47 protein-coding genes and 4 tRNA genes (2 of these 51 cut by a window edge) are annotated in these 57671 nt (G+C 64.4%); 35 read left to right on the forward strand and 16 right to left on the reverse strand.

The window, feature by feature from the left end; translation table 11 throughout:
* The 20 genes from leuD to ACIQYU_RS04895 all read left to right on the forward strand — a co-directional run.
* Positions 1 to 583, forward strand: partial view of a 3-isopropylmalate dehydratase small subunit gene (leuD, locus tag ACIQYU_RS04800; protein ID WP_054901139.1) — the 3' portion only. Its footprint begins 62 nt before the window's first position; only the last 583 of its 645 coding nucleotides appear in the window; the start codon falls outside the window, past its left edge; it ends in the stop codon at positions 581 to 583.
* A 147-nt stretch (positions 584 to 730) separates the two neighbouring features.
* Positions 731 to 1495, forward strand: coding sequence for a class I SAM-dependent methyltransferase (locus ACIQYU_RS04805; protein ID WP_063913794.1), 765 nt, complete (start codon positions 731 to 733; stop codon positions 1493 to 1495).
* A 54-nt stretch (positions 1496 to 1549) separates the two neighbouring features.
* On the forward strand, positions 1550 to 2632 hold the full coding sequence (leuB, locus tag ACIQYU_RS04810) for a 3-isopropylmalate dehydrogenase (RefSeq protein WP_015269433.1): 1083 nt from the start codon (positions 1550 to 1552) through the stop codon (positions 2630 to 2632).
* Between the two features lie 63 nt (positions 2633 to 2695).
* Positions 2696 to 3808, forward strand: a complete 1113-nt coding sequence (gene asd / locus ACIQYU_RS04815; protein WP_087502434.1) for an aspartate-semialdehyde dehydrogenase — start codon at positions 2696 to 2698, stop codon at positions 3806 to 3808.
* 480 nt (positions 3809 to 4288) lie between these two features.
* A complete protein-coding gene (locus ACIQYU_RS04820) occupies positions 4289 to 5293 on the forward strand; it encodes an aspartate-semialdehyde dehydrogenase (RefSeq protein WP_241106421.1) in 1005 nt (334 codons plus the stop codon).
* A 71-nt stretch (positions 5294 to 5364) separates the two neighbouring features.
* Positions 5365 to 8061, forward strand: coding sequence for a FimV/HubP family polar landmark protein (locus ACIQYU_RS04825; RefSeq protein WP_402798403.1), 2697 nt, complete (start codon positions 5365 to 5367; stop codon positions 8059 to 8061).
* A gap of 212 nt (positions 8062 to 8273) precedes the next feature.
* Positions 8274 to 9131 (forward strand): tRNA pseudouridine(38-40) synthase TruA, encoded by an 858-nt coding sequence (gene truA / locus ACIQYU_RS04830; protein ID WP_063913798.1) that lies wholly within the window; start codon positions 8274 to 8276, stop codon positions 9129 to 9131.
* A gap of 61 nt (positions 9132 to 9192) precedes the next feature.
* Positions 9193 to 9813 carry a phosphoribosylanthranilate isomerase gene (locus tag ACIQYU_RS04835; RefSeq protein WP_207832170.1) on the forward strand — a complete coding sequence of 207 codons (621 nt, stop codon included), beginning with the start codon at positions 9193 to 9195 and terminating at the stop codon, positions 9811 to 9813.
* 222 nt (positions 9814 to 10035) lie between these two features.
* Entirely contained in the window at positions 10036 to 10929 is an 894-nt protein-coding gene (gene accD / locus ACIQYU_RS04840) for an acetyl-CoA carboxylase, carboxyltransferase subunit beta (protein ID WP_063913799.1), read from the forward strand.
* Entirely contained in the window at positions 10929 to 12236 is a 1308-nt protein-coding gene (gene folC, locus ACIQYU_RS04845) for a bifunctional tetrahydrofolate synthase/dihydrofolate synthase (RefSeq protein WP_402798405.1), read from the forward strand. The genes accD and folC overlap by 1 nt, the downstream gene beginning before the upstream one ends.
* Positions 12220 to 12879: an SPOR domain-containing protein gene (locus tag ACIQYU_RS04850; RefSeq protein WP_233687149.1), complete on the forward strand. Its 660-nt coding sequence runs from the start codon at positions 12220 to 12222 to the stop codon at positions 12877 to 12879. Before folC ends, ACIQYU_RS04850 begins: the two co-directional genes overlap by 17 nt.
* Before the next feature lie 304 nt (positions 12880 to 13183).
* A complete protein-coding gene (locus ACIQYU_RS04855) occupies positions 13184 to 13741 on the forward strand; it encodes a CvpA family protein (RefSeq protein ID WP_013971612.1) in 558 nt (185 codons plus the stop codon).
* 42 nt (positions 13742 to 13783) lie between these two features.
* A complete protein-coding gene (gene purF, locus ACIQYU_RS04860; protein WP_085625289.1) occupies positions 13784 to 15289 on the forward strand; it encodes an amidophosphoribosyltransferase in 1506 nt (501 codons plus the stop codon).
* A 16-nt stretch (positions 15290 to 15305) separates the two neighbouring features.
* Positions 15306 to 16517, forward strand: a complete 1212-nt coding sequence (locus ACIQYU_RS04865) for an O-succinylhomoserine sulfhydrylase (protein WP_025338247.1) — start codon at positions 15306 to 15308, stop codon at positions 16515 to 16517.
* Complete coding sequence (locus ACIQYU_RS04870; RefSeq protein ID WP_063913802.1) at positions 16514 to 17287, forward strand: SDR family oxidoreductase; 774 nt, start codon at positions 16514 to 16516, stop codon at positions 17285 to 17287. The genes ACIQYU_RS04865 and ACIQYU_RS04870 overlap by 4 nt, the downstream gene beginning before the upstream one ends.
* A gap of 239 nt (positions 17288 to 17526) precedes the next feature.
* Positions 17527 to 17602 (forward strand) — tRNA-Val (locus tag ACIQYU_RS04875).
* A gap of 66 nt (positions 17603 to 17668) precedes the next feature.
* Positions 17669 to 17745: transfer RNA gene (locus tag ACIQYU_RS04880), tRNA-Asp, on the forward strand.
* 99 nt (positions 17746 to 17844) lie between these two features.
* A tRNA-Asp gene (locus ACIQYU_RS04885) sits at positions 17845 to 17921 on the forward strand.
* A gap of 141 nt (positions 17922 to 18062) precedes the next feature.
* A tRNA-Asp gene (locus ACIQYU_RS04890) sits at positions 18063 to 18139 on the forward strand.
* Between the two features lie 200 nt (positions 18140 to 18339).
* Positions 18340 to 19161 (forward strand): DUF2242 domain-containing protein, encoded by an 822-nt coding sequence (locus ACIQYU_RS04895; RefSeq protein ID WP_343583117.1) that lies wholly within the window; start codon positions 18340 to 18342, stop codon positions 19159 to 19161.
* Positions 19162 to 19573: 412 nt separating this feature from the next.
* On the opposite strand, the gene ACIQYU_RS04900 is transcribed toward ACIQYU_RS04895, so the two are convergent.
* The 11 genes from ACIQYU_RS04900 to ACIQYU_RS04950 all read right to left on the reverse strand — a co-directional run bounded on the left by ACIQYU_RS04900 (position 19574) and on the right by ACIQYU_RS04950 (position 35888).
* Positions 19574 to 20614 (reverse strand): AraC family transcriptional regulator, encoded by a 1041-nt coding sequence (locus ACIQYU_RS04900; RefSeq protein WP_207832162.1) that lies wholly within the window; start codon positions 20612 to 20614, stop codon positions 19574 to 19576.
* 4 nt (positions 20615 to 20618) lie between these two features.
* On the reverse strand, positions 20619 to 21737 hold the full coding sequence (locus tag ACIQYU_RS04905; RefSeq protein WP_207832161.1) for a nitrilase-related carbon-nitrogen hydrolase: 1119 nt from the start codon (positions 21735 to 21737) through the stop codon (positions 20619 to 20621).
* A gap of 171 nt (positions 21738 to 21908) precedes the next feature.
* The gene (locus tag ACIQYU_RS04910) at positions 21909 to 24464 is read right to left on the reverse strand and encodes a fimbria/pilus outer membrane usher protein (protein WP_402798409.1); all 2556 of its coding nucleotides are present in this window, start codon (positions 24462 to 24464) and stop codon (positions 21909 to 21911) included.
* A gap of 85 nt (positions 24465 to 24549) precedes the next feature.
* The gene (locus tag ACIQYU_RS04915; protein ID WP_207832156.1) at positions 24550 to 25296 is read right to left on the reverse strand and encodes a molecular chaperone; all 747 of its coding nucleotides are present in this window, start codon (positions 25294 to 25296) and stop codon (positions 24550 to 24552) included.
* Positions 25297 to 25367: 71 nt separating this feature from the next.
* A complete protein-coding gene (locus tag ACIQYU_RS04920) occupies positions 25368 to 25967 on the reverse strand; it encodes a fimbrial protein (RefSeq protein ID WP_063913808.1) in 600 nt (199 codons plus the stop codon).
* Positions 25968 to 26084: 117 nt separating this feature from the next.
* Positions 26085 to 26732, reverse strand: a complete 648-nt coding sequence (locus tag ACIQYU_RS04925) for a response regulator (RefSeq protein WP_063913809.1) — start codon at positions 26730 to 26732, stop codon at positions 26085 to 26087.
* 69 nt (positions 26733 to 26801) lie between these two features.
* Positions 26802 to 30014 carry a response regulator gene (locus tag ACIQYU_RS04930; RefSeq protein WP_402798412.1) on the reverse strand — a complete coding sequence of 1071 codons (3213 nt, stop codon included), beginning with the start codon at positions 30012 to 30014 and terminating at the stop codon, positions 26802 to 26804.
* An 84-nt stretch (positions 30015 to 30098) separates the two neighbouring features.
* Positions 30099 to 31292 carry an EAL domain-containing protein gene (locus tag ACIQYU_RS04935; protein ID WP_207832152.1) on the reverse strand — a complete coding sequence of 398 codons (1194 nt, stop codon included), beginning with the start codon at positions 31290 to 31292 and terminating at the stop codon, positions 30099 to 30101.
* Complete coding sequence (locus ACIQYU_RS04940; protein WP_333957665.1) at positions 31279 to 34098, reverse strand: ATP-binding protein; 2820 nt, start codon at positions 34096 to 34098, stop codon at positions 31279 to 31281. Before ACIQYU_RS04940 ends, ACIQYU_RS04935 begins: the two co-directional genes overlap by 14 nt.
* A 69-nt stretch (positions 34099 to 34167) precedes the next feature.
* Positions 34168 to 35157, reverse strand: coding sequence for a fimbrial protein (locus tag ACIQYU_RS04945; RefSeq protein WP_207832147.1), 990 nt, complete (start codon positions 35155 to 35157; stop codon positions 34168 to 34170).
* 26 nt (positions 35158 to 35183) lie between these two features.
* On the reverse strand, positions 35184 to 35888 hold the full coding sequence (locus ACIQYU_RS04950; RefSeq protein ID WP_207832145.1) for a molecular chaperone: 705 nt from the start codon (positions 35886 to 35888) through the stop codon (positions 35184 to 35186).
* Between the two features lie 217 nt (positions 35889 to 36105).
* Here ACIQYU_RS04950 and ACIQYU_RS04955 point away from each other — a divergent pair, with 217 nt between their 5' ends.
* On the forward strand, positions 36106 to 36429 hold the full coding sequence (locus ACIQYU_RS04955; RefSeq protein WP_402798414.1) for a hypothetical protein: 324 nt from the start codon (positions 36106 to 36108) through the stop codon (positions 36427 to 36429).
* 25 nt (positions 36430 to 36454) lie between these two features.
* Here the strand turns inward: ACIQYU_RS04955 and ACIQYU_RS04960 are convergent, their stop codons facing one another.
* Complete coding sequence (locus ACIQYU_RS04960) at positions 36455 to 37420, reverse strand: GlxA family transcriptional regulator (RefSeq protein ID WP_402798415.1); 966 nt, start codon at positions 37418 to 37420, stop codon at positions 36455 to 36457.
* 96 nt (positions 37421 to 37516) lie between these two features.
* Between ACIQYU_RS04960 and ACIQYU_RS04965 the strand changes: the two genes are divergently transcribed.
* From ACIQYU_RS04965 to ACIQYU_RS04975, 3 genes are all read left to right on the forward strand, one after another.
* Positions 37517 to 37966: a tautomerase gene (locus ACIQYU_RS04965; RefSeq protein WP_233687141.1), complete on the forward strand. Its 450-nt coding sequence runs from the start codon at positions 37517 to 37519 to the stop codon at positions 37964 to 37966.
* 185 nt (positions 37967 to 38151) lie between these two features.
* Positions 38152 to 40188 carry an NADPH-dependent 2,4-dienoyl-CoA reductase gene (locus tag ACIQYU_RS04970; protein ID WP_207832137.1) on the forward strand — a complete coding sequence of 679 codons (2037 nt, stop codon included), beginning with the start codon at positions 38152 to 38154 and terminating at the stop codon, positions 40186 to 40188.
* A 154-nt stretch (positions 40189 to 40342) separates the two neighbouring features.
* On the forward strand, positions 40343 to 41233 hold the full coding sequence (locus ACIQYU_RS04975; RefSeq protein ID WP_233687140.1) for a 1-aminocyclopropane-1-carboxylate deaminase/D-cysteine desulfhydrase: 891 nt from the start codon (positions 40343 to 40345) through the stop codon (positions 41231 to 41233).
* Here the strand turns inward: ACIQYU_RS04975 and ACIQYU_RS04980 are convergent.
* Together ACIQYU_RS04980 and ACIQYU_RS04985 are read right to left on the reverse strand one after the other, a co-directional pair.
* The gene (locus tag ACIQYU_RS04980; protein WP_207832133.1) at positions 41224 to 41769 is read right to left on the reverse strand and encodes a cytochrome b; all 546 of its coding nucleotides are present in this window, start codon (positions 41767 to 41769) and stop codon (positions 41224 to 41226) included. The two genes, ACIQYU_RS04975 and ACIQYU_RS04980, sit on opposite strands and share 10 nt — an antisense overlap.
* A gap of 223 nt (positions 41770 to 41992) precedes the next feature.
* Complete coding sequence (locus tag ACIQYU_RS04985; RefSeq protein ID WP_402798418.1) at positions 41993 to 42925, reverse strand: DUF1853 family protein; 933 nt, start codon at positions 42923 to 42925, stop codon at positions 41993 to 41995.
* Between the two features lie 88 nt (positions 42926 to 43013).
* On the opposite strand from ACIQYU_RS04985, the gene ACIQYU_RS04990 reads away from it, so the two are divergent.
* From ACIQYU_RS04990 to ACIQYU_RS05040, 11 genes are all read left to right on the forward strand, one after another.
* Positions 43014 to 43904 carry an NAD(+) kinase gene (locus tag ACIQYU_RS04990; protein ID WP_025338255.1) on the forward strand — a complete coding sequence of 297 codons (891 nt, stop codon included), beginning with the start codon at positions 43014 to 43016 and terminating at the stop codon, positions 43902 to 43904.
* The gene (locus ACIQYU_RS04995) at positions 43904 to 44875 is read left to right on the forward strand and encodes a metallophosphoesterase (protein ID WP_207831807.1); all 972 of its coding nucleotides are present in this window, start codon (positions 43904 to 43906) and stop codon (positions 44873 to 44875) included. The genes ACIQYU_RS04990 and ACIQYU_RS04995 overlap by 1 nt, the downstream gene beginning before the upstream one ends.
* Positions 44872 to 45750 carry a rhomboid family intramembrane serine protease gene (locus tag ACIQYU_RS05000; RefSeq protein WP_402798419.1) on the forward strand — a complete coding sequence of 293 codons (879 nt, stop codon included), beginning with the start codon at positions 44872 to 44874 and terminating at the stop codon, positions 45748 to 45750. The genes ACIQYU_RS04995 and ACIQYU_RS05000 overlap by 4 nt, the downstream gene beginning before the upstream one ends.
* Before the next feature lie 13 nt (positions 45751 to 45763).
* Positions 45764 to 46024: a YeaC family protein gene (locus ACIQYU_RS05005; protein ID WP_003260154.1), complete on the forward strand. Its 261-nt coding sequence runs from the start codon at positions 45764 to 45766 to the stop codon at positions 46022 to 46024.
* On the forward strand, positions 46021 to 46851 hold the full coding sequence (locus ACIQYU_RS05010; protein ID WP_063913823.1) for a DUF2797 domain-containing protein: 831 nt from the start codon (positions 46021 to 46023) through the stop codon (positions 46849 to 46851). The genes ACIQYU_RS05005 and ACIQYU_RS05010 overlap by 4 nt, the downstream gene beginning before the upstream one ends.
* Positions 46852 to 46863: 12 nt before the next feature.
* On the forward strand, positions 46864 to 49521 hold the full coding sequence (gene pepN, locus ACIQYU_RS05015) for an aminopeptidase N (RefSeq protein WP_402798420.1): 2658 nt from the start codon (positions 46864 to 46866) through the stop codon (positions 49519 to 49521).
* 267 nt (positions 49522 to 49788) lie between these two features.
* On the forward strand, positions 49789 to 50808 hold the full coding sequence (locus ACIQYU_RS05020; RefSeq protein WP_063913825.1) for a YCF48-related protein: 1020 nt from the start codon (positions 49789 to 49791) through the stop codon (positions 50806 to 50808).
* Positions 50809 to 50828: 20 nt separating this feature from the next.
* Positions 50829 to 53204: an RND family transporter gene (locus ACIQYU_RS05025; protein WP_207831823.1), complete on the forward strand. Its 2376-nt coding sequence runs from the start codon at positions 50829 to 50831 to the stop codon at positions 53202 to 53204.
* 72 nt (positions 53205 to 53276) lie between these two features.
* Positions 53277 to 53567 (forward strand): DUF5629 family protein, encoded by a 291-nt coding sequence (locus ACIQYU_RS05030; RefSeq protein WP_402798422.1) that lies wholly within the window; start codon positions 53277 to 53279, stop codon positions 53565 to 53567.
* On the forward strand, positions 53533 to 54663 hold the full coding sequence (locus tag ACIQYU_RS05035; RefSeq protein ID WP_402798423.1) for a lactonase family protein: 1131 nt from the start codon (positions 53533 to 53535) through the stop codon (positions 54661 to 54663). The genes ACIQYU_RS05030 and ACIQYU_RS05035 overlap by 35 nt, the downstream gene beginning before the upstream one ends.
* 122 nt (positions 54664 to 54785) lie before the next feature.
* Entirely contained in the window at positions 54786 to 54965 is a 180-nt protein-coding gene (locus tag ACIQYU_RS05040; RefSeq protein WP_402798425.1) for a hypothetical protein, read from the forward strand.
* A 49-nt stretch (positions 54966 to 55014) separates the two neighbouring features.
* On the opposite strand, the gene ACIQYU_RS05045 is transcribed toward ACIQYU_RS05040, so the two are convergent.
* Both ACIQYU_RS05045 and ACIQYU_RS05050 read right to left on the reverse strand, forming a co-directional pair.
* Entirely contained in the window at positions 55015 to 55608 is a 594-nt protein-coding gene (locus tag ACIQYU_RS05045) for a glutathione S-transferase (protein ID WP_207831798.1), read from the reverse strand.
* A protein-coding gene (locus ACIQYU_RS05050) for an SbcC/MukB-like Walker B domain-containing protein (protein WP_402798427.1) crosses the window boundary here: on the reverse strand, positions 55605 to 57671 show its 3' portion. It continues 1578 nt past the right edge of the window; the window shows 2067 of its 3645 coding nt (coding positions 1579-3645); its start codon lies off the right edge, out of view; the stop codon is at positions 55605 to 55607. Before ACIQYU_RS05050 ends, ACIQYU_RS05045 begins: the two co-directional genes overlap by 4 nt.

A 57671-nucleotide genomic window follows, 5' to 3' on the forward strand; every position in this document is an offset into this window, starting at 1 on the left:
CGACCAGATCATCCCCAAGCAGTTTCTCAAGTCGATCAAGCGCACCGGCTTCGGCCCCAATCTGTTCGACGAGTGGCGTTACCTGGACGTGGGCCAGCCTTACCAGGACAACAGCAAGCGCCCGCTGAACAAGGAGTTCGTGCTCAACCACGAACGCTACCAGGGTGCCAGCGTGTTGCTGGCACGGGAGAACTTCGGTTGCGGCTCCAGCCGTGAGCACGCCCCATGGGCGCTGGACGAGTACGGCTTCCGCAGCGTCATCGCGCCAAGCTTTGCCGACATCTTCTTCAACAACAGCTTCAAGAACGGCTTGCTGCCGATCATCCTCAGTGACGAGGAAGTCGACGAGCTGTTCAAGCAGGTCGAAGCCAACCCGGGCTACCAGCTGACCATCGACCTGCAGGCGCAGGCGGTGACCCGCCCGGATGGCAAGGTACTGCACTTCGAGATCGATGCGTTCCGCAAGCACTGCCTGCTCAACGGCCTGGACGACATCGGTCTGACCCTGCAGGACAGCGATGCGATCAAGGCCTTCGAAGGCAAGCACCGCGCCGGGCAGCCTTGGCTGTTCCGTGATGCCTGAAGTGTGCAGGTAACAGTACCGGCCTCTTCGCGGGCACGCCCGCTCCCACAGGGATATCACCAGCCCTGAGAGCAGCGCTGTACCTGTGGGAGCGGGCACGCCCGCGAAAGGGCCGGTACAGGCAGCAAAAAAACAAAGGATCGAGACATGACCAGCACCCAGCACACCGATGTGGTCCAACGCCAGTTCGGCGAACAGGCCAACGCCTACCTCAGCAGCGCCGTGCACGCCCAGGGCAGTGAATTCGCCCTGCTGCAGGCCGCGCTGGCGGGGCAGGGCGATGCCCGCGTGCTCGACCTGGGCTGCGGTGCCGGTCATGTCAGCTTCCATGTCGCCCCGCTGGTCGCCGAAGTGGTCGCCTACGACCTCTCGCAAGCCATGCTCGACGTGGTCGCCAGTGCCGCCGCCGAGCGCGGCCTGGCCAATATCAGCACCGAACGCGGTGCCGCCGAACGCCTGCCGTTCGCCGACGCTTCGTTCGATTTTGTCTTCAGCCGCTACTCTGCCCACCACTGGAGCGACCTGGGCCTGGCCCTGCGCGAGGTGCGTCGGGTGCTCAAGCCGGGTGGCGTGGCAGCGTTCATCGACGTCATGTCGCCGGGCAGCCCGCTGCTCGACACCTACCTGCAAACGGTCGAAGTGCTGCGCGACACCAGCCACGTGCGCGACTACTCCGCCGCCGAATGGCAACGCCAGGTCAGCGAAGCCGGCCTGCACGTACGTAGCCACACCCGCCAGCCGCTGCGCCTGGAGTTCGGCAGCTGGGTCGAGCGCATGCGTACCCCCGAGCCTATGCGCGTGGCCATCCGCCAATTGCAGCAAGCCATGGGCGAAGAAGTACGGCAGTATTACCAGATCGAGGCCGATGGCTCGTTCAGCACCGATGTGCTGGTGTTGTGGGCCGAGCGTTAAGAACTTTTCGGTGGGGCCCGTTTGGCCGCACCGCGTGAATGGATAGAGGAAAGCATGAGCAAGCAGATTCTGATTCTCCCAGGTGACGGTATCGGTCCGGAAATCATGGCCGAGGCGGTCAAGGTGCTGGAGCTGGCCAACGACAAGTTCCAGCTCGGCTTCAACCTGGAGCACGACGTGATCGGTGGCGCCGCCATCGACAAGCACGGCGTGCCGCTGGCCGACGAGACCCTGGAGCGTGCGCGCAAGGCCGATGCCGTGCTGCTGGGCGCCGTGGGCGGGCCGAAGTGGGACAAGATCGAGCGTGACATCCGCCCGGAGCGCGGCCTGCTGAAAATCCGTTCGCAACTGGGCCTGTTCGCCAACCTGCGCCCGGCCATCCTCTATCCGCAACTGGCCGATGCCTCGTCGCTCAAGCCAGAGATCGTTTCGGGCCTGGACATCCTCATCGTCCGTGAGCTGACCGGCGGTATCTACTTCGGTGCCCCGCGTGGCCAGCGCGAGCTGGAAGGCGGCGAGCGCCAGGCCTACGACACCCTGCCGTACAGCGAAAGCGAAGTGCGCCGCATTGCCCGTGTCGGCTTCGACATGGCCCGCGTGCGTGGCAAGAAGCTGTGCTCGGTGGACAAGGCCAACGTCCTGGCTTCCAGCCAGCTGTGGCGTGAAGTGGTCGAGGACGTGGCCAAGGACTACCCGGATGTGGAACTGAGCCACATGTACGTCGACAACGCTGCCATGCAGCTGGTGCGTGCGCCCAAGCAGTTCGATGTGATGGTGACCGACAACATGTTCGGTGACATTCTGTCGGATGAGGCTTCCATGCTGACCGGTTCCATCGGCATGCTGCCTTCGGCGTCGCTGGATGCCGACAACAAGGGCATGTACGAGCCGTGCCACGGCTCGGCGCCGGACATCGCCGGCCTTGGCATTGCCAACCCGCTGGCGACCATCCTGTCGGTGTCGATGATGCTGCGTTACAGCTTCAATCAGTCGGCTGCCGCCGAGGCAATCGAGAAGGCCGTGAGCCTGGTCCTGGACCAGGGCTTGCGCACCGGCGACATCTTCTCCGAAGGCTGTCGCAAAGTTGGTACGCAGGAAATGGGCGACGCAGTAGTCGCAGCGCTGCGGAATCTGTAATCTCTCTGGCCCGCCACCCAAAATTCCCGGTGGCGGCCCACTTTTAGCAAAGGTGTAGTTGCGATGAAACGTGTAGGTCTGATCGGTTGGCGCGGTATGGTCGGTTCCGTGCTCATGCAGCGGATGCTGGAGGAGCAGGATTTCGACCTTATCGAGCCGGTGTTCTTCACCACCTCCAATGTTGGCGGCCAGGGCCCGAACGTGGGCAAGGATACAGCTCCGCTCAAGGACGCTTATTCGATTGAAGAACTCAAGACCCTCGACGTGATCCTGACCTGCCAGGGCGGCGACTACACCAACGAGGTCTTCCCCAAGCTGCGTGAAGCCGGCTGGCAGGGCTACTGGATCGACGCCGCTTCGTCCCTGCGCATGCAGGATGACGCGGTGATCATCCTCGACCCGGTCAACCGCAAGGTCATCGACCAGCAGCTGGACGCGGGTACCAAGAACTACATCGGCGGCAACTGCACCGTCAGCCTGATGCTGATGGGCCTGGGCGGCCTGTTCGAAGCCGGCCTGGTCGAGTGGATGAGCGCCATGACCTACCAGGCGGCCTCGGGTGCCGGCGCGCAGAACATGCGCGAGCTGATCAAGCAGATGGGGGCTACCCATGCTGCCGTTGCCGATGACCTGGCCAACCCGGCCAGCGCCATCCTCGACATCGACCGCAAGGTTGCCGAGGCCATGCGCAGCGAAGCGTTCCCGACCGAGAACTTCGGCGTACCGCTGGCTGGCAGCCTGATCCCGTGGATCGACAAGGAACTGCCGAACGGCCAGAGCCGTGAAGAGTGGAAGGCCCAGGCCGAGACCAACAAGATCCTCGGCCGCTTCAAGAGCCCGATCCCGGTCGACGGTATCTGCGTGCGCATCGGCGCCATGCGTTGCCACAGCCAGGCGCTGACCATCAAGCTGAACAAGGACGTGCCACTGGCCGACATCGAAGGCATGATCAGCCAGCACAACCCTTGGGTGAAGCTGGTGCCGAACCAGCGTGAAATCAGCATGCAGGAGCTGAGCCCGACCAAGGTTACCGGTACCCTGAACATTCCGGTTGGCCGCCTGCGCAAGCTGAACATGGGTTCGCAGTATCTGGGCGCGTTCACCGTCGGTGACCAGCTGCTGTGGGGCGCGGCCGAACCGCTGCGCCGCATGCTGCGGATTCTGCTGGAGCGTTGATCGTTCCGGTTTGACCGAAAACCCGCGCTGGTGACAGCGCGGGTTTTTTTTGGTCTGGGGAAGTGTTTTGGCTGCAAGGTGCTCGCCACGGCATTTTCAGCGCCTGTTAGATCGAGCGCCGCCCGCGCGGCGCATCGCGAGCGAAGCTCGCTCCTACATTTGTTTCGGGCCAGTCAAGCTTGTGGCAGGTGCGCGCGACCGCCTTGTTTGTACGACACAATTTCGCGTCATGCCCAAAGCATTCGCGCGCAAATCCCACAGGATAAATTGGCCCGAAACAAATGTAGGAGCGAGCTTCGCTCGCGATGCGCCGCGCGGGCGGCGCTCGATCTAACAGGCGCCAAATATCTCACGCCCCCCAGCGGCCATCACCCATTCAAATGCGGGGCCTGTCATACCCGCCATAGGGTCAACAAAGACAAACGCCTACAATCCAAGTAAAGTGCCGCCCCCGCCGTTTTCAGCAAAAGGATCCCTTCCATGACACACCCTTTGGACATCGCCGTCGTCGGCGCCACCGGCAGCGTCGGTGAAGCCCTGGTGCAGATCCTCGAAGAGCTGGATTTCCCGGTCGCCACCCTGCACCTGCTGGCCAGCATGGAATCGGCGGGCAGCAGCGTGATGTTTGCCGGCAAGAAGCTGAAGGTGCGCGAAGTGGACAGCTTCGACTTCGCCCAGGTCAAACTGGCCTTCTTCGCCGCAGGCGCCGCCGTCAGCCGCAGCTTTGCCAGCAAGGCGCTGCAGGCAGGCTGCACGGTCATCGACCTGTCCGCTGGCCTGGACGACGCCCTGGCCCTGGTGCCTGAAGCCAACGCCGAACGCCTGGCTGGCCTGGCATTGCCCGCCCGCATCGTCAGCCCGTGCTCGGCTGCGGTTGCCCTGGCCGTGGCGCTGGCACCGCTCAAGGGGCTGCTGGATATCGAACGGGTGCAGGTAATGGCCGCGCTGGCGGTGTCCGCGCAAGGCCGTGATGCGGTCAACGAACTGGCCCGGCAAACCGCCGAGCTGCTCAATGCCCGACCGCTGGAGCCGCGCTTCTTCGACCGCCAGGTGGCGTTCAACCTGTTGGCCCAGGTCGGCACCGCCGATGAGCACGGCCACACGGCGCTGGAGCACCGCCTGGTCAGCGAACTGCGTGTGCTGCTGGGCCTGCCTGAGCTGAAGATTTCCGTGAGCTGCGTTCAAGTCCCGGTGTTTTTTGGCGATAGCTTCAGTGTGGCGGTGCAGAGCCGTCGCCCGGTAGACCTGGATGCGGTCAACCAGGCCCTCGAGGCGGCCGACAGCGTCGAGCTGGTGGCGCGCGATGATTATCCGACCCCGGTTGGCGACGCAGTGGGCCAAGACGTGGTCTATGTTGGTCGTGTACGGCACGGTGTTGATGAAGACCAGCAGCTCAACCTCTGGCTGACCACCGACAACGTACGAAAAGGCGCCGCGCTCAATGCCGTGCAAGTGGCGCAATTGTTGATTAAACACATGCCGTAAAAGATACTGGCGAGCACTTTTGTCCTGCTCCGCATGCAGGTTTCAGGACGCTTCATACAAGGGAAGAGGTCATGCTTCGAATTCGCAAACTGGTTCTGGCCATGGCTGCAGCATCGGCGCTGTCGTCGGGCATGGCGAATGCCCTGGGCCTGGGGGAGCTGACTCTCAAGTCGGCACAGAATCAGCCGCTGGACGCCGAGATCGAGCTGCTCGACGTGCGCGACCTCACCGCCGCCGAAGTGGCGCCGAGCCTGGCGCCGCCGGAAGAGTTCAGCAAGGCCGGGGTGGCGCTGCCGACTTACCTCGAAGACCTCACCTTCACACCGGTGATCAACCCCAACGGCAAGAGCGTGCTGCGGGTTACCTCCAGCCAGCCGCTGCCGGGGCCGGTGGTAAAGTTCCTGGTCCAGGTGATGTGGCCGCAGGGGCGCCTGCTGCGTGACTACAGTGTGCTGCTCGACCAGGCCAAGGCCCAGGGCGACAAGCCGGCGGCTGGCAACGTCGCGCCGGCGGTGACCGGTGCCGGCAGCTATACCACCCAGCGCCGTGACACCTTGTGGCAGATTGCCGCGCGCAACACCCAGGGTGGCTCGATCCAGCAGACCATGATCGCGATCCAGGCGCTGAACCCGGACGCCTTCATCGGCAACAACATCAACCAGCTGAAGGTTGGCCAGGTGCTGCGCCTGCCCGACCAGCAGCAGATCCAGAATATCCCGCAGGGCGAGGCGACCGCTGAGGTGGCCGAGCAGTATGCCGCCTGGCGTGAAGGCCGCCGCCTGGGGCCGCGGGCCCGCCAGTTGGACGCCACCCGTCGCGGGGCGGCCGAGGCAGCGCCTGCGCGTATCGCCCAGGGCGACAACCTGCGCCTGGTCAGCCCGGGCAACCAGGCCGGTGCCGACCAGGCCAAGGCCCTCAGCGACAAACTGGCGGTGGCCCAGGAAAGCCTGGACACCAGCCGTCGCGACAACGAAGAACTCAAGAGCCGCATGGCCGATCTGCAGAGCCAGCTGGACAAGCTGCAGCGTCTGATCGAGCTGAAGAACAACCAGCTGGCCCGCCTTGAAGCCCAGGGTGCGGCTGCCCCGGCCCAGCCGGTGGTCAAGCCTGCGCCCGCTGCCGTCGATAGCGCACCCAAGCCGGTGCCAGCTGCCGAGGTTGCACCTGCCGGCAGCGTGGTCGACGAAATCATGGGCAACCCGCTGTTGCTTGGGCTGATCGCCGGTAGTGCCTTCCTCGTGCTGCTGCTTCTGCTGTTGTTGCTGGCGCGCAAGCGCAAGGCTCAGCAGGAGGCTGAAAAGCACCTGCGCATGGCGCGGGCGCTCGAAGAAGAGCAAGGCGCAGGCTTCGACAGCGATAGCGCAAGCCTCGATGGGGTCGAGGTCTCGGCCCCGAGTGTGACCCTGTCGCCGGCCGTGGTCGCTGCTTCGGTTGCCGCTGCAGCCGCCGCGGAAAAACCGGCGGCACCCGCCGTCGAAGCGCAGCCTGAAGCGCAAGCCGACCCCCACGCCGCGCTGTTGGCGGAGGTCGAGCAATGCGTGGCCGAAGGCCGCCTGAACCGCGCTACCGACCTGCTGGAGCCTGCCGTTGCCGCCGCGCCACAGCGTGACGATCTGCGCCTGAAACTGATGGACGTGTACGCCCGCCAGGGTGACCAGAGCGCGTTCGTCGAGCAGGAGCGCAAGCTGCCTGCCAGCGAGCAGAACAGCGCAGCGGTTGCCGGGCTGAAAGAGCGCTACCCGGCCATGCTTGGCCTCGCCGCAGCCGGCTTGGGTGCGGCGGCCCTGGCTGCCGAGATGGATGAGCAGTACGTGCAGGAACTGCTGCTGGATCAGCCTGAAACGCCCGTGGTTGCCGAGGCGGCGCCCGAGGAACTGCCGGCGTTCGAGCCAGAGGCCGTCGCGCAGGCCGAACCTGAGGCCGTGCTCGAGCCTGAAGTTGAATTGGATGCTGAGCTGGATGCCTTCGACGAAGCGCCGACCCTCGATGCGCCGGGCCTGGACGAGCAGGGCCTGGACAGTGCCTTCGACCTGAGCCTGGGTGAAGACCTGCCTGACGAAGACCCGCTGGCAGCGCCGCTGCTGGACGAACCGGTGACGCAGCAACCTGTACTCGACGAGCCGGTACTGGATGAGCCCATGCTGGAGGCGGCTCAGCCGGAAGAAGAGCCGTTTGCCGTGGATGCCGAGCTACAGGCCGATGCCGACGCCGATTTCGAGGCCATGCTGGCCCAGGCCGAGCCACAGCCTGCTGTGGATCTGTCCGATTTCGACCTCGATATCAGCGAACCGGTTGCCCCGGCCGCCCCGGCTGCGGTCAACGAAACCCCGGTGGATGTCGCTGCCGAGCTGGCTGCCTTCGACAGCGAACCAGCGTTCGATCCGCTTTCCGAGTTCGACCTGCCATCCGACTTCGACCTGTCGTTGTCGCTGGAAGACGATTCGCCGGCGGCCAAGAGCTTTGCCTCGGAACTGGACGACGTCAACGCCGAACTGGACAAGCTGTCGCAGAGCCTCGAGTCGCCGTCGCTGGAGCCACACTTCACCAGCGAAGACGCGGCTGCCCAGCCCGAGCCTGAGCCACTGGACGACCTGGACTTCGACTTCTTCTCCGGCAGCGACGAAGTGGCCACCAAGCTTGACCTGGCTCGCGCCTATATCGACATGGGCGACAACCAGGGTGCGCGCGACATCCTCGATGAAGTGGTCAAGGATGGCGACGACAGCCAGCGTCAGGAAGCCGAGGACATGCTCTCCCGGTTGGTCTGAAAGTTGGAGCCAATATTGGCTCCAGCGCGGTCATTGTGGGAGCGGCCTTGTGTCGCGAAAGGGCCGCAAAGCGGCCCCAGGATTTCAGTCGTACCGCCAATATCGCCGGGGCCGCTATGCGGCCCTATCGCGACACAAGGCCGCTCCCACAGCCCTACACGGCTGCTGTTGTCGTTATAATCCCCGCCATTCCGTACACCCCCACAGGTTTCATGCTCTTGGACATCATCGACACCGCCGCCGAGTCCGCGGCCGAAGGCTACTCCCGCATCGCCCTGGGCGTGGAATACAAAGGCGCGCGCTACCGTGGCTGGCAGCGCCAGGCCAGTGGCGTGCCCAGTGTCCAGCAGGCCCTGGAGCAGGCGCTGTCCAAGGTGGCCAACGAGCCGATCTCGGTCATCTGCGCCGGGCGCACCGACGCCGGTGTGCATGGCTGCGGGCAGATCGTGCACTTCGACACCCGCGCCGTGCGCGACGAACGCGCCTGGACCATGGGCACCAACTTCAACCTGCCCCATGACATCAGCGTGGTCTGGTCGCGGCCGATGCCGGCCGACTTCCATGCCCGTTTCAAGGCCTGCGCCCGGCGTTACCGCTACGTCATCTACAACGACCCGATCCGCCCGGCGCACCTGGCCGAGGAAGTCACCTGGAACCACCGACCGCTGGATGTCGAGCGCATGGCCGAAGCCGCGCAGTTTCTGCTCGGTACCCATGACTTCAGTGCCTTCCGCGCCAGCCAGTGCCAGGCCAAATCGCCGATCAAGCACATCTATCACCTGCGCGTCACCCGCCATGGCCAGATGATCGTGCTGGACGTGCGCGCCACGGCCTTCCTGCACCACATGGTGCGTAACATTGCCGGTGTACTGATGACCATTGGTGCCGGCGAGCGCCCGGTCACCTGGGCGCGTGAGGTGCTGGAGGGGCGCAACCGCCGCGAAGGCGGGGTCACGGCGCACCCGTACGGCCTCTACCTGGTGCAGGTGGAGTACCCCGAGGAGTACGCGCTGCCCAAGCGTTACATCGGCCCACACTTTTTGACCGGCTACGAGGCATTGGCAGACTGACGGGCGAAAAGTCATTTGCTAACATCCGGCCTTTCACCGTAACAAGCAGGGTTCGTTGTCCATGAGCAATGTTCGCAGCAAGATCTGCGGGATTACCCGCATCGAAGACGCACTTGCCGCTGCTGAAGCGGGTGCCGATGCCATCGGCCTGGTCTTCTATGCCAAGAGCCCGCGCGCCGTGGACGTGCGCCAGGCGCGCGCGATCATCGCCGAGCTGCCGCCGTTCGTGACCACGGTCGGGCTGTTCGTCAACGCCTCGCGTTGCGAGCTGAACGAGATCCTCGAAGTGGTTCCGCTGGACCTGCTACAGTTCCACGGCGACGAAGCCCCGCAGGACTGCGAAGGCTACCACCGCCCCTGGATCAAGGCCCTGCGCGTGCGCCCGGGCGACGACCTGGAGGCGGCCTGCCAGCTTTACGCCGGTGCCCGCGGCATCCTGCTGGACACCTATGTGCCGGGTGTGCCCGGAGGCACCGGTGAAGCGTTCGACTGGTCGCTGGTGCCGGCGCGCCTGAGCAAGCCGATCATTCTGGCGGGCGGGCTGTCTGCCGACAACGTTGGCCAGGCCATCGCCCAGGTGCGGCCGTACGCAGTGGATGTCAGTGGCGGCGTGGAGCAAGCCAAGGGCATCAAGGACGCGGCGAAGATCGAGGCCTTCATGCGTGCGGTGAAACAGGCGTGATGGCAGATGTGACGGCTGGCTGCGCGCCATCGTCCATAGCTTTCGCAGCCCTGCGGGGCAGCCGCCCGAGCCTGTGGCGGCAGAACAATACATTAGCGGTGGGGTGGCGCGCTGGAAGTCCCGGCGGCCGGTCCATCATCGTTTCATAAAAGATTTTGAGCTCAAGGGCAGGGCAGGGCCGGCGACACCGGCCCATGCCTGCCAATACTGGAGAAAGAAAGCATGAGCAACTGGTTAGTCGACAAACTGATCCCTTCGATCATGCGTTCCGAGGTGAAGAAGAGCTCGGTGCCTGAAGGCCTGTGGCACAAGTGCCCGGCCTGCGAGGCCGTGCTGTATCGTCCGGAGCTGGAAAAGACCCTGGATGTCTGCCCCAAGTGCAACCACCACATGCGCATCGGCGCACGTGCGCGCATCGACATCTTCCTCGACGCCGATGGCCGTGCCGAACTGGGTGCCGACCTGGAGCCGGTCGACCGCCTGAAGTTCCGTGATGGCAAGAAGTACAAGGACCGGCTGACTGCCGCGCAGAAGCAGACCGGCGAGAAGGACGCCCTGATCTCCATGAGCGGCACCTTGATGGGTATGCCGATCGTGGTCAGCGCCTTCGAGTTCTCGTTCATGGGCGGCTCCATGGGCGCCATCGTCGGCGAGCGCTTCGTGCGCGCGGCCAACTACGCCCTGGAGCACCGCTGCCCGATGGTGTGCTTCTCCGCCTCTGGCGGTGCGCGCATGCAGGAAGCGTTGATCTCGCTGATGCAGATGGCCAAGACCTCGGCTGTGCTGGCACGCCTGCGCGAAGAAGGCATCCCGTTCATCTCGGTACTGACCGACCCGGTGTACGGTGGTGTTTCCGCCAGCCTGGCCATGCTCGGTGACGTGATCGTTGGCGAGCCGAAGGCACTGATCGGCTTCGCCGGCCCGCGCGTGATCGAGCAGACCGTGCGCGAAAAGCTGCCGGAAGGCTTCCAGCGCAGCGAGTTCCTGCTGGAACACGGCGCCATCGACCTGATCATCGCCCGTGGCGAACTGCGCCCGCGTCTGGCTCGTCTGCTGGCGCAGATGACCGGCCAGGAAACCCCGGAGCAAGCGCGTGAGGCGGCTGCCGTCGCGTGATGAAACAACGATCCCTGGGCGAATGGCTCGCCTACCTCGAGCAGTTGCACCCCTCGGCCATCGACATGGGCCTGGAGCGGTCGCAGAAGGTGCTTGCCCGGCTGGCGCTGGGCAAGCTGGCGCAGCGCGTGGTGACGGTGACCGGCACCAACGGCAAGGGCTCGACCTGCGCCTTCGTGGCCTCGCTACTGCAAGCCCAGGGGCTCAAGGTGGGCGTGTACAGCTCGCCGCACCTGTTGCGTTACAACGAGCGGGTGCTGATCGACGGCCAGGAAGCCAGCGATGAGCGCCTGTGCGAAGCCTTCGCCGCCGTCGAGGCGGCGCGGGGCGAAATTTCCCTGACCTATTTCGAGATGGGCACCCTGGCTGCGTTCTGGTTGTTCTACCAGTCGCAACTGGATGCCGTGGTACTGGAAGTGGGTCTTGGTGGCCGTCTGGACACCGTGAACGTGGTGGATGCCGACCTGGCTCTGGTGACCAGCATCGGTGTCGACCATGTCGATTACCTGGGGGATACCCGCGAGTTGGTGGCCTTCGAGAAGGCCGGCATCTTCCGTCAGGGCAAGCCGGCACTGTGCGGTGACCTGGATCCGCCTCAGCCGCTGCTGGACAAGGCTGCCGAACTGGCTGCGCCGCTGTTCCTGCGTGGGCGTGACTTCGACCTGGCCAGTGCCGATGGCCACTGGAGCTGGCGGGGTACTGCGGCCGATGGTGCGCAGGTAGAGCTGCATGACCTGCCTTTGCTCGACCTGCCCATGGAAAACGCCACGCTGGCCCTGCAGGCCTACCTGCTGATGGGCCTGCCCTGGGACGCCGGGCAGATTCGCCAGGCGCTGCTGGATACGCGCATCACTGGCCGCCTCGACCGTCGCCTGCTGAGCTGGCAGGGCAAGCCGGTGGAGCTGTTGCTGGATGTCGGGCACAACCCGCATGCTGCAGAGTACCTGGCCCGGCGCCTGGTGGCCCGGCCGCTCAAGGGGCGCCGCCTGGCGGTGTTCGGTCTGCTCGCCGACAAGGACCTGGGTGGCGTTGTCGCGCCGCTGCAGGGCCTGGTCGACGATTGGGCGGTAGCACCACTGGATACCCCGCGCAGCCGCCCGGCTGCGGAACTGGTCACGGCCTTGACGAACGTCGGCGCAGCGGTGAAGTCTTATGCCAGCGTCGGCGCCGCCCTTGAAGGGCAATGCGCGCAGGCGACGGCGGATGACCAGATCTTGCTGTTCGGTTCGTTTTTCTGTGTTGCCCAGGCGCTGGAATGGCTGGAGCGGCACGCCCAGGAGGGTGGAGTAGATGGCAGTGCTGGATAAAGGGATGAAACAGCGCATGGTGGGTGCGTTGGTGCTGGTGGCGCTGGCGGTTATCTTCCTGCCGATGCTGTTCACCCGCGAGGACGAGATGCGCCAGGTGCACGTCGAGGCCCCGCAGGCACCGGCCATGCCAAACTTGCCGGAAGTGAAGGTGGAGCCGGTCGCCGTGCCGGAGCCGCAGGCTATTCCGGCTGAGCCGCAACAGCCACCGGTGGTGGTGGACGAGTCCACGGCACCGGCGAGCACGCCCAGCCAGCCGATTACACCGTCGCCGCAGACCCAGCCCCAGGTACAAGTGCAGCCCCAGCCGGCCAGGCCGCAGGCGCCCGTGGCCAAGGTCGAGCCTCAGCCGGCAGCCAAGCCGGCCGCGCCAGCGGCGCCGTCGAAGATCGATGTCAATGGCCTGCCGGTCAGCTGGGCGATCCAGTTGGCCAGCCTGTCCAACCGTGCCGGGGCCGAAAAGCTCCAGCAAACGTTGCGTAGCCAGGGTTACAACGCCTATATCCGCTCGGCGGGTGGCATGAACCGGGTGTACGTCGGGCCGCTGATCGAGCGCGCCGAGGCCGAGCGCGTGCGTGACGCCATCAACCGCCAGAACAGCCTCAAGGGCTTCGTGGTGCGCTTCCAGCCTGAACGCAGCTGATACCCCCGGGGCGGCTTTGCCGCCCATTCGCGGGTAAACCCGCTCCCACAGGTTCAGTATGGGTCTTGCAGCGGCGCGGTCCATGTGGGAGCGGCCTTGTGTCGCGAAAGGGGCGCGAAGCGGCCCCAGGGTCTCAGTGACACAGCCAGAATCGCCGGGGCCGCTTTGCGGCCCTTTCGCGACACAAGGCCGCTCCCACAAGAATCGTGTAAGCCCGAGTGGCGCTAATCACCTGACATTCCGCTTACCCAAGCCCCCGTCGCTCTGGTAAAATGCGCCGCCTCAAACGTATGCAGGCAGCACCGTGGCATTTACCTTGGTTGATTGGGCGATCATCGCGATCATCGCCGTCTCCACACTGATCAGTCTCAAGCGCGGCTTCGTCAAGGAAGCCTTGTCTTTGCTCATCTGGATCATTGCCGGTGCGGTTGCCTGGATGTTCGGTGGTTCGCTCTCGGTGTATCTTGAAAGCTACATCCAGACGCCGTCGATGCGCGTCATCGCCGGCTGCGCCATTCTTTTCGTCGCCACCTTGCTGGTGGGGGCCATGATCAACTTCCTCATCGGCGAGCTGATCCGCGTGACCGGGCTGTCCGGCACCGATCGTTTCCTGGGCATGGCCTTCGGTGCTGCGCGCGGGGCCTTGCTGGTGGTGGTGGCCATCGGGCTGATCAGCCTGGGGCCGGTTCAACAAGACACCTGGTGGCAGGAATCACGCCTGATACCACAATTTCTCTTGGTCGCCGACTGGTCGAAAAACCTGATCCTGGGTTTTACCGGCCAGTGGACACCCAGTGGGCTGATCGGCACTCCGGCTGATCTTCCGTTCAAGGAACAGTTGCTCGGGCCGGCAAAGCCCTGAGCGCTATTCACTCAAGTTTCGTCAAAGTAGGGGTTGCGTCGCATGTGTGGCATCGTCGGTATCGTCGGTAAGTCGAACGTCAATCAGGCGCTGTATGACGCGCTTACGGTCCTCCAGCACCGCGGCCAGGACGCTGCCGGTATCGTGACCAGCCATGACGGCCGGTTGTTCCTGCGCAAGGATAATGGCCTGGTGCGCGACGTGTTCCAGCAGCGCCACATGCAGCGCCTGGTGGGCAGCATCGGCATTGGCCACGTGCGCTACCCGACCGCGGGCAGCTCGACCTCGGCCGAGGCCCAGCCGTTCTACGTCAACTCGCCCTACGGCATCACCCTGGCGCACAACGGCAACCTGACCAACGTCGAGCAGTTGGCCAAGGAGATCTACGAGTCCGACCTGCGCCACGTCAACACCAACTCCGACTCGGAAGTGCTGCTGAACGTGTTCGCCCATGAGCTGGCCGTGCGTGGCAAGCTGCAGCCGACCGAAGAAGACGTATTCGCCGCGGTTTCCCATGTGCACAGCCGCTGCGTTGGCGGTTATGCCGTGGTGGCGATGATCACTGGCTACGGCATCGTCGGCTTCCGTGACCCCAACGGCATCCGCCCGGTGGTGTTCGGCCAGCGTCACACCGACGAAGGCGTGGAATACATGATCGCCTCGGAAAGCGTGGCGCTGGACGTGCTCGGCTTCACCCTGATCCGCGACCTGGCGCCGGGCGAAGCGGTGTACATCACCGAGGAAGGCCAGCTGTACACCAAGCAGTGCGCCGAAGCACCGAAGCTGCAACCGTGCATCTTCGAACATGTCTACCTGGCCCGCCCGGACTCGATCATGGATGGCGTGTCGGTGTACAAGGCCCGTCTGCGCATGGGTGAAAAACTGGCCGACAAGATCATGCGCGAGCGCCCTGAGCACGACATCGACGTGGTCATCCCGATCCCGGACACCAGCCGCACCGCGGCCCTGGAACTGGCCAACCGCCTGGGCGTGAAGTTCCGCGAAGGTTTCGTCAAGAACCGCTACATCGGTCGTACCTTCATCATGCCCGGCCAGGCCGCGCGCAAGAAATCGGTACGCCAGAAGCTCAACGCCATCGAGCTGGAGTTCCGTGGCAAGAACGTGATGCTGGTGGACGACTCGATCGTGCGCGGCACCACCTGCAAGCAGATCATCCAGATGGCCCGCGAAGCCGGCGCCAAGAACGTCTACTTCTGCTCCGCAGCCCCTGCGGTACGCTACCCCAACGTCTACGGCATCGACATGCCGAGTGTTCACGAACTGATCGCCCACAACCGTACCACCGAACAAGTGGCCGAGTTGATTGGCGCCGACTGGCTGGTCTACCAGGACCTGCCGGACCTGATCGACTCGGTCGGTGGCGGCAAGATCAAGATCGACCACTTCGATTGCGCGGTATTCAACGGTGAGTACGTCACCGGTGATATCGACGAAGCCTACCTCGACCGCATCGAGCAGGCGCGTAACGACCTGGCCAAGGTCAAGAACCAGGCGGTCAGCGCGATCATCGACCTCTACAACAACTGATTTCGGGAGCGACGGCATGACGGATCAATGGGATGCCGGCCGACTGGACAGTGACCTCGAGGGTGTCGGTTTCGACACCCTGGCGGTGCGCGCCGGTCAAAACCGTACACCGGAGGCCGAGCACAGCGAAGCGCTGTTCCTGACCTCCAGCTATGTGTTCCGTACGGCTGCCGACGCGGCCGCACGCTTTGCTGGCGAAACACCGGGCAACGTCTATTCGCGCTACACCAACCCGTCGGTGCGTGCCTTCGAGGAACGCCTGGCGGCCATGGAAGGCGCCGAGCAGGCCGTAGGTACCTCCACCGGCATGGCGGCGATCCTCGCCGTGGTGATGTCGCTGTGCAGTGCCGGTGACCATGTGCTGGTGTCGCAGAGCGTGTTCGGCTCGACCATCAGCCTGTTCGAGAAGTACTTCAAGCGCTTTGGCGTGCAGGTGGACTACGTGCCACTGGTCGACCTCGCGGGCTGGGAAAAGGCCATCAAGGCCAACACCAAGCTGCTGATCGTCGAATCACCATCCAACCCGCTGGCCGAGCTGGTCGATATCACCGCCCTCAGCGAAATCGCCCATGCCCACGGTGCGATGCTGGTAGTGGACAACTGCTTCAGCACCCCGGCGCTGCAGCAGCCGCTGAAGCTGGGTGCCGACATCGTGTTCCACTCGGCCACCAAGTTCATCGACGGCCAGGGCCGCTGCATGGGTGGCGTGGTTGCCGGCCGTGCCGAGCAGATGAAAGAAGTGGTGGGCTTCCTGCGTACCGCAGGCCCGACCCTCAGCCCGTTCAACGCCTGGATCTTCACCAAGGGCCTGGAAACCCTGCGCCTGCGCATGCGTGCGCACTGCGAAAGCGCCCAGGTGCTGGCCGAATGGCTGGAGCAGCAGGAGGGCGTGGAGAAGGTGCATTACGCCGGCCTGCCGAGCCACCCGCAGCACGAACTGGCCAAGCGCCAGATGAGTGGCTTTGGTGCGGTGGTCAGCTTCGAGGTCAAGGGTGGCAAAGAAGGCGCCTGGCGCTTCATCGACGCTACCCGGGTGATTTCCATCACCACCAACCTGGGTGACAGCAAGACCACCATCGCCCACCCGGCCACCACCTCCCACGGCCGCCTGACGCCGCAGGAGCGTGAAGCCGCGGGTATCCGCGACAGCCTGATCCGTGTTGCCGTGGGCCTGGAAGACGTGGCTGACCTGCAGGCCGACCTGGCGCGCGGGTTGGCGGCGCTGTGATCGAAATCGGCGGCGGTACGCCCGGCCACAACGGCCGGGTAGCCCTGGTGACCGGTGCCGCGCGCGGCATCGGCCTGGGCATTGCCGCCTGGTTGATCTGCGAAGGCTGGCAGGTAGTGCTCAGCGACCTCGACCGCCAGCGCGGCGCCAAGGCGGCCAAGGCCCTGGGTGACAATGCCTGGTTCATCACCATGGACGTTGCCGACGAGGCCCAGGTCAGCGCCGGGGTGTCCGAGGTGCTGGGGCAGTTTGGCCGCCTGGACGCGCTGGTGTGCAATGCGGCCATTGCCAACCCGCACAACCAGACCCTGGAAAGCCTCAGCCTGGCGCAGTGGAACCGGGTGCTGGCAGTCAACCTCAATGGCCCGATGTTGCTGGCCAAGCACTGTGCGCCGTACCTGCGGGCTCACAATGGGGCGATCGTCAATCTCACCTCCACCCGGGCGCGGCAGTCCGAGCCCGATACCGAGGCCTACGCGGCGAGCAAGGGCGGCCTGGTGGCTTTGACCCATGCTCTGGCCATGAGCCTGGGCCCGGAGATCCGCGTCAATGCGGTGAGCCCGGGCTGGATCGATGCCCGTGACCCGTCGCAGCGCCGTGCCGAACCGTTGACCGAGGCGGACCATGCGCAGCACCCGACGGGCAGGGTAGGGACGGTGGAAGACGTGGCGGCCATGGTGGCCTGGCTGTTGTCGCGCCAGGCGGCGTTCGTCACTGGCCAGGAGTTCGTGGTCGATGGCGGCATGACCCGCAAGATGATCTATACCTGAGCATTTTGCGTATCTTGTATCGGCCCTTTCGCGGGTAAACCCGCTCCCACAGGTGCAACACAGTTATCAAAACCTGTGCAGTACCTGTGGGAGCGGGTTTACCCGCGAAGAGGCCGGCACAGGCAACCGCACCGCTTTTGGTTTTTTTGAAAAAAATCCAACGGGGCTATTGACTTAGCTTCGCCACCTGCGTAAATTTCGCGGCCTCAGCGAAGCAAACGCAACAAGCAACATCGCGAGGGTGATTAGCTCAGCCGGGAGAGCATCTGCCTTACAAGCAGAGGGTCGGCGGTTCGATCCCGTCATCACCCACCACTTCCTGAGATGTTCCTGGTGCATCAGGTTTCGCAAGAAGCCGATAGCCAGAGAGGAACGCACTGCGCAGCGGTAGTTCAGTCGGTTAGAATACCGGCCTGTCACGCCGGGGGTCGCGGGTTCGAGTCCCGTCCGCTGCGCCATTTTTCAGTAACAGATGGGTGCCTGTCACCGGTCTGAAGCATCAGGGCAAAATGCCTTGGGCTGACCCAGTTTCAATCGGGCGCAAGCCTGAACGATACGCAGCGGTAGTTCAGTCGGTTAGAATACCGGCCTGTCACGCCGGGGGTCGCGGGTTCGAGTCCCGTCCGCTGCGCCATCTTCGTTTCAAGGTCCCATGAACACCTTGAAGCAAACACAAGATAAGCGATCATGTTATCGCTTTTTTTGTGCCTGTCCTGAGGCCGCCGCGCCGGAAGGGTAGACCCAGGTTTCAATCGGGCGCAAGCCTGAATGATACGCAGCGGTAGTTCAGTCGGTTAGAATACCGGCCTGTCACGCCGGGGGTCGCGGGTTCGAGTCCCGTCCGCTGCGCCATCTTCGCCTCGAGGCCCCTTGAACACCTCGAAGCCACGGGAAAGCGACCTTAGGGTCGCTTTTTTCGTTTTTGCGCCTGGCAATTGCCGCCCTTGACCCGGATTTACACGAACCTGACAGACTCTTCACCGATCAACGGTTCCTGTGCCTGCCTGCTGTGTTGCACAATAGGCACTTTCTCGACTTACCCGGAATTCGCAATGACCAGATCTTCCGTCTTTGGTGCGCTCGGGCTGGCCCTGGTGCTGGCGGGCGTGGCCGGTTGTTCCTCGAAAAAAGCTGCTGTCTACGAGCACGAGAACTTCGATGACTCGGGTACCTTCTCGCGCAGCTTCCCGGTGAGCGATGCCGGCTCCTGCGAGGCCGCCCGGCGTGCCTTGCTCAGCCAGGGCTACATCATCACCAGCAGCGGTGCCAACCAGGTGGTAGGCAACAAGAGCTTCCAGCAGAACAGCGAGAACCACCTGCAGATCAGCTTCAACGTCACCTGTGCACCCGATGTGAGCGACGCGCAGCGCTCGACCATGTTCGCCAACGCCTTGCAGGACCGCTACGCCCTGAAAAAGTCCAACACCTCCGCCAGCCTGGGCGTGGGTGTACTGGGGTCGGTGTCGATGCCGATCGGCTCCAGCGACGACTCGATGGTCAAGGTGGCCAGCGAGACGGTGACGGCGGCGCAGTTCTATGACCGCTATTTCGCCCTGGTGGAGAGCTACCTGCCAAAGCCCAAGCCGACGCAGGAGAGCAAGGCCAAGGTCGAGGAGCCCGCGCCGAAGGCCGAAGCGCCGGCGGCTGCCCTGGGGTTACCGGAGCAGGCTGCGGTGGCACCGGCCCCGGTAGCGGCGCCTTTGGTTGACGCGGCGCCAGCTCCGTCCGCCGTTGCCCCGACCAGCGAAGCGGTAGTCGCACCGGTGGCGGACGACAGCCAGGGCTCGCAGCCGGTGGCGCCGCCAGCGGAGTCGGCGCCAATCGAGGTCCAGCAGGAAGCCCAGCCTGCCGAGGCTGCATCGCCCGCTCTCTGATTTTTAGCTTGTACCGGCCCCTTCGCGGGCTTGCCCGCTCCCACAGGTAATGCGCAAGTTTCAGAGCCTGTGGAGATCCTGTGGGAGCGGCTTTAGCCGCGAAGAATCCAACTCGGTGCATGGCACCGGCTGCGCCGGTGTTCGCGGCTAAAGCCGCTCCCACAGAGGCTGGTACAGGCCGGACACATTCCTTGTTACAGACACCTGGCGAAAACTTCCTGAACACCTGCTACGTTAACCACTCATAAGCTTGTCATCATTCCGTCACTCCACCTGCTTAGGTTGAAGGCGACACTGATAAAGATCATGAGATGAGAGGACGCAGGGCGATGGACGAATACCAGGAAGAACTTCTCGAATTCCAGGCTTATGAACTGGACACTCCGGAACCGGCTGACGACGCTACCGAGCTCTAGCCCACCCGCCGCTGGCTGCGGCGAAATTCCCCCGGTGTAAGGCCCGTCCAGCGCTTGAAGGCGCGCTGGAAGGCCTCGGCCGAAGCAAACCCCAGCAGATAGGCAATTTCGCCAAAGGCCAGCTCCGTATCGCGGATGTAGGTCTCGGCCAGGTCGCGCCGTGTTTCGCTGAGCAGGTCACGATAGCGCGTGCCTTCCTCGGCCAGTTTGCGGCGCAAGGTCCAGGTCGGCAGTTGCAGGTGCAGCGCCACTTCTTCCAGGTCCGGTTCACGGCCGCCATTAAGCAACGGCCCCAGCAGGTGGGTGATGCGCTCACCCAGGCTGCGCACCCGCGTGCGCTGCAGCATTTCCGCCTCGCACAGCTGCAGCAGGTGCTGCCAGGTGCTTGGGCAGTGCCTGGGGTTGGCCAGCTGCAGCGTGGCGCGGCTCAGGCGCAGCTGGTTGCCGTCGGCCGCGAACTGCACGGGCGTGCTGGACAAGGGCTGGTAGCGCGCGGCATAGGCGGGCGCGGCAAACTCGATATCCAGGCGTTCGGCCTGCACCGGTGTACCGGCAAGGTCGGCAAGCTGGGCCAGCCAGCCGGCGAGTAGCGAATCCACCACGAATCGGTTGTAGGCGTTGTATGGGCTGATGGAGTAGAAGCGGAGCCAGGCGCCTTGGGCATCTTCCTGAAAACTGGAGTGGCCGCGGTAGTTGGCGGCGTACAGTGGCTCGAAGCGCAACAGGGTGCGTGCCGCCTCGCCCAGGGTCGGCGCCTGGGCGGCGGTGACCCCGGCCAGGCCGGCATGCGCCAGGCGGCTCAGGCGCCCCATGTGCAAGCCCAGTGCGGCCTCGCCACACAGCTCGATGGCAGCGTGACCCAGGTGCATGTAGCGCGGGATCGACAAGCGCGCGCCGGCTTCGCCCAGGCGCGCCGCATCCAGGCCATAGCGGCGCAGCAGCGGTTCGGGGTCATGGCCCAGTTCGCGCAGGGCCTCGGTCAGCGGCTGGACAAAACCAACCGACAGGTCGCCCAGGCGCACGCGGGGGCGGGCCATGGGCTTACAGCCACAGGTTCAGCAGGCGGGCGCCAGGGCTGGGGGTACCCGCCAGCAATTCACCCGCGTGGTGGGCAAAGCCCTGGCCGTCGCTGCCCTGTTCCCAGAACTGCCCACGCATGAACACGCTCATGCTGCTGACGCCAGCCCCGGCGGCTTCGGTCAGGCGTTGCCAGGCGGCTTGTTCGCTGACTTCGCCGCGCTGCAAGGCCAGCCCGGCGCTGGCATCCTGGTGGCGATTGCCGCGCCAGGGCGCTTGCCAACTGCCCTTGCCGCTGAGGAATACCGGGTTGGCGATCAGTTGTACCGCCTGTTGTGCCAGTTGCTGGTGGTTTTCCGGGTACCAGCTGTCACTGCCCACCAGCACGCCCAGGCGCCCGGCAGGGGTTTGCAATACCTGCAGCGGGTGCTGGCGGCCATCGTGCACATAACGGCGCATTTCGCTGTCGGGGAACTGCTGGCGTTGCGGCTGGCCCAGCAACGAGCCGTCGCCGGCAAATACCACGCTGCTGTTGAACAGCGGGCCGCTGCCGGCATGCAGCACGCCCTGTTTCACATAAGGGGCGGGTAGCACGATGGAGCCAGCCACCAAGGTCACATTGAATTCCTTGGCCAGGCCGCCGAACAGTTGCTGGTAGTCCGCGGCCATCTGCTCGGCCTTCATGCGCAGGTGCGCGTCGGCGCGCCAGTCGTCGCCGTCGGCACCGAGCATGGCCAGGCCATAGCGCAGCGGGTTGCTCAGCTCCAGCCATTGCAGGGCTTCGCGGCTTTGCGTGACCTGGTACAGCTCGTTCTTTTCCCCGCGTGCCCACAGCCAGGTGCCGATGTGCTCCGGTAGCACCACCACCGTGCGCGGGCCTACCAGCCCTTGGGTGCGGGCTTGCTCCAGGTAGGCCGCGAGCTTGCGGTGCAGGCGCTGCAGGTTCTGGTAGTCGCCCGGGAACAGCAGCGGTTCGACGCCAAGCAGGTTGCCGTGCTCGCCCGGCACGCCATGGTTCAGCGCCAGTTCGATGCGCAGGTCGGACAGATAGTGGCCTTCCGGGCGCTGCTGGGTCCAGAAACCGTAGCCACACAGTGCGGCGGCCATCACCAGTGCCAGGGTGCTTGCCAGGAGTTTTCGCATCAAACTTCAGCTTTTACCTAAAAATGAACTGGCCATGCAGGGCATCAAGGGCAAAGTGCGGCCTTATTCATCAGCTTTGGAATCCTTGGTGCACTGCTTTTGCATAATCGTGTTTGATCATACCAAAGCTACCGGGTGCTTATGAGTATTCTCTGCTGACAAGACCTGATGTCACGGCCGACACATCAGGCGCTGGCGTTCGTAGTTAACCGCCTTGTCCCGTTCTGGCAGGCTGAAAGGCGCTGCACACTGGTGCTCACCCCATTTGATTGTCAGGCTACCCTGGTCCTGTTCGAGCAGCACCAACGCCTTGCCGCTCGGGTCGGAAATCGCCAGCTGCTTGCCTTCGGCGTCCTCGACGGAGGCGCCGAACGGTATCGACTGGCCGTGCTCGTCGAGCAGTTCAAATTGTACCCGGCGCCCACTCTTGCCGGTGTAGCGGGCAAGCACCACGGCGCCGCGGCGAGGCACCAGCTGTTGGGTGGCGTTTTCGATTTCGATGTCGCCCCCCAGGTCGCGGGTGTCCAGGCTGACCCAGTTGACCCTGTAGGGCTGAGCGTTGGGGATCACCGCATAGCCATTGCGCCCGGTTTCCACTCCGCTGAAACTGCTGATCTTCGCACCCTTCACACCCGGCACTTCGGCCAGGGCGAAGGTTTCGCTGAGCGTCTGGCCGAGGTTGATGCCGCCTTGGTGGGCAACCACGGCGCCGGCAACGTTCAGGTTCTGCGAGTCGTAGCCGCGCCCCTGGCTATAGCCCAGGCTGATGTCGGCGACCGAGGTGCGGGTGTTCAGGTTGGCCGAGGCCGAGCTGCCACTGGTGCGGCTGTGACCACCCTGGATCGAGTAGAAGGTGTCACTGCTCTCCGACAGGTAGCCGTTGATGCCGGCCTGGGTGGTGTCGTTGCCCTTCTGCGTGCTGGCGGTGACGAACGCCCGCGGTGCGCGGTCGCGGCTGCCGATCGGGAACGACACCGACAGGTTGAACTGGGTATCCTGCCCCGAAGGGCCTGAGGTTCCCAGCTCCTTGGTGCGGCTGACGTCAAGGTTGTAGGAGATATCGCCCCAGTTGTTGCTGTAGCCGGCGGACAGGCTCTGCGAACCGCCGCGGTTCCAGTAGCGCTGGTCGGTGGCCGTCAGATACAGGCTGCCGAGTGCGCGGTCGCGGCCCAGGCTCTGGTTGATGGTCAGGTCGGTGCGGGTCTTGGAGTTGCCGCTGCGCTTGATCGCGTCGGTGCTCAGGTCCTCGATATGCTGGGTGAGGGTGCGGAAGCCCTCGGTTGAATAGCGGTAGGCGGCCAAGGTGAAGTTGGTGTCGGTGCCGGTGAATGTCTTGGCGTATAGCGCCCGCAGGCTGTTGCCCTGGGTGGTCTGGCCCTGGGCTTTGCTCGAGGAATGGGTGACATCGAGCGAAAAGGCGCCCAGCAGCGTGTTCAGGCCGCTGCCCACGGCCAGCGCCTTGTAGTCGTCGGTGGCTTGCAGGCCAACGACGCCGGTCACGGTGTTGGTGAGGCCGTAGGCCAACATCGTGCTGAGCATCTGCGGCGTGGCCAGGCCTTCGGTGTTGCTGTTGTAGCGTCCGGCGGACAGGCTGTACTTGACCTGGCCGCCACGGACCATGAGCGGCAGACTGGAGAACGCCTGCACGCTGACCCGTCGGCGGCCGTCGGCCTCGATGATGGTGATTTCCAGGTCGCCGTTGGAGCCGCTGGGGTAAATGTCGCTGATCTCGAACGGGCCGGGCGGTACGTTGGCAGTGTAGAGCAGGTAGCTGTTCTGGCGGATCTCGACTCTGGCGCTGGTCTGGGCCACGCCCCGCACCACCGGCGCGTACCCGCGCTCGCTGTCGGCGCGCATGCCTTCGTCCGAAGCCAGCTTCAGGCCCCGGTAGCGCACGCTGTCGAACAGGTCGCTGTCGCTGAAGATGTCGCCGGCGCTGAACTGGCCCTTGAGTGCAGTTACGTCGTGCTGCACGTAGCTGCGGTTGCTCTTGAAGCTGTCCGGCCGCCCGGTGCCGCTGCTGAAGTTTGACTCGTTGCGCAAGCGCCAGCCGCCCAGGTTGATGCCGTTGCGCAGGCTCAGGTTGTTGTTGATGCGGGTGTCGGCATCACCGGCGCTGCGGCTGGTGTTGAATTGGTAGTTGATGAACGCCGCAGGCACCCCTGCGTCCCACAGTTGCGGGTCGACGTAGCCGCGCAGGCCGCGCTTCATGGCGACCTGCGGGATGCTGGCGGACAGGCGCAGGTGACCCGAGTCATAGCTCAGGCTGGCCTGGTCGATCAGCGTCGGCAGGTCGTGGCAGGCCTGCGCGGTATCCAGGCGCCCCTGTGCCTTGAGCTTGTCCATGTCTATGCCCAACTGCTCGAGCAGTTCCAGGGTCAGGCACGGTTCCACGCGCCCGGTCTGGAGGTTGCGGTTGAAATCGATGTCGCGCCGGCCCACCAGTACCTCGTTGCTGTACAGGTCTACCCGATAATTGCCCGGCAGCACGCTGTTGGCCGACAGCAGTAACTGCAGGTCGACCGCCGATTGCGCACCCTGCAGGAAGGTGGTGTTGAAGCCCAGCAGCTGGGGATCGTCCTGCGCCGTCGAGAGGCCGGGCAGCGCGCAGCAGAGCACCAATGACAGGGCGTTGAGCTTCCAGGCTGAAGGAGGCGTGCCGCCATGGAGCGCGCGCGCGCCTGCATCGGCACCGTCTACGGAGCGGGGGGCGATGGACAGAGACATACAAGGAACCTAATTCATGTCCCGGCGCGGGCTGGGCACGGGGAGGCCGCACGCGACCGGGGCGCGCGAGGTGGGCGCTACGTTTTCACAAGGTGATGGCGGGTTCGGCAGGCTTGGCACTACCCGGCTGGGCAGGGGTCAGCAGCACGGAATATCCATGCTGGGCGCCATAGTCGTTGATGCTCTTGAACGTGAGCGTCAGCGGGCCGTCCGGCAGGGAAAGTGCCGAGCTGAATGTCTTTTGTTCGCCGGGGGCGATCATGCTCGAATCGGCGCTGAACACGGTCTGTTTTCCGCGTTTGAGTTCGATGTCGGCCATCGACACGTGATACAGGCCTGGGTTGTTCACGGTCAGTTGGGCCTTTCCGGCGTGCTGGGTCAATTGCCAGACCAGTTGTTCCGGTGCCAGCAGGGCATTACCGGGCAAGTTGGCCGGGCGGAAGAAAATCTTGATGCGTTGGCGCACTGCCAACTGCAAGGTATTGGCCTTGGTACTGGCTTGCGGGATTTCCTGGACATTCAGCCAGACCACGGATTCGCGATCGGTCGGCAGACCCTGGCCTTCATAGAGAATGCGCAGTAGTTGTTCCTGCTTGGGCAATACTCTGGCCAACGGAGGGGTGATGGCGAACGGCGCCTGCGCGCTGTCGCCGGCATCAACCCACGACTGCACCAGGACTTCCTGATTGCCGTTGCGCACGATGACATTGGCTTCCTTGTGAGCACCGTCAAACACGACGCGGGTGGCGCTCAGGGAGATGCTGGCAGTTGCCTGGGCGGCGACGAGCATGCCCAGCAACCCGAGAACGGGATACAGAGAACGACGCAACATGGTTGGGTACCTTGCGGGACGAAGAAGTGGCGAGGCTGATCAGCCTCGCGCATGGAGAAGCTGCGAAGTGATTACTCGTACTGCAGGATGAACGGCAGGGTGGCATCACCGCGACCGGCGGTGGCGGTGCCGGCGGCGCCGGTGGTCACGTAGGCTGCAGAGAAGCTCAGGGTAGCGTCGCCGCCCTCGGCGCCGGTGCCATGCACCTCGCTCTGGATCTTGGCGGTGGCGGCCGAGCTCAGGTCGATCAGGTTGCCGTTGGGGTCGAGCAGGGCGATACCGACGTTGGCTGCAGTGCCGGTGCCCTTGGTCAGGGCCAGGACCTTCTTGCCGGTCACCAGGCCCGAGCCTCCGCTATTGGCATCGAAGACCATCGCCACCTTGGTGCCGACGTTGCAGTTGACGTTGAGGTTGAAGTCCTTGCCGGTCACGCGGCCTGCCGTTGGGTTCTCGGCGGTGCCCATGTCTTTGATCGAGACGGTACCCATATCCACGGCGATCACGCGGTCGGCGTTGGCGCCGTCGACCGAGCAGGCGTCATTGTTGATCACGCCGGTAAAGGAAATCTTGCCGCTGCCACCTTTTACTGGCCCGGTGGGATCGGCGGCCAGAACGCCGGCCGAAGCAGTGATAAGCGAGAGGGTCAGTGCGGCCAGGGAGAATTTATTCATATTGATGTCCACATGAAAGTGAGTAAGTGCTGCAACTAAATGCACGCTCACAATAAGTCAGGTGGTTTCCCTGGCCCATCAGACGAATCTTAATGGCCGATCAATAGCGCTCGCCAGTTAATTGAAGATATGGCTCGCCAGGCAATAGGCCAATAATTCCTGATCGCTGTTCACTTCAAGTTTTCGCATGGCTGAAACTTTCTGCGCACTAATGGTCTTGGTACTTCGGTGCTGGCTGCGGGCAATTTCACTGACACTTTGGCCGGCCACAAACAGGCGCAGTATTTCAAATTCCTTGGGTGACAGGTTTTCCACCCGTTGATCGATGGCTGTATTACAGGCGACCACCGAGTGCCTCGCCGGCTCCGGCGCCCGGTAGGTGCTGTTGCGGGCGACGGCATTGAGGGCCTTTTCGATTTCGCCGTGCAACTGGCTTTTCTGAATGACACCGTCCACGCCCAGTTCCTGTAGCCGTGTAAGGATCAGCGGGTTGGAAATCATGGTCAGCACGAGGATGCGGACAGCGGGATAGTGACGCTTGAGATAATCGATAAGTTTCAGGCCGTCACCGTAGGGTGAGTCTGCCGGCATGTTGTAGTCGGAGATGACCATGTCCACGGGTTGGCGTTCGAGCAGTTCGATCAGCCCTTGCGAGCAGACAGCTTCGCCAACCACGCAAAAGCGTGGGTCGCGTTCGACCAGTTCCCGGACGCCGAGCAGTACGATGGGGTGATCGTCGGCGATGATGACCTTGAGTTTTTCCATAAATGACGACCCGTTAGCCGGTGCGGATGGGAGGGTTGTCTTCAGGCGTTATCAGCACTGAAGTTGATTCTATGCAAGTGTTTCGAGTATTGCCGACAGCCTGTTCAGCACCTCCCGCAGTTTATCGGTCATGGCCGTGTCGAGCGGCGAGCTGGCCAGCGCGTCCTCCAGTGCGCAGCACTGCTCGGCCAGGCCCCTGGCCTGCACAGCGCCCAGGGCGCCGGCGATGCTGTGCAGGCGCTCGCCAAGGCGACGGTGGTCGCGTTGCTCAAGGGCCAGGCGCAACCGCTGCATGTCCTCGCGCATTGTGGTGATGAACAGTTCGCGCATGGCCGCGGACACTTGCACGGTATCGATGGTGGCGTCGGGGAGCAGGGTGCTGCGGTCGTCCGCTTGCGCTTGGCTGGGCCCCTCGGCCAGCACTGGCCGGCACATGCGGACCAGATGGCTGCGCAAGGTCTGCAGGCTCAACGGTTTGACCATCCAGGCATTCATGCCCACCTCGAGGCAGCGCTGGCCCTCTTCTCGCAGTGCATTGGCAGTGACGCCGATGATCGGCAACCGGGTGTCGTGCCGGCGCAGGGTCCTGGCCAGTTCGTAGCCATTCATCAATGGCATGTTCACGTCGGTCAGGACCAGGTCGAACAGGCCTGGCTGCCAGCGTTGCATGGCCTGTTCGCCATTGGCCGCGACGACCGTGGTGCAGCCCAGCGCCTCGAGCTGCTCCTGCAGGATCGCCTGGTTGATCGGATTGTCCTCGGCCACCAGCACATGCAGGCGCAGGGCGGCACGTTGCTGCTGCGCTGAGGCCTGGCCATTGGGCACCCCGCCCTGGCGCACCAGGGCGATGACCTGGGCGATGGCACGCACGTCATGCAGGTCCACCCGCCAGCAGCCGTCGATGAACGCGCCGGGGGCCGGGCCGTCGCTGCTGGCGCAGATCCGCTGGCCATGCCAGTTGGCAGCATCCGGGCAGTCGAGCAGGTCCACCAGCAGGGCTTGGTGGTTGTCCTTCTCCAGGGGCGGAATCGTAAGGGTCGCGGCGATGCCCAGGCGCTGCAGCCAGTCGACGCCATGCTGGGCAAGCTCCGGTATTGGCGCACGCACATATACCGGGGTCGGGTCGGGCATCACGGTCGGGCAGTCACTCAGATCCCCTTGGGCCAGCGGCAGGCTGAGGTTGAGGGAAAAGCTGCTGCCCAGGCCCGGCTCGCTGACCACCTTGATCTGGCCACCCATCATGTCGGCCAGCCAGCCGCAGATCGGCAGGCCCAGGCCCGCACCACCCTCGCTGGAAGCGTCGACGACCTGGTAGAAGAGCTCGAAGAGCCTGGCCTGCTGCGCCTGGGAGATACCGATGCCGCTGTCTGCAACCTGCCATTGCAGGCTGACGTGGGTGTCGTCGAGTGCCAGCACACGGGTGCGCAGCACCACCCGGCCGGTGTCGGTGAACTTGATGGCGTTGCTCAGCAGGTTATTGAGAATCTGGCGGATGCGTATCGGGTCGCCCACCACCTGAGCTGGCAGGCGGGCGTCATGGCAGGCATAGAGCAACAGGCCCTTGCGCTCGGCGAAGGCGCGATAGGTGCGCACGGTGTCCTCGAGCATCTCCAGCGGGCAGAACGTCACGGGTTCGAGCGCCATCTGCCCGGATTCGATCTTGGTCACGTCGAGCACGTCGCTGATCAGCTGGAACAGGGTTGCCGAGGAGCGCTGGATGGTGTGCAGGTAGCCTTGCTGCCGGGCATCCAGCGGCGTCAGGCCGAGCAGTTCGAGGGTGCCAAGCACGCCGTACAGCGGGGTACGGATCTCGTGGCTCATGGTCGCCAGGAACAGTGTCTTGGCGGTGTTGGCTGCGTCGGCCGCGCGCCGGGCCTCGTCGAGCGCCTGGGCGTCCTCGACATGACGGGTAACGTCGTTGAATGCGTAAAGACGCACGTCTTCGCCGTGGTAGCGGGTCGATACGAAACCGATCTGCAGGTGGCGGCCTTCGACCTGCAGGTAGTGCTCGCCACTGCTGGAGCTGCCCACTGTCGAGGCGAGGGTGCTGACCAGTTCTCGGGTGCCCTGCCACTGCTGCGCCCGCTGGTTCTCCAGTAGCACTTCGTGGTCGGTGCTGCGGACCACGCACAGGCCGGTCGGGGCGGTATCGATGACCACCCGGCTGAAGGCCTCGCTCTCGGCGATGGCCTCGTGGGCTGCGCGCGCGGGCAGGATGACCTGGCGTTGATACCAGCGGATGGCCACCCGGCCCATCCCGATGAGCACCAGGAAGGTAGCGGCGATGCTGGCCAGCGACCAGAACGCGTAACGGAAGAAGTGCCGGTAGGTCACGGTGTAGACAGCACTCCAGCCTCCGTTGGCCTGCTCGTGGAGGCGGAACACCAGGCCTTCGGCCTTGATGTTGAGGCCTTCGTGCATACCCTCCAGGAGCGTGGGTGCACCGATCAGTACCTCGCCGGACGGGGCGATGAGATTGAAGTGGTCATACACGGTCCAGTCCATGATGCGTTCGAAATCGTCGATCTGGGCCAGATCCACCAGCGACGCCACTTGCGTGCGTTGGTCGTCGGCCTTGGCCGGGGGCAGGGTGATGTTGGCGTAGGCCAGCACGCGCGGCGGGGAGGCCTGGTCCGGCTGCTCGACATAGCTGCGCCAGATGATCCTGGTGCCTGGGCTCCAGTCCTTGCCCTGAGGCTGGCGCGCCATGACTTGCCTGATCACTTCGATGAACGGTTCTTCCTCGACCTTGCCCCGCCCGCGTCCTGCGGCGGGAACCGTGATGTCATAACGGGCATCCGGCGAGAACAGGAACACCTGCGGCGAGCGGTAGGGGGACGCCGACCAGAACATGCTGTAGAAGCTGGCCAGGTTCGCCCCTTGGGTGAAAATGCTCGCCTCTTCGCTGCCGGCGAGGTTACGTCGATCGAGCTTGAGGCTGAACGGCATGGAAAATGGAAAGACCTGGCCCTTGTAGATGTCCGGCCCTTCCTCGGGCAGCGGCGCCAGCACCGGCTCGAGCGCGCGTGGGTAGTCGAACAGCTCCCCTTTGGCGCTGCGTTCCACGAGGGCTTCGAGGAAGGTTTCCTGCTCCTGGATATTCTCCATCAGACGGGCGAAATGGATGCTGACCGTGTCGCTTTGTTCGTCGATCAGGCGCTCGATCGACCAGAAGCTGAAACCGGCCAGCAGCAGTGCCAGGCCCAGCAGTACGGTCATGCCTTTGTTCAGGCGCAGAGAGCTGCGGGCCAGGTTTTCCAGCAGGGCGTTGTACTGATTCATGCAAGGATCCGGAAGGCCGTGGGGGCATCGATACCCAGTAGATGTTACCTTTGATGCCCGGCCGGCGCCCTGAGTTACAGCAGGTCAAAAGGCCGACGGCGGACCGTCGCTGTGCAGCAGGCGTTGGAATTGTTCCGCCGACACGGCATGGGAGATCAAAAAGCCCTGCACCTGGTTACAGTCGACCTTGCGTAGCATCTCGAGCTCCTGGGGCGTCTCGACCCCTTCGGCCACCACGGTGAGCCCGAGCTTGCGGCCCAGGGCGACGATGCTGGCCAGGGCCGAAGCCAGGCTCTCGCTTTCATCGCAACGCTGCACCAGCGCCCGGTCGATCTTCAGTTCGGTGAAGGGCGTCGAGACCAGGCTCATGTAGGAGCTGTAGCCCTTGCCGAAGTCGTCCTGGGACAGGCCGAAACCTTTCATGCGCAAGCGGCAGGCGCCCGCATAGAAGTTGCTTAACTCTTCGGGAATGGAGCATTCCATCAGTTCGAAGCAGAGCTTGCCAGGTACGCCTTGATGGTGCAGGACGAATTCCAGCAGCCGGTCGGCCAGGTCATGGCTGTTGAGCAGGTGGGTCGGCAGGTTGATCGAGACCGGAATGTCATAGCCCCGGTCACGCCACCGCGCCTGGGCATCCATGGCTTGCTTGAGCATCACCCACAGTAGCCTTTCCTCCAGGCCGAAGGCGTTGAGCGCCGGCAGGAAGGTGCCTGGCAGCAACACGCCTTGCTCCGGATGCATCCAGCGCACCAAGGCCTCGGCGGCGACGATGCGGCCGTTGTGCAAGGACTTCTTGGGTTGGAACCAGGCCTGAAAGGCCCGGTTGTTCAAGGCCTCGACCAAGGTCTGGCGATCGAACTCGGGTATGGTCGGTGCCTCCCGGGCCGGAGCCTGATGGTGCAACTGCAATTGGTCGATCAGGCTGCGCAACGCGGCGGGCTCGACTGGCTTGGAGATCAGCCCGAGCACATCCACGCCGAGGTTCTTGGCCACCAGGCTCGCCGCCATGAGCATACGCCGCGAGGCCGCACTCATGATCGCCAGGCCCGGTTTGTGGCGTAGGCCGGCGAGGTGCTGGATGAACTGCACACCGTCCATGCCGGGCATCAGCAGGTCGGTCAGGACCAGGTCTACTTCATGCTGGCGCAAGCGCTCCAGCGCTTCCTGGCCATCCCGGGCCGCTACCAGGTTGAAGCTGCCAAGTTCGCTGAACAGGTGTTGCAGGTACATATGCTGAAACGGATGGTCTTCGACAATCAGGATGTTAAAGGGCTTCAAGACGGCTACCTCGATACGGGGCCAGGCAGTTGAGCAGGGCTTGCAGGTTGAAGGGCTTGATCAGGCAGCGATCCATGCCGGCGGCCAGGCACAGATCTTCCTCGCCGCGCAGGGCGTTGGCGGTGGCGCCGACTATGGGTTGGGTACAGCCCAGCTGGCGTAGGGCTCGGGCCAGTTCGTAGCCGTTCATGCCGGGCATGTTGACGTCGGTCAGCAGCAGGTCGAAATGCTCGCGTTGCCAGGCTTGCAGGGCCTGCTCGCCATTGCTGGTCAAGGCTACGCTGCAGCCGAGCTCCTCGAGCTGGTCGCGCAGGATCAACTGGTTGATGACGTTGTCCTCGGCAACCAGCACGCGCAACCCGAGCCGCTCGGTCAAAGGGGCCGGCACGGCCTGGCCCATGGGACGACGCAAGCCCTGAGCCTGGCCGACGGCATGGTGCAGAGCACCCAGGTCGTTGAGGTTGACCTGCCAATGGCCAGCCTCGTGCCGCGCCTCCCAGCAGTCCTGGGCGCTGGCCAGGATGCTTGGGCCGGGCCATTCGGCGACCAGCCGGCGCTCGACGTTGCCTGGATGCAGCTCGACCAGCAGTTCGCCGGCCATGGCGCTGCCCGGTGGCGGGGCGCCGACCTGGGCGCGTGCGCCCCAGCGGCATAGCCAGCCACTGATGGCTTCGGCCAGTTCATGTACCGGCGATACCACGTGAATGCGTTCGGCCAGCAGGTTGAACGGGGTGCCGGCGCGGCCTGAGGCGACTTCCAGGGGCAGGGTCAGACTGAAGCTGCTGCCCAGGCCCAGCTCACTGACCAGGCGCAGCTGGCCGTTCATCAATTGCGTCAGGCGCTGGCAGATCGGCAGCCCCAGCCCGGTGCCGGGAATGACCTGGGTATGGCCTTCGGTCTGGTAAAAGGGGTCGAAGATGAATGGCTGGTCCTGTTCGGCGATGCCCTTGCCGGTGTCCGAGACCTGCCACAACAGGCAGGAGCGCTCTCCATCGCGGTTGAGCAACCTGGCGCGCAGCACCACGCGCCCGCAATCGGTGAACTTGACCGCATTGCTCAACAGGTTGTTGAGAATCTGGCGGATGCGGTTGACGTCGCCGATCAGGTGCTCCGGCAGGCGCGGGTCCAGGCAGCTGTAGAGCTGCAACCCCTTGCTCCCGGCTGCCGCGCTGTAACCCTGGATTACCTCGCGGACCAGGTCCGGGGCACTGAACTCGCTGAGTTCAAGGGCCAGTTGACCGGCCTCGATCTTGGACACGTCCAGCACGTCGCAGATCAACTGCAGCAGGGTTGACGAGGACCCTTCGATGGCCCGCAGGTAATCGCGCTGCTGGGCGTCGAGCACGGTGCGAGACAGCAGCTCGAGGGTGCCCAGCACGCCGTACAGCGGTGTTCGGATTTCGTGGCTCATGGTGGCCAGGAACTGGGTTTTCGCTTCGTTGGCCGTGTCTGCCGCGCGCCGGGCGTCCTCCAGCGCGGCCTCGATCTGCTTGCGTGCGCTGATGTCGCTGAACGCGCAAAGCAGAACCTGCTCGCCCTTGTAGCGGGTTGGCGAGCAGCTCAGGTACAGGTGGCGCCCTTCGGCGCTCTCGAAATAGTCGCTGCACTGGCCTTCGTGCCGCTCGAAGGCCTGCTCGATCCATCGCGCACTGCGTGCGTCGCGAGCCTGGTCCTGGCCCAGCCATTGCTGGGCCAGGTGGTTCTCCAGCACAACCTGCCCATCGCTGCGACGCAGCACGCACAGGGCGACGGGGGCGGTTTCGATGACGTCCCGGCTGAACATCTCGCTTTCCACCAGCGCGCGGATGCGTTCGACCGTGGGGGTGAACAAGCGCTGGTCGAAACGCCGGATCAGCACCCTTATCAAGGTGATGCTGATCACGCAGAACAACAGGGCACCGAGCAGTTGCTGCCACAGGCCGGCAAGGATGGCGGACAGGTCGATGGCATAGACCAGTTGCCAGTCCGAGGACATCAATGGCTTGCTGATGACCAGGTATTCGGGCAAGAACCCCGCGCCGGCGAAGCCGAAGAAGTTGTCACCCGAGGGTTGGGGGCGCGAGCGCTTCAGTGTCGGGTTCGGGCTGTTGGTGAATACCAGCATGCCGTCAGCGTTGAACATCATGAATTCACCTGCGCTGGCATCCTCGAGTGATGGCGACACCGCCTGGCTGTCGATCTCCAGGCCCAGCCAGCCAGAATCGGGGTCGCGCTCGTCAAGGCGCAGGAAGATGAACAGGCGCGAGCGGGGCGCGTCCTGGTCGGCCAGCCACAGTTCCCGGGGGGCTGTGGGCCGGTGCCCCGCATCGCGCAGCTGCTCAAGCAAGGCAGGCGAAGGTGGCGAGGCCTGGGCGTCGCTGTTGTAGAGCCAGCGCATGGAGCCCTGAGCCCCTGCGTCGACGTAGAGCAGGTTGACCTGCCGGGCCTTGAGGTAGGCACACATGCGCTGGGTCAGCCACAGGCTCCAGCGCTTGTCCAGCTGGCTGCCCAGTTGCAGGTGCACTTCCTCGTGTGGTGCCACGGGCGGTGCGGTGACACCCGGAACCGCCTGACGCACGGCCGCGAGGCTCAGGCTTTCCAGCAGTGCCTCGCGGTTGGTGAAGAAAGTATGGGCCTCGGCGATTGCGCTGCTCATGGTTCCATGGCGCCGGGCGATGTCGGTGTTGAAGGTAAAGGACAGGAAATTGTAGGCCGCGCCGAGAATTCCGGCCGATAGCACGACCGCCAGTAGCCGAAGCAGGCGGCGCGCCGCCTCGGGGTCGGAGAGAAGGGGGTTGATCTGTTGCAGATAGGCTTTGAGTCGCATCCCGCGAATTTAGGCAGGCCGCTGGCAACTGGACATCAGACGAACCTTAAAGGCCGTTTGGCCGAGGGCTTACTTGTAATACAGGTCCACTAGCGCCATGGCTTCGAACGTACCGGGGATGGGGGACGATCGCCAGATCAGGTCGGCGCGGAACTCGTTGCGGATCAAGCCCGGCACGGTCAGGTCGGCCAGCTTGAACCAGGTGTCGAAAGGCACCGGCTGGTTGCTGTCCTGCTGGGTCAGGGCGATCCCGACGGAGCTGTTGTTGCCGGGCACCAGCAGCTTGTCGATGACACTGGCGCTGCCGGCAACCGGGGTGAAGCGGGCATCGACGGTGTAGGGCGTGTCGCAGGACCTGACCAGATCGAGGCTGAAACTGGCCGAACTGGCAACCTGGCCGACCTGTGCCGAGCTGACCAAGGCACGGCGGAAGCTGATCACTGACGGCAAGATGGTCAACTCGGGAGAGCAAGGCACGAAGCGGATGTTGTTCATGCCGGTGACGACATAGTTGAGGTTGCTGTCGGGCCTGGGGTTGAGGCCGCCCTTGCCGTCCAGCTGGAACACCCGGTATTCGCTCAACGTGCTTGCTTGCCCGTTGGTTGGCGTTGCGCCGTATTTTTCAATGAACACGGTGAAGGTCAGGGTGAACCGGGCCTTGTCCCAACCCGCGCAATTCGCCCAGTTGCAACCATGAAGCGAGTTGTAGCCGGTGGTGATGGCGCCCGAGGTCTGGGTGATGGTCTGGGACCCATAGCGTATCCCCACCCGTATGCCCTTGCCGATATTGGCCTTGGCCGGGTTGACATAGAAATAGATATCTTCCTTGACGCCGGTTTCATAGTCATCGGCACAGATGACCGGAACCGAGTGTGGCGACGATTCCCAGATGATCGTGCCGTCGGGGGCGTCGGCCGGTACCGCCAGCGCGGTGCCCAGGGCCTCCTTGAGCGTCGACGCCTTGGACGGGTCCAGCTTGCAGGACAGCGCGTAGCTGGTGGCGGGGCAGCTGGCGGCGACAAAGAGCAGGCCCAGCAGGTGTTTGCGGATCAGGGTCATGGGGTGGCTATCCTGTGGCAGTGTGTTCACGGCAGCGCGACGTGGTGTCGCTTCTGCAGGCCGATGTCGGTCAGCTCGCTGAACGCCACGCGACTCTGCACTGGCAGGGGCGAGGGCGTTTCGAGACTGAGCGACTCCCCCGGGCGCAGGAGGACATAGTCCGCAAGCGGGTGCGACTGCCCAGGGCTGTCGAGCTGCAGGTCGACCAGCGAGACATGGAAGGCGCTCGGATTGCTGACTTCGATCCTGCCAGGCAGACGCGTGCGCCATTCCAGACCATTGACCGCCTTGCTGGCCGAGCCTGGCAGGCCGGCAGGGCGGTAGAACAGCTTCAAGCGCTGGCGGATGGCGAACTGCAGGGTATCTGCCTGTTCGGGTTTGCGCGGGATCTCGAGAATGTTCAGCCAGAACAGCGATTCCCTGTCCTCGGGCAGGCCCTGGCCGGCGTACAGCACCCGCAGCATCTGCTGGCCGTTGGGAGGGATCAAGGTTAATGGCTGAACAATCGCGAAGGGGGCATCGCCGCCCTCGTCGGGGCTGCTGACCCAGCTTTGCATGACTGTGTCGAGGCCACTGCGATTGACCACATTGATGCTCGCTTCCTTGTCCGAGCCCTGGTAGATCAGGCGCGTGCCTTCGATCTTGAGCTGGGCCCAGGCGGTAGGCGCCAGGCACATCAGGATGAGTGCCGCCATGGCCGGGCGCGAGAGGGTGTGAAGCAATCGCGACATGGTTGGGAAGGGCTCCGGTGAGGTTGGCTGGGAGGGGCCTGGCCATCCTAGACAGTTGCACCGCCGCCGGCTTTGAGACGTTTCTTAAACGGCCGTGTGGTTTATTTTCCTGCTTTGTGAACGGCCTCACGCGCGTAGCCAGGCAGGCCACCGCCCATCCGATAGGCTCAACCTTGGGTATTGGGGAGTGGCAATCATGAGCGGCAAGCGATTCGCAATGAGTGTCGCAATTTGCCTGGCCTTGGTCGGCCAGGCCCAGGCAGGCGCCATCGTCGCCTCGGGCATGCTGCACTTCACCGGCAGCATCATCGAGCCGTCTTGCACGACCACCGTCGGCGATGCGGGCTGGCGCATGGATAACTGCCCGGCGCTGGCGCGTGACAGTGTCATTGGCGTTCAGGGCGTGGATGGCCAGGCGCTGCCGGCGAAGGCGGTACGCGTCGACCGGGGGCACACGGTGGATCAGGCCTACAGACTGGTCGATGGGCGTGGCGAGCCACTGACCCAGGGCCATTACGTGGTGGTCGTGACGTCACCTTGAGGGCATGGGGCAGGCAGCCCCTGAGTCAGCGCTGGCGCAATTGTCGCGGGGTGGCGTTGAGCAAGCGGCGCATCAGGCGCCGGAGAGCCGTCGGGTCCTGGTAGCCGACCAGCGTCGAGATCGCCTCGACGGAATGTTCGCCGGACTCGAGCAGCGCTCGGGCCTTGTGCAACTGCACCCGCTGAATGAGCTGCCGGGTGGAGTGCCCCGTTGCCTTGTGCACATGGCGCGACAGGGTCCGCTCGGACATGCCGACGTTTGCGGCCAGTGTCTTGACGCTCGCAAGTTCAGGCAGTGACTTCTCGATCTCTGCGATCAGGCGCGAGATCAGTGCATTACCTTGCACCAGTACGGCAGGGATGACGAAAGGCGACTGCAGTTGCCTGCGGTCGAGCAGCAGTGCCTTGCCCACCGCGTCGGCGATTGCAGGTGACAGGCGCCGACGAAGCAGGTGCAGCATCAGGTCGGTTTGCGCGAAGGCAGCTCCTGCCGTAGTCAGTGGATGATCGGCCAGCACCATGAAGTCCGGGTCGACGCGGCAGCCGGGTGCGAGCCTCTGCAGGTGCGGTGCCAGCCACCAGGAGGTGGTTACCCTTCTGCCGTCCAGCAGCCCGGCTGCATGCAGCAGAAAGACGGCCGAGCATGACGCGGCAATTTCCCTGCCGTTGGCGATGTGATCGCTCAGTACAGAGAGAAAGGGAGCGGTCCATGGCTCCGCGAGGCGACTTTCGAGCTGGTCGATATCACTGACGCCGATTCCTGGTATGACCCAGCAGGACTGGTCATCGGTGCTTTGTTCGATCGGTTGCACATGCAGTTGCAGGCCATGGCCCAGCGCTACCGCTCCCGGTTGCGGGCCGCAAACCCGCCAGCGTGGTGCGGCCAGGCCGAGTCGCTCGCTAACGGTTGCTGCGGTGGCGAGGATATCCAGGGTGGAGGCTACGCTAGCGGCGAATGCCCCCGGTATGACCAGAATGGTGAAATCGTGCATTGTCGGATTATGCTCGAAAGAGGACGGATCCGACACTTTTGCGTAAGAGGAGCGCCAGGCCTAATGGCGCTTCAACTCATCACAAAGGTCTCAGCAATGCCCAATATCCTGATCAAGGTACCGACCGGGGCTTTCAACGAGCAGCAACGCGAGCATCTGTTGAAGCGCGTCAGCGAGGCAGCAATCGCGCATGAGCACATAGGTGACGCTCTGCCGCAGCGCAGCCTGTGCTGGGTGCTCATCGAGGAGGTGCGGGGCGGTGATTGGCTATGTGGCGGGGTGAACATGCACGCCCACGCCATTCCCTGCATCGTCATGGTAAAGGTGCCTGCCGGCGTGCTCGATGAACAGATGCGCAAGGACTACGTGCAGGGCCTGCACCAGGCCATCGAACAATGCGTCGGGAAGGATGACGGGAGGATGTTGATGACTTCGATACAGCTGGTCGACATCGCCGATGGCACCTGGGGAGCGAACGGGAGTCTCTGGCATCTTGCCGATTTCACCCGTGCTGCCGGTTACCAACATCTTGTCACCCGCACATAGAAACTGTGGGCCGAGGATTTGCGAGTTCGCGGCAGGTTTCGCTGTACGCCAGGATCAATAACTTGTCAGTTTCGATCATTGAGACCCTTCAAACGGCTGTTTAATGTCGCAGGCAGACAAACGACGGGGCCCACCGGCCGGTGCGGCACCCGCATCCCGTGAATACGCCATCTGGGGACCTTTCCATGGCCGCCGAACGCTACCCGCACCTGCTTGCCCCGCTGGACCTGGGCTTCACCACCTTGCGCAACCGCACCCTGATGGGCTCGATGCACACCGGCCTCGAAGAGCGCCCGGGCGGCTTCGAGCGCATGGCGGCGTACTTTGCCGAGCGCGCTCGCGGTGGCGTCGGCCTGATGGTCACCGGCGGCATCGCGCCCAATGATGAGGGTGGGGTGTATTCCGGGGCGGCCAAGCTCAGCACCGAGGAGGAGGCCGACAAGCACCGCGTCGTCACCGAGGCTGTGCACGCCGCCGGTGGCAAGATCTGTCTGCAGATCCTGCATGCCGGGCGCTATGCCTACAGCCCACGCCAAGTGGCGCCCAGCGCGATCCAGGCGCCGATCAACCCGTTCAAGCCCAGGGAGCTGGACGAGGCGGGTATCGAGAAGCAGATCGCCGACTTCGTCAATTGCGCGGTGCTGGCCCAGCGCGCCGGTTACGACGGCGTCGAGATCATGGGGTCGGAAGGCTACTTCATCAACCAGTTCCTCGCCGCCCACACCAACCATCGCACCGACCGCTGGGGCGGCAGCTATGAAAACCGCATGCGCCTGGCGGTGGAAATCGTCAGCCGGGTGCGCGGCGCGGTAGGGCCGAACTTCATCATCATCTTCCGCCTGTCGATGCTCGACCTGGTCGAGGGCGGCAGCAGCTGGGACGAGATCGAGCTGCTGGCCAAGGCCATCGAGCACGCCGGCGCGACCCTGATCAACACCGGCATCGGCTGGCACGAAGCGCGTATCCCGACCATTGCCACCAAGGTGCCGCGCGCGGCGTTCAGCAAGGTCACCGCCAAGCTGCGTGGCGTGGTGAACATTCCGCTGATCACCACCAATCGTATCAACACCCCGGAAGTGGCCGAGGCGGTGCTGGCCGAGGGTGATGCCGACATGGTCTCGATGGCCCGGCCGTTCCTGGCCGACCCGGACTTCGTCAACAAGGCCGCTGCCGGCCGCGGCGACGAGATCAACACCTGCATCGGCTGCAACCAGGCCTGCCTGGACCATACCTTCGGCGGCAAGCTGACCAGTTGCCTGGTCAACCCGCGCGCCTGCCACGAGACCGAGCTCAACTACCTGCCCGTGCGCGCCGTGAAGCGCATTGCCGTGGTCGGTGCCGGCCCGGCCGGCCTGGCGGCAGCCACGGTAGCGGCCGAGCGCGGCCACGCGGTGACCCTGTTCGATGCTGCCAGCGAGATCGGCGGGCAGTTCAATGTGGCCAAGCGGGTGCCGGGAAAGGAAGAGTTCCATGAAACCTTGCGTTACTTCCGCAACAAGGTCAAAAGCACGGGCGTGGACCTGCGCCTGAACACCCGGGTCAATGTGCAGTCCCTGGTGGACGGTGGCTATGACGAAATCATCCTGGCCACCGGCATCGCTCCGCGCACGCCGGCCATCCCCGGTGTCGAGCATGCCAAGGTGCTCAGCTACCTGGACGTGCTGCTCGAGCGCAAGCCGGTGGGCAAGGCTGTCGCGGTGATTGGCGCGGGTGGTATCGGTTTCGACGTTTCCGAGTACCTGGTGCATCAGGGCGTTGCCACCAGCCAGGACCGTGAGGCGTTCTGGAAGGAGTGGGGCATCGACACCCATCTGCAGGCGCGTGGTGGCGTGGCCGGGATCAAGGCCGAGCCGCATGCCCCTGCGCGGCAGGTGTACCTGTTGCAGCGCAAGAAATCCAAGGTGGGTGACGGCCTGGGCAAGACCACCGGCTGGATTCACCGTACCGGGTTGAAGAACAAGCGGGTGCAGATGCTCAACAGCGTCGAGTACCTGGGCATCGACGATGCCGGCCTGCACATTCGCGTGGCCGATGGCGAGCCGCAGGTGCTGGCGGTGGACAACGTGGTCATCTGTGCCGGGCAGGAGCCGCTGCGCGAACTGCAGGACGGGCTGGTGGCGGCGGGGCAGTCGGTGCACCTGATTGGTGGGGCCGATGTGGCGGCGGAGCTGGATGCCAAGCGGGCGATCAACCAGGGTTCGAGACTGGCGGCTGAGCTCTGAGGTTGCCGGGGCCGCTGCGCGGCCCTGTGGGAGCGGGTTCACCCGCGAAGAGGGCTACGCGGTGCATGGCACCGGCTGCGCCGGTGTTCGCGGGTGAACCCGCTCCCACCGGGGGCGCAAAGCGCCCCCGGGATTTCACTGGTAAACTCGCAGCATGCTCCTCGACCTTCCCCAAGCCCCCCTGCGCCCTCTGACCCTGCCTTGGCTGGAAACCGCCAAGGTCGAAGCCGCCATCCTGCGCCTGGACCTGATCGACCCGCTGATCAGCGGCAACAAGTGGTTCAAGCTGCGCCATCACCTGCAGCACGCCACGGCCAGCAACGCACCGGGCCTGATCAGCCTCGGCGGCAACCATTCCAATCACCTGCACGCCCTGGCCGCCGCCGGCAAGCGCTTCGGCTTCGCCACCGCCGGCCTGCTGCGCGGCCACGCCCAGGACACGCCAACCGTGCGTGACCTGCAGGCGCTGGGCATGGAACTGCACTGGCTGGGCTATGGCGGTTATCGCGCGCGAAACGAAGCGGGTTTCTGGGCGCCTTGGCAGGCACGCTATCCGGGCTGGCACTGCATCCCCGAAGGGGGTGGCGGGCTGGCCGGTGCACAGGGCTGCGCGCTGCTCATGCAGCAGGCGCGCGGGCAAATCGCGGCACTGGGCTGGTCGGGCTACGATGCCTGGTGGCTGGCCGCCGGAACGGGGACTACCCTGGCCGGCCTGGTAATGGCCGAGGCGGGCGCACATGTCGTGCATGGCGCATTGGCTGTACCCAGGGATCATGGTGTGGCGGAGGCGGTAGCGACACTGGCCGGCGCGCATGGCTACCAGTTGCACGACGCCTGCCGTGGCGGTTTTGGCAAATTCGATGATGAGCTGCTGGCGTTCATCGCCGACTGCGAGCGACACACCGGCGTGCCGCTCGAAGCCCTGTACACTGGCAAGGCTCTGCTGGCCCTGCGAGAGCAGGTGGGTGCCGGGCTGTTCGCGCCCGGCACCCGCCTGATCGTGGTGCACACCGGCGGCCTGCAGGGCCGGCGCGGTTACTTGTAAGGCAGCATGCGCAGCAGTGTGTTGTCGCGCTGCACATAGTGGTGATACAGCCCGGCCAGCGCATGCAGGCCGATCAGCCAGTATCCCCAAGTGCCGATGCTTTCATGCCAGCCTTTGAAGAACTTGGCCTGGTCCGGGTTCGGGCCGATCAGGTGCGGCAGCTCCAGGCCGAAGAACGGCACCGGTTTGTCGGCGGCGCTGAGGATAAGCCAGCCGGCCAGCGGCAGGATGATCATCAGCAGGTACAACGCCAGGTGCATCAGGTGCGAAAGGCCTGTCTGCCAGGCCGCTGGCTTGGGCACGATGGGCGGGGTCGGGCTGCTCAGGCGCATGGCCAGGCGCAGCCAGACCAGCACGAACACGCTGAGCCCGAGCATGAAGTGCAGATCCTTCATCAGGTTGCGCTCGACACTGTCCTTGGGGAACAGGCCACGCAGTTCGATAAGGGCATAGACAGCGGCCAGCAGTACCAGCATCAGCCAGTGCAGGGCAATGGACAGGCGCGTGTAATGGGTCGCGGGGGTGGATGAAACCATGATCGGTCCTCGTCATCAGGTCGGAATGGCGCTCTTGCTGGCGCTCAGGTAGTACTGTAATGGCTACGGGGAACAAATCTTTGCGCCAGGTCTGTGAAAATTGTGTTGTCTGCACCGGCCTCTTCGCGGGCTTGCCCGCTCCCACAGGCACAGCGCTGAGCCAGAGGCCTGTGCAGTACCTGTGGGAGCGGGTTTACCCGCGAAGGGGCCAACACAGACAACATCAGACATCGAGCAGATGCGGCCAATCATCAGCCACCAGAAACACCCGCTCGGCCTCCTGCCACACCCCATCAGCTTCTTGCTCCAACCTCACCAGCAACTGCGCCGGTGCCTGCCGCTCCAGCACATGCAGCCACGCCGCAAACTGCTCCACCGCCCAGCTCTCACTCGCCTCTACCCGCGCCGGCGCCAGCCAAGCATGCCGTTGCAGCGGCTGCCAATGTTCCCCTTCAGCCATGGCCCAGTCCCGTCGCCGCACCCAGCGCCCGCGCAAATGTTGCGGGTTGGTACCTTGCGGTGGCTGCACATGCCCAGGCCACGGGTAGAACAGGTAGCCACCCAGCCACACATGTGCCTGCACCTGCTCCACCCCCAGCTGCGCCAGCACCTCGCGGCTGTGCGCCCCCGCCGACATGGGCAACTGGTGCCGCGCCAGGTGCGCCAGTTTGCTTCCCAGTCGGTCATGGCAGCCCGGTCCCAGCCAGGCGGCGGGGTCCTGCCCGGCGTGTTCCGGGCCCAGGTACAGCTTGATGGCCAGTTCCAGGTGGTGCACGCCGTCGCGGTCGCGCAGCACCACGTCCAGTTCGCCCAGGGTGCGCCCGCCGTCGCGTATCGCCAGGTTGGCCGCCAGCAGTTCGATGCCCGGCGCCTGGCCCAGGGCGAATTGCCACAGGCGTTCGTAGTAATGCCCCAGGCGCCGGCTGCCCAGTTGCGCCAGCCAGTCGCGCAATGGGCGGTCGTCGTCATCCAGCGCCTGCAGCCAGTCTGCAAGGCGCTGCGGCTGATCCGCCCACAGGCTGCCTGCCAGCGGGTGGCGCTGGGGGCAGGGCGGGGTGCTGAGCAACGGGGGCGACAGCAGGGCCCAGGCCAGGTCGCGCACGTGGGGGCGGCGTAGCTGCCGGGGCAGGTGGTGGAGCAGGGCGAATGGCATCATCCTGCGAGCATAGCCGGTTTGCCGCTACCCGGTGGTTTCGCCCATAATCGCGGCATAGTCACCCGCCGCAGAGCCTCGCAGGAGCCCCATGGAGCAATTTCGCAATATTGGTATCATCGGCCGCCTTGGCAGCTCGCAGGTGCTCGACACCATTCGCCGACTGAAAAAATTCCTCCTCGAGCGCCACCTGCACGTGATCCTCGAGGACACCATCGCCGAAGTATTGCCCGGCCATGGCCTGCAAACCTCCACCCGCAAGCTGCTGGGCGAGGTCTGTGACCTGGTCATCGTGGTCGGCGGCGACGGCAGCCTGCTGGGTGCCGCCCGTGCCCTGGCCCGGCACAACATTCCGGTGCTGGGCATCAACCGTGGCAACCTGGGCTTCCTTACCGATATCCGCCCCGACGAGCTGGAAGAGAAGGTTGCCGAAGTGCTCGACGGCCATTACCTGGTGGAAAACCGCTTCCTGCTGCAGGCCGAGGTACGCCGCCATAACGAAGCCATTGGCCAGGGTGATGCGCTGAACGACGTGGTACTGCACCCGGGCAAGTCCACGCGCATGATCGAGTTCGAGATCTACATCGACGGCCAGTTCGTCTGCAGCCAGAAGGCCGACGGCCTGATCGTCGCCACCCCCACCGGCTCCACCGCCTACGCGCTGTCGGCCGGCGGCCCGATCATGCACCCCAAGCTCGACGCCATCGTCATCGTGCCGATGTACCCACACACCCTGTCGGGCCGGCCAATCGTGGTCGACGGCAACAGCGAGCTGAAGATCGTGGTGTCCAAGGACCTGCAGATCTACCCACAAGTATCCTGTGACGGCCAGAACCACTTCACCTGCGCCCCCGGCGACACCATCACGGTGAGCAAGAAGCCGCAGAAGCTGCGCCTGATCCACCCGCTCGACCACAATTACTACGAGGTCTGCCGCACCAAGCTCGGTTGGGGCAGCCGTTTGGGAAGCAGGGACGACTGATGCTCGATCCGGCGCGAAGTTTCGACATCATCGGTGACGTGCACGGTTGTGCGCTGACCCTTGAACGCCTGCTCGACGCCCTCGGTTACAAGCGTGTGGCCGGCGTGTGGCGCCACCCGCGGCGCCAGGCGCTGTTCCTTGGCGACATCGTCGACCGCGGGCCACGCATCCGCGAGGCGCTGCACATCGTCCACGACATGGTCGAGGCCGGCCAGGCGTTCTGCATCATGGGCAACCACGAATACAACGCCCTGGGTTGGGTCACCCCGGCACTGCCCGGCAGCGGCAAGGCCTTTGTGCGCGAACATACGCCGCGCCACGCCCGGCTGATCGACGAAACCCTGACCCAGTTCGCCAACCACCCCGCTGACTGGCACGACTTCGTCAACTGGTTCTACGAATTGCCACTGTTCGTCGACGCCGGGCGCTTCCGCCTGGTGCATGCCTGCTGGGACCCGCGGCTGATCGAGCCGCTGCGCCAGCAGTACCCCGACGGGTGCATCGACGAGCACTTCATCCAGGCCTCGGCGGTGAGCAGCAGCTTTGCAGCCACCGTGTGCAACCGCCTGCTGCGCGGCACCGACATGCGCCTGCCGGACGGCCTGACCCTGACTGGCGGCGACGGCCTGACCCGCGCCTTCTTCCGCACCAAGTTCTGGGAAGAAGACCCGCAAACCTATGGCGACATCGTGTTCCAGCCCGACGCCCTGCCGGCGGAAGTCGCCAGCACCCCACTCAGCCACAGCCAGAAGAACGCCTTGCTGCGCTATGCCGAAGATGAGCCCATGCTGTTCGTCGGCCACTACTGGCGCAGCGGCCGCCCGGCGCCGATCCGCGCCAACCTGGCCTGCCTGGACTACAGCGCCGTGCTCTACGGCAAGCTGGCCGCCTACCGCCTGGATGATGAAACCCGCATCGACCCGCACAAGTTCGTCTGGGTCGACGTTGACCGCCCACAGGCCAACCAATGAACGTTATCGAAGTGATGCGCCTGCCGCTGTCGGTCGACCTCAGCGGCTTCGTCCAACTGTTGCAGCGCCTGCAGGTGCCGCACCGGGTCAGCGAGGAGGGCGAGGTGCAGGTGCTCTGGGCCCCCGACACCCTGGCTGCAGACGTCCGCGAGCTCTACCAGCGCTACCCCGACGGCAATGCCGACCTGCCAGCCACCGCCGATCCTGTGGGAGCGGGCGTGCCCGCGAAAGGGCCCTCCCTGGCGGAACAGGCCCGCGCTTGCAAAGTCACCACCATAATCCTGCTGTTGTGTTTCATCGTCGCCGGCCTTACGGGCCTGGGCGAAAACTTCACTACCATCAGCTGGTTCACCTTCCTCGACTTCCGCGTCCAGGGCGACTACCTGTACTTCAGCCCGCTGGCGCAAAGCCTGGACGAAGGCCAGTGGTGGCGCCTGGTATCGCCCATGCTGCTGCACTTCGGCGTGCTGCACCTGGCCATGAACAGCCTGTGGTACTGGGAACTGGGCAAACGCATCGAACTGCGCCAGGGCCCGTGGGCGCTGCTTGGCCTGACCCTGCTGTTCAGCCTGGTGTCCAACCTGGCCCAGCACTACAGCAGCGGTCCGAGCCTGTTCGGTGGCCTGTCCGGCGTGCTGTACGGCCTGCTCGGGCATATCTGGCTGTACCAGTGGCTGGCACCCAACCGTTACTTCGACCTGCCCAAGGGCGTGCTGGTGATGATGCTGATCTGGCTGGTGGTGTGCCTGAGCGGCGTGATCGACACCCTGGGCCTTGGCCAGATCGCCAACGCCGCCCATGTCGGCGGGCTGCTCATCGGATGCCTGACCGGGCTCTTGGGTGGGGCGCTGGCCCGGCGTAAACTGTCGGCTTGAATCAGGAGACACTATGTCCACTTTCGCGCAAATGATCGAAAACATCACCCCGGAAATTTACGAGAGCCTGAAACTGGCCGTGGAAATCGGCAAATGGTCGGATGGCCGCAAGCTCACCGCCGAGCAGAAAGAGCTGTCGCTGCAGGCGGTAATCGCCTGGGAAATGAAAAACCTGCCCGAAGACCAGCGCACCGGCTACATGGGCCCACAGGAATGCGCGTCGAAGTCTGCACCGATTGCCAACATTCTGTTCAAGTCGGACTCGGTACATTGATCGAACTCGCGCGTGGCTCGTTGAGCAAGATGGCGGTAAGCCTGCAGGCGCCAGTGGTGCAGTACAGCTTCCGCCTGGATGACACACAGGTGCCGGTCAACCCGCTGATCGGCCAACGCCTGCGCCTGGAATACCTCGGCGCCATTCACTGCAGCCATTGCGGCAAGCGCACCAAGACCAGCTTCAGCCAGGGTTACTGCTACCCGTGCATGACCCGGCTGGCCCAGTGCGACGTGTGCATCATGGCCCCGGAAAAGTGCCACTACGACGCCGGCACCTGCCGCGAACCGTCGTGGGGCGAACAGTTCTGCATGACCGATCACGTGGTCTACCTGGCCAACTCGTCGGGGATCAAGGTCGGTATCACCCGCGCCACCCAGTTGCCCACCCGCTGGCTTGACCAGGGCGCCAGCCAGGCCCTGCCGATCGTGCGCGTGGCCACCCGCCAGCAGTCCGGCCTGGTCGAAGACTTGCTGCGCAGCCAGGTGCCGGACCGCACCAACTGGCGCACCCTGCTCAAAGGCGACGCCGAGGAACTCGATCTGGTTGCAATTCGTGAACAGGTCTTCGACGCCTGCGCCGATGGCCTGCGCGAACTGCAGGGCCGCTTTGGCCTGCAGGCGATCCAGCCACTGCGCGACGCGGAAGTGGTACAGATGAAATACCCGGTCGAGGCCTACCCGAAAAAGATCGTCAGCTTCAACCTCGACAAGGACCCGGTAGTGGAAGGCACGCTGCTGGGCATCAAGGGCCAGTACCTGATCTTCGACACCGGTGTGATCAATATTCGCAAGTACACGGCCTACCAGCTGGCCGTGCTCCAGTAAAAGGACCTCTACATGCGTACCGAACAACCGCAAGTGATCTACCTCAAGGATTACCAGGCGCCCGAGTACCTGATCGACGAGACGCACCTGACCTTCGAGCTGTTCGAGGACCACACCCTGGTTCACGCGCAACTGGTCATGCGCCGCAACCCGGCACGCGGTGCCGGCCTGCCGCCACTGGAACTCGATGGCCAGCAGCTGGAACTGCTGCGTGCCTCGCTGGATGACCAGGAACTGCAGCCGGGTGAGTACCAGCTCGACGCCGACAGCCTGACCGTGCAGCCCAAGGCCGAGCGCTTCACCCTCGACACCAGCGTGAAGATCCACCCCGAGAGCAACACCGCACTGGAAGGCCTGTACAAGTCGGGCAAGATGTTCTGCACCCAGTGCGAGGCCGAAGGCTTCCGCAAGATCACCTACTACCTCGATCGTCCGGACGTGATGAGCACCTTCACCACCACGGTCATCGCCGAGCAGCATCGCTACCCGGTATTGCTGTCGAACGGCAACCCGATCGGCAGCGGGCCGGCCGAAGACGGCCGCCACTGGGCGACCTGGGAAGACCCGTTCATGAAGCCGGCCTACCTGTTTGCCCTGGTGGCCGGTGACCTGTGGTGCGTCGAAGACAGCTTCACCCGCCAGTCCGGCCGTGATGTAACCCTGCGCATCTACGTCGAGCCCGAGAACATCGACAAGTGCGACCACGCCATGGTCAGCCTGAAGAAGTCCATGCGCTGGGACGAAGAAGTCTATGGCCGCGAGTACGACCTGGACATCTTCATGATCGTCGCGGTCAACGACTTCAACATGGGCGCCATGGAAAACAAGGGCCTGAACATCTTCAACTCCAGCTGTGTGCTGGCCCGTGCCGAAACGGCTACCGATGCCGCCCACCAGCGCGTCGAAGGCGTGGTCGCCCACGAGTACTTCCACAACTGGTCGGGCAACCGTGTCACCTGCCGTGACTGGTTCCAGCTGTCGCTGAAAGAAGGCTTCACGGTGTTCCGCGACGCCGAGTTCAGCGCCGACATGAACTCGCGTACGGTCAAGCGCATCGAAGACGTGGCCTACCTGCGTACTCACCAGTTCGCCGAAGACGCTGGCCCCATGGCCCACCCGGTACGCCCGGACAGCTTCATCGAGATCTCCAACTTCTATACCCTGACCGTGTACGAGAAGGGCGCCGAAGTGGTGCGCATGGTTCGTACCCTGCTGGGTGCCGATGGCTTCCGCAAGGGCAGTGACCTGTACTTCGAACGCCACGATGGCCAGGCGGTGACTACCGACGATTTCATCAAGGCCATGGAAGACGCCAACGGCGTCGACTTCACCCAGTTCAAGCGCTGGTACAACCAGGCCGGCACCCCGCGCCTTGAAGTCAGCGAGGCCTATGACGCGGCTGCGAAAACCTACAGCCTGACCTTCCGCCAGAGCTGCCCGCAGACCCCGGACAAGGCTGAAAAACTGCCGTTCGTGATCCCGGTGGAGCTGGGCCTGCTGGACGCCGCAGGCAACGACCTGCCGCTGCAACTGGCCGGTGAAGCGAAGGCGCAGGGCACCAGCCGCGTGCTGTCGGTGACCGAAGCCGAGCAGACTTTCACCTTCCAGGGCATCCAGGCCAAGCCGCTGCCGTCGCTGCTGCGTGGCTTCAGCGCACCGGTCAAGCTGAGCTTCCCCTATGACCGCGATCAGCTGATGTTCCTGATGCAGCACGACAGCGACGGCTTCAACCGCTGGGAGGCGGGGCAGCAGCTGTCGGTGCAGGTGCTGCAGGAGCTGATTGGCCAGCATCAGCGTGGCGAAGCGCTCAAGCTCGACCAGCGCCTGATCACTGCCCTGGGCACTGTGCTCGGTAACGAGTCGCTGGACCCGGCCATGGTTGCCGAAATGCTCTCGCTGCCGGGTGAGGCCTACCTCACCGAGATCAGCCAGGTGGCCGACGTGGATGCCATCCACGCCGCCCGCGAGTTCGCTCGTCAGCAGATCGCCGAGCAGTTGTTCGCCGCCCTGTGGGCGCGCTACCAGGCCAACCGCGAAGTGTCGCGCAGCACCGCCTACGTGGCCTCGGCCGAGCACTTCGCCCGCCGCAGCCTGCAGAACATCGCGCTGTCGTACCTGATGCAGAGCGGCAAGCCGCAGGTACTGCAGGCGACCCTGGAGCAGTTCGAGCACTGCGACAACATGACCGAGCGCCTCACTGCGCTGGCCGTGCTGGTCAACTCGCCGTTCGAGGCCGAGCGGGCCAAGGCGCTGGAGGCCTTTGCCGAGCACTTCAAGGACAACCCGCTGGTCATGGACCAGTGGTTCAGCGTGCAGGCGGCCAGCACGCTGCCGGGCGGGCTGGCGCGGGTCAAGGCGCTGATGCAGCACCCGGCGTTCACCCTGAAGAACCCGAACAAGGTCCGTGCGCTGATCGGCGCCTTTGCCGGGCAGAACCTGGTCAACTTCCATGCGGCGGATGGCTCGGGCTACCGCTTCCTGGCGGACCTGGTGATCGAGCTGAATGCGCTGAACCCGCAGATCGCCTCGCGGCAACTGGCACCGCTGACCCGCTGGCGCAAGTATGACGATGCGCGTCAGGCCCTGATGAAGGGCGAGCTGGAGCGGATTCTGGCTTCTGGTGAGCTGTCCAGTGATGTGTATGAGGTTGTGAGCAAGAGCCTGGCTTAAGCCTTCCGTAGCCTGAGCCGACCTCTTCGCGGGTAAACCCGCTCCCACAGGTACTGCACCGCTTTCATGGGCTGTGCAGGACCTGTGGGAGCGGGTTTACCCGCGAAGCTTTTACAGCCGATAACAAAACATAACACCCCGCCCGTTGTATTCCCGCAAACATCCCCGCTACGATCCCCTCAGGCTATTGCAGGCCTCTAGATCAGGCTTTTCGCAGTATCTGCAATGCATTGACCCACCAAATAAGAACACAACAGGGGGACAGTCATGAGGGAACGGAACAGGCGCTTCGCCTGGCCACTGGCAGCCGGCGCGGTGCTGGCGCTGGGGCTTGGCGTGTGGGCTGACAGCGTGCAAGCCGCTGCCGCCGACGAATACTCCACCGAATCGACCAAGGCCAGCCAAAGCCTGCTGATCGATACCGCTCATGCCGGCAAGCGCCTGGTGGTGGTAGGCGATCGCGGTCATATCCTGTTCTCCGATGATCAAGGCAGCACCTGGACCCAGGCCCGGGTGCCTACCCGGCAACTGCTCACCGCGGTGTTCTTCCTCGACGACAAGCGCGGCTGGGCCGTCGGCCATGACGCGCAGATCCTCACCAGCAGTGACGGCGGTGCCACCTGGAGCAAGCAGTTCGAAGACCTTGCCCGTGAAGCGCCCTTGCTCGATATCACCTTCCTCGACGCCCGGCACGGCTTTGCCGTGGGTGCCTACGGCGCCTTGCTGGAAACCACCGACGGTGGCCAGCACTGGCAGGATGTGGCCGAGCGCCTGGACAACCCTGACCAGCTACACCTGAACGGTATCGCCCAGGTGCGCGATGCCGGCCTGTTCATTGTCGGAGAGCAGGGCGGCATGTTCCGCTCCGCCGACAACGGCCAGACCTGGGCCAAGGTCGAGGGCCCCTACGAGGGCTCGCTGTTCGGCGTGATCGGCACTGCCCAGCCACGCACGCTGCTGGCCTACGGCCTGCGCGGCAACCTGTTCCGTTCCACCGACTTTGGTGACAGCTGGCAGCCGATCGAACTCAAGGCTGCACGCGGCACCCTCGAATTCGGCCTGGCAGGCGCTACGCTTGTCGAGGATGGCAGCCTGGTGCTGGTCGGCAATGGCGGCAGCGTGCTGCGCAGTACCGATGATGGCCAGACTTTCAGTGTCTACAACCGCGCCGACCGTATTGCCCTGGCCGGTGTCAGCGGCCTGGCCAATGGCGGCCTGCTGCTGGTAGGGCAGGGTGGCGTGCACCTGGCTGACCCGCAGGGTGCTGACCAGGAGGTGCGTCCATGACCAGCAGGGAGAGCATCACCATGCACCCGCATCACCAGGACAAGGCCACGCTGCTCGAACGCCTGATCTTCAACAACCGCCCCGTGGTCATCGCCCTGTGCGTACTGGTCAGCATCTTCCTGTTCTGGCAGGCCACGCAGATCCGCCCGTCCACCAGCTTCGAGAAGATGATCCCGCTGCAGCACCCGTTCATCGAGCAGATGATGGAGCACCGCAACGACCTGGCCAACCTCGGCAACACCGTGCGCATCTCGGTGGAGGCGGTCAACGGCGACATCTTCGACAAGGACTACATGGAGACCCTGCGGCAGGTCCATGACGAAGTGTTCTACATCCCCGGCGTCGACCGTGCCGGGCTGAAGTCGCTGTGGAGCCCCAGCGTGCGCTGGAGCGAGGTCACCGAAGAAGGCTTCTCTGGTGGCGAGGTGATCCCCAACACCTACAACGGCTCGCAGGACAGCCTCGACACCCTGCGCGACAACGTGCTCAAGTCAGGCCAGGTGGGGCGCCTGGTGGGCAACAACTTCAAGTCCAGCATCGTCGATGTGCCTCTGTTGGAGAGCTACCCCGACCCGCAGGACCCGGGCAAGCAGGTGAAGCTGGACTACCAGCAGTTCTCGCACCAGCTGGAAGAAAAGATCCGCGACAAGTTCCAGGCGCAGAACCCCAACGTGAAGGTTCACATCGTCGGCTTCGCCAAGAAGGTCGGTGACCTGATCGACGGGCTGGTGATGGTGGCGATGTTCTTCGGCGTCGCCCTGGCCATCACCTGGGTGCTGTTGTACTGGTTCACCTGGTGCATCCGCAGCACCATCGCCGTGCTCATCACCACCCTGGTGGCAGTGGTCTGGCAGCTGGGCCTGATGCATGCTGTGGGCTTTGGCCTGGATCCGTACTCGATGCTGGTGCCGTTCCTGATCTTCGCCATCGGCATTTCCCACGGGGTGCAGAAGATCAACGGTATCGCCCTGCAGTCGAGTGATGCCGACAACGCCCTGACCGCCGCGCGGCGCACGTTCCGCCAGCTGTTCCTGCCGGGGATGATCGCCATCCTCGCCGACGCCGTGGGCTTCATCACCCTGCTGATCATCGACATCGGGGTGATCCGTGAACTGGCCATCGGCGCTTCCATAGGTGTGGCGGTGATCGTGTTCACCAACCTTATCCTGCTGCCGGTAGCCATCTCCTACGTCGGCATCAGCAAGAAGGCCGTCGAGCGCAGCAAGCAGGACGCCACCCGCGAGCACCCGTTCTGGCGCCTGCTGTCGAACTTCGCCAGTGCCAAGGTGGCACCGGTGTCGGTGGCACTGGCGCTGGTCGCCTTCGCCGGTGGCCTGTGGTACAGCCAGAACCTGAAGATCGGCGACCTCGACCAGGGCGCGCCGGAGCTGCGCCCCGACTCGCGCTACAACCAGGACAACAACTTCATCATCAGCAACTACTCGACCAGTTCCGACGTGCTGGTGATCATGGTCAAGACCCCGCCGGAAAGTTGCTCGATCCACTCGACCATGGCGCCGATCGACGAGCTGATGTGGACCATGCAGAACACCCCGGGCGTGCAGTCGGCGATTTCCCTGGTGACCGTGTCCAAGCAGGTGATCAAGGGCATGAACGAGGGCAGCCTGAAATGGGAAACCCTGTCGCGCAACCCGGACATCCTCAACAACTCCATCGCCCGCGCCGATGGCCTGTACAACGGTGACTGCTCGCTGGCGCCGGTGCTGGTGTTCCTCAACGACCACAAGGCCGAAACCCTGGAGCGGGTCACCGCCGTGGCCAAGGCGTTTGCCGACAGCCACAACAAGGAAGGCCTGCAGTTCCTGCTGGCGGCGGGCAACGCCGGGATCGAGGCGGCAACCAACGAGGTGATCAAGTCGGCCGAGCTGACCATCCTGATCCTGGTGTACATCTGCGTGGCGGTGATGTGCCTGATTACCTTCCGCTCGTTCGCTGCCACCCTGTGCATCGTCCTGCCGCTGGTGCTGACCTCGGTGCTGGGTAACGCGCTGATGGCCTACATGGGCATCGGGGTCAAGGTGGCGACCTTGCCGGTGGTGGCGCTGGGTGTGGGCATTGGCGTGGACTATGGCATCTACATCTACAGCCGGCTGGAAAGCTTCCTGCGCGCCGGGTTGCCGTTGCAGGAGGCTTATTACGAGACCCTGCGCTCGACCGGCAAGGCGGTACTGTTCACCGGGTTGTGCCTGGCCATTGGCGTGTGCACCTGGATCTTCTCGGCGATCAAGTTCCAGGCGGACATGGGGCTGATGCTGACCTTCATGCTGCTGTGGAACATGTTCGGTGCGCTGTGGCTGCTGCCGGCGCTGGCGCGGTTCCTGATCAAACCGGAGAAGATGGCGGGCAAGGAAGGGGGCTCCATTTTCGCCCATTGATCGCAGGGGGCCGCTGTGCGGCCCATCGCGACACAAGGCTATAATGCCCACTCATTTCAGATTGGTACCCCCATGTCCCCCCTCGCCACCGCCCTGCAGTCCTGCGACATGCTCCTGATCGACGGTCTGCACGCCTTCGACTTCATCTCCGACGAATCCGGCCTCACCATCGAATGCATGGACGGCCGCCAGCTCCGCCGTTGGTCCTTCACCCCCGAGCAGATCGTTGCTGCCATTGCCGTGGGTGACGAGTGGCAACTCGACGATGCCAACGGCGAGCATCGGCTAGTCTGTATGAGTGCCTTTCGCGCCCCGGATGATGACGAAGATGAACCGGATCTGGACGAGCCTGCTGACCGCTAGCCTGATGAGCGTGACTATCAACGCCCACGCTGCGACCTTGCTGGTGGGCAGTTACACCGATGGCGCCAGCCAGGGCATCTACCGCTATCAGTTCGACGAAAAGACCGGCCATATCGACCCTGCGCCGCAGCAAGTGGTGAAGAGTGTCAGCCCTTCGTGGCTGGTGTTGTCGGCCGATCAACGCCAGCTGTTCGCGGTCAATGAAACCCCGAACGGCCATGTCAGCAGTTTCGGCGTCAGTGCAAAAGGCGAGATCAAGCCCCTCAACCAGGTGCCCAGCCAAGGTGACGAGCCGACCCATGCCAGCCTTAGCCGTGACCAGCGTTATCTGTTCGTGGCCAACTACGCGGTCAAGCCCGACCCCGGTGGCAGCCTGGTGGTGGTCCCGGTGGCCAGGGACGGCAAGCTCAAGCCGGTGGTGCAAGAGGCACGGCACAAGGCGAGCGGGGTCAACCCCGAGCGCCAGGCCAGCGCCCACGTGCATTCGCTGGTGCTGTCACCGGACGGTCGGCACCTGTATGCCAGCGACCTGGGTGCCGACAAGGTGTTCATCTACCGCTATGATGGCGCCAGCGCCGACCACCCGCTGACGCCGGCGATCCCCGCGTCGGTGGATTTGCCGCCGGGCAGCGGGCCGCGCCACCTGCTGTTCGACGCCAAGGGCCGGTACGCCTACCTGACCCTGGAGATGAACGCCGAAGTGGTGATGTTCGATGTGCAGGACGGCAACCTGGTCGAACGCCAGCGCCTGCCCCTGACCGAGCGCCAGGACGCCGCGGCGAAAGCGGCAGGTGGCTTGCACCTGTCGGCAGACGGGCGCTTCCTGTATGTAAGCAACCGCGGCACGGCCAACGAGGTCGTGGTGTTCAGCGTGGGCAAGCAGGACGGCCAGCTGACGTTCCTGCAGCGCCGTTCGGTGGAGGGGGATCATCCCCGCGAGTTCGCCCTGGACCCAAGTGACAACTTCCTGCTGGTGGCCAACCAGAAGAGCAACCAGATCGTGGTGATACGCCGCGATCCACGCAGCGGCAAGCTGTTGGAGACGGTGCAGACGCTGAAGCAGGATGCACCGTCGGACCTCAAATTCATCGAGTGATATCGATCGGCGTGATAATCGATACTGCCGCAATGAATTTTTGCCTGCGGCTTCGGCGGCGTAAGTTTGACCCAAGGCCCAAACGGGCCAACGTCAAACCACCGCCGTCGAGGTCAGCCCAGATGAACTTCAATCTCTTCCCGGTCATTGCCGCATCCGCCATTTCCGCTTCGGTGGTATTGCCGACGCATGCCCAAGCCGACAGCAGCGGCAAGGCGTCCGCAACCCATAGCTACACCGAGCAGTACCTGCGCCAGAGTGCCAACTTCCATGCGGCATTGAGTGGCAAGCACCACCACTGACTCAAGCCTGGCCCGCTCCCACAGGGGGCCGTGTAGTGCTGATAGTTGTTTACTTGGCCATCACTGCCTTGAACAGGTCCGAAGCCAACCAGCCCTCCAGCCAGCTCCGCACCCGCGGATAAGCCGCCTCGGCGAACCACTGCGGTTCGACCCCGGCAAACTGGCGCATCAGGGGCAGCAACGCGGCATCGGCAATGCTCGGGTGCGTGGCCAGCAAGTAGGGCCTGCCTGCCAGCAGGCCTTCGAGCTCCGCCAGCCAGGCCTCGGCCTGCTGGCGGTAATGCTCGCGGGTATGCGCCGGGTAGCGCTCGGCATACTTGTAAAGGTTTACCTGCGTCTTGAACGTGCTGTCGTTGCGCGCAATCAGTGTTTCAGCCTGCTGCGCCGCCACAGGGTCAGCCTGCAGCCGCCAGTCCTGCGGGTCGTTTTGCGCCAGCGCCCAGCGCATGATGTCCAGGCTTTCTTCGAGTACCTCGGCACCGGTATCCAGTACCGGCACCGTGCCCTTGGGCGACAAGGCCAGCAGTTCTGCCGGCTTGTTCTTCATCGCCACCTCGCGGATTTCCACCTCGCACCCTGCATAGCGCAGGGCCAGGCGCGCGCGCATGGCCCAGGGGCAGCGGCGAAACGAGTAGAGGATCACCCGCACACCTCCACGTCACTCAGGCCGTTGCCTTGGCGGCGCACCTGGATCTGCACCGGGATGCGTTCGTGCATTTCCTGCACGTGGGAAATGACTGCTACCTTGCGCCCTTGGGCCTGCAAGCCGTCGAGGGCATCCATGGCCAGTTGCAGCGACTCGGGGTCGAGGCTGCCGAAGCCTTCGTCGATGAACAGCGATTCGATGCGCAGCGTGCTGGAGGCCATCGAGGCCAGGCCCAGGGCCAGGGCCAGCGACACCAGGAAAGTTTCCCCACCCGACAGCGAGTGCACCGAACGCAGTTCGTCGCCCATCTCGGTGTCCAGCACCAGCAGGCCGAGGGCGCTGCCGCCGCGCTTGAGGCGGTAGCGGCGGGCCAGCTGGCGCAGTTGGGCGTTGGCGTGGTGCAGCAGCAGGTCGAGGTTGTAGCCCTGGGCGATCTTGCGGAACACATCGCCCGAGGCCGAGCCGATCAGGGCGTTCAGGCGAGCCCAGCGTTGCCACTGCTGATGGGCCTGCTCGATTTCCGCCGCCAGCGCCTGGTGCGCCTGTTGGCGACGCTGGTCATCGGCCTGCTGTGCACGCAGTTCGGCGCATTGCTGCTCGTGGCCGGCCAGGCGTTCGCGCAGTTCGGTCAGGGCCTGTTCCAAGGCGTCGGCCGAGGTGTCCACGGTCATTTGCGCGGCATGTTGCTGCAGGCGTTGTTCACGTTCCTGCAGCAGTACGCGGCCCTGTTCGATGGCTTTTTCGGCGCCTTGCAGGCGTTGGCGCAGTTCATTGACCTGCGTGTCATCCATGCCCAGCAGGCGATCCAGGCCAGCGTCGTCCAGTTCCGGGTGTTCACCACGCCACTGGGCGATCTGGCCCTGCAACTGCTGGCATTCGGCGTCCAGCGCCTGTTGCTGCTGGGTGTTGGCCCTGAGTTCGCTGGCCAGTTGCACGCCTTGAGTGCGCAGGTCCTGCAGGCGCTGGGCAGTGTCGGCATCGAGGGCGCGGGCCTGCTCCAGCGCGGCGTCCATGTGCTGTTGCCAGGCTTCGGCGCTGGCGTGCTCGCCCAGCAGTTCGCTGAGCGAAGCCTGGGCCTGTTGGCGCTGCTCGTCGAGGGCGGCAAGCTTCTGCTGCAACTGCTGCAGGGTCTGCACGCGCGCCTGTTGCTGGTCGCGCAGCTTGTCCAGCTGGGCCTGGCGGGCTTGCTGTTCTTCCTGTTCGTCCTTGCGCTGCTCCAGTTGCTGCAGGCGCTGCGCGATCTGCTGGTCCAGGGCGAGGAAGGCATTGGCCGGGTCGTCGTTCAAGGCCTTGAGGGCCTCTTCGGGCAACACGCCTGCCAGGTCGTCAAGGCTTTGCTGCAATTGCTGCTCGTCGCTGGCCAGGGCCTGATGCTGTTGCTCCAGGTGGCGCTGGGCCTGCTGTTGCGCCTGCTGGGCGGCCTGCAGTTGCTGGTTGAGACGGGCTGCATCTTTTTGCAGGGCGAGCAGGGCGCTCTGGCGTTTCTCGTCCTGGCCGATTTCCTCGTCCAGGCGCCGCAGCTGGCTGTCGAGCCAGGCACTGCGGGCCCTGTCGTCCTGCGGGGCGAGGGCAGGCCACAGGCTGTGTGCCTGCACCTGGGCCACCAGCGGTTGCAGCTGTTCGCTCAGTTGCTGCTGTTGCTGCTGGTAGTCCTTGAGCTGGGCGTTGACCACACCCAGCTGGGTGCGCAGCTCCACCAGCTTGCCGTTGAGGGTTTCGACCTGTTTCTGCGCGGCGTCTTCCTCGGCCTGGTCATGGCGACCCAGGCTTTGCAGCAGCGCTTCAGGCTGGTGGAACGGGTGCTCGGCGCTGCCGCACACCGGGCAGGGTTCGCCGTCGCGCAATTGGCCGCGCAACTCTTCGACGCTGGTATTGCGTGCCAGGCGCTGGCGCTCCAGCAACTGGCGGGTGAGGTTGAGCGCTTGTTCGGCGGCTTCCAGCTCGGCTTTGGCGGCGGTGCCTTCGGTAATCAGCTGCTGGCGTTGCTGCATGGCCTGCTGCTGCCGCTCGCGCACGGCCTCCAGCTGCTGGCGCAGCTCCAGTTCACGGCCATGCAGGCG

It is taken from the genome of Pseudomonas sp. NPDC096925, from assembly GCF_044762545.1.
GTDB lineage: Bacteria > Pseudomonadota > Gammaproteobacteria > Pseudomonadales > Pseudomonadaceae > Aquipseudomonas.

Bases quoted from the DNA above. Each gene is read 5' to 3' on its own strand.
- ACIQYU_RS04970 (WP_207832137.1), top strand. From the start codon at position 38,152: ATGGCCGCCGAACGCTACCCGCACCTGCTTGCCCCGCTGGACCTGGGC.
- ACIQYU_RS04910 (WP_402798409.1), bottom strand. From the start codon at position 24,464: ATGTCTCTGTCCATCGCCCCCCGCTCCGTAGACGGTGCCGATGCAGGC.
- ACIQYU_RS04945 (WP_207832147.1), bottom strand. From the start codon at position 35,157: ATGACCCTGATCCGCAAACACCTGCTGGGCCTGCTCTTTGTCGCCGCC.
- ACIQYU_RS04915 (WP_207832156.1), bottom strand. From the start codon at position 25,296: ATGTTGCGTCGTTCTCTGTATCCCGTTCTCGGGTTGCTGGGCATGCTC.
- folC (WP_402798405.1), top strand. From the start codon at position 10,929: ATGAAACAACGATCCCTGGGCGAATGGCTCGCCTACCTCGAGCAGTTG.
- ACIQYU_RS04835 (WP_207832170.1), top strand. From the start codon at position 9,193: ATGAGCAATGTTCGCAGCAAGATCTGCGGGATTACCCGCATCGAAGAC.
- ACIQYU_RS05025 (WP_207831823.1), top strand. From the start codon at position 50,829: ATGCACCCGCATCACCAGGACAAGGCCACGCTGCTCGAACGCCTGATC.
- ACIQYU_RS05005 (WP_003260154.1), top strand. From the start codon at position 45,764: ATGTCCACTTTCGCGCAAATGATCGAAAACATCACCCCGGAAATTTAC.
- truA (WP_063913798.1), top strand. From the start codon at position 8,274: ATGCTCTTGGACATCATCGACACCGCCGCCGAGTCCGCGGCCGAAGGC.
- leuB (WP_015269433.1), top strand. From the start codon at position 1,550: ATGAGCAAGCAGATTCTGATTCTCCCAGGTGACGGTATCGGTCCGGAA.
- ACIQYU_RS04940 (WP_333957665.1), bottom strand. From the start codon at position 34,098: ATGCGACTCAAAGCCTATCTGCAACAGATCAACCCCCTTCTCTCCGAC.
- ACIQYU_RS04955 (WP_402798414.1), top strand. From the start codon at position 36,106: ATGAGTGTCGCAATTTGCCTGGCCTTGGTCGGCCAGGCCCAGGCAGGC.
- ACIQYU_RS04920 (WP_063913808.1), bottom strand. From the start codon at position 25,967: ATGAATAAATTCTCCCTGGCCGCACTGACCCTCTCGCTTATCACTGCT.
- ACIQYU_RS05030 (WP_402798422.1), top strand. From the start codon at position 53,277: ATGTCCCCCCTCGCCACCGCCCTGCAGTCCTGCGACATGCTCCTGATC.
- ACIQYU_RS04900 (WP_207832162.1), bottom strand. From the start codon at position 20,614: ATGGCCCGCCCCCGCGTGCGCCTGGGCGACCTGTCGGTTGGTTTTGTC.
- ACIQYU_RS04925 (WP_063913809.1), bottom strand. From the start codon at position 26,732: ATGGAAAAACTCAAGGTCATCATCGCCGACGATCACCCCATCGTACTG.
- ACIQYU_RS04995 (WP_207831807.1), top strand. From the start codon at position 43,904: ATGCTCGATCCGGCGCGAAGTTTCGACATCATCGGTGACGTGCACGGT.
- ACIQYU_RS04960 (WP_402798415.1), bottom strand. From the start codon at position 37,420: ATGCACGATTTCACCATTCTGGTCATACCGGGGGCATTCGCCGCTAGC.
- ACIQYU_RS04905 (WP_207832161.1), bottom strand. From the start codon at position 21,737: ATGCGAAAACTCCTGGCAAGCACCCTGGCACTGGTGATGGCCGCCGCA.
- ACIQYU_RS04850 (WP_233687149.1), top strand. From the start codon at position 12,220: ATGGCAGTGCTGGATAAAGGGATGAAACAGCGCATGGTGGGTGCGTTG.
- purF (WP_085625289.1), top strand. From the start codon at position 13,784: ATGTGTGGCATCGTCGGTATCGTCGGTAAGTCGAACGTCAATCAGGCG.
- ACIQYU_RS04985 (WP_402798418.1), bottom strand. From the start codon at position 42,925: ATGATGCCATTCGCCCTGCTCCACCACCTGCCCCGGCAGCTACGCCGC.
- ACIQYU_RS04895 (WP_343583117.1), top strand. From the start codon at position 18,340: ATGACCAGATCTTCCGTCTTTGGTGCGCTCGGGCTGGCCCTGGTGCTG.
- ACIQYU_RS04965 (WP_233687141.1), top strand. From the start codon at position 37,517: ATGCCCAATATCCTGATCAAGGTACCGACCGGGGCTTTCAACGAGCAG.
- pepN (WP_402798420.1), top strand. From the start codon at position 46,864: ATGCGTACCGAACAACCGCAAGTGATCTACCTCAAGGATTACCAGGCG.
- ACIQYU_RS05035 (WP_402798423.1), top strand. From the start codon at position 53,533: ATGAACCGGATCTGGACGAGCCTGCTGACCGCTAGCCTGATGAGCGTG.
- ACIQYU_RS04825 (WP_402798403.1), top strand. From the start codon at position 5,365: ATGCTTCGAATTCGCAAACTGGTTCTGGCCATGGCTGCAGCATCGGCG.
- ACIQYU_RS04950 (WP_207832145.1), bottom strand. From the start codon at position 35,888: ATGTCGCGATTGCTTCACACCCTCTCGCGCCCGGCCATGGCGGCACTC.
- ACIQYU_RS04980 (WP_207832133.1), bottom strand. From the start codon at position 41,769: ATGGTTTCATCCACCCCCGCGACCCATTACACGCGCCTGTCCATTGCC.
- ACIQYU_RS04990 (WP_025338255.1), top strand. From the start codon at position 43,014: ATGGAGCAATTTCGCAATATTGGTATCATCGGCCGCCTTGGCAGCTCG.
- ACIQYU_RS05000 (WP_402798419.1), top strand. From the start codon at position 44,872: ATGAACGTTATCGAAGTGATGCGCCTGCCGCTGTCGGTCGACCTCAGC.
- ACIQYU_RS04805 (WP_063913794.1), top strand. From the start codon at position 731: ATGACCAGCACCCAGCACACCGATGTGGTCCAACGCCAGTTCGGCGAA.
- ACIQYU_RS05020 (WP_063913825.1), top strand. From the start codon at position 49,789: ATGAGGGAACGGAACAGGCGCTTCGCCTGGCCACTGGCAGCCGGCGCG.
- ACIQYU_RS04930 (WP_402798412.1), bottom strand. From the start codon at position 30,014: ATGAATCAGTACAACGCCCTGCTGGAAAACCTGGCCCGCAGCTCTCTG.
- ACIQYU_RS04975 (WP_233687140.1), top strand. From the start codon at position 40,343: ATGCTCCTCGACCTTCCCCAAGCCCCCCTGCGCCCTCTGACCCTGCCT.
- ACIQYU_RS04820 (WP_241106421.1), top strand. From the start codon at position 4,289: ATGACACACCCTTTGGACATCGCCGTCGTCGGCGCCACCGGCAGCGTC.
- ACIQYU_RS04865 (WP_025338247.1), top strand. From the start codon at position 15,306: ATGACGGATCAATGGGATGCCGGCCGACTGGACAGTGACCTCGAGGGT.
- ACIQYU_RS05040 (WP_402798425.1), top strand. From the start codon at position 54,786: ATGAACTTCAATCTCTTCCCGGTCATTGCCGCATCCGCCATTTCCGCT.
- accD (WP_063913799.1), top strand. From the start codon at position 10,036: ATGAGCAACTGGTTAGTCGACAAACTGATCCCTTCGATCATGCGTTCC.
- asd (WP_087502434.1), top strand. From the start codon at position 2,696: ATGAAACGTGTAGGTCTGATCGGTTGGCGCGGTATGGTCGGTTCCGTG.